The 55,663-nt window shown below is 62.9% G+C and carries 54 protein-coding genes, 1 tRNA gene and 3 pseudogenes (2 of these 58 only partly in view); 31 read left to right on the top strand and 27 right to left on the bottom strand.

Annotated elements, in window-relative coordinates; translation table 11 throughout:
• The 4 genes from NKK47_RS08815 to NKK47_RS08830 form a co-directional block, all read left to right on the top strand.
• A protein-coding gene (locus NKK47_RS08815; protein ID WP_352454023.1) for an SET domain-containing protein crosses the window boundary here: on the top strand, positions 1 to 260 show its 3' portion. Its footprint begins 127 nt before the window's first position; the window shows 260 of its 387 coding nt (coding positions 128-387); its start codon lies beyond the left edge, outside the window; it ends in the stop codon at positions 258 to 260.
• A 265-nt stretch (positions 261 to 525) separates the two neighbouring features.
• Complete coding sequence (gene rpsU, locus NKK47_RS08820) at positions 526 to 798, top strand: 30S ribosomal protein S21 (protein WP_023675331.1); 273 nt, start codon at positions 526 to 528, stop codon at positions 796 to 798.
• A gap of 161 nt (positions 799 to 959) precedes the next feature.
• The gene (locus NKK47_RS08825; protein ID WP_352576190.1) at positions 960 to 1,817 is read left to right on the top strand and encodes a tetratricopeptide repeat protein; all 858 of its coding nucleotides are present in this window, start codon (positions 960 to 962) and stop codon (positions 1,815 to 1,817) included.
• Between the two features lie 124 nt (positions 1,818 to 1,941).
• The gene (locus tag NKK47_RS08830) at positions 1,942 to 2,415 is read left to right on the top strand and encodes a DUF992 domain-containing protein (RefSeq protein WP_023675329.1); all 474 of its coding nucleotides are present in this window, start codon (positions 1,942 to 1,944) and stop codon (positions 2,413 to 2,415) included.
• Positions 2,416 to 2,562: 147 nt separating this feature from the next.
• On the opposite strand, the gene NKK47_RS08835 is transcribed toward NKK47_RS08830, so the two are convergent.
• The 3 genes from NKK47_RS08835 to NKK47_RS08845 are packed head-to-tail and all read right to left on the bottom strand — an operon-like array spanning position 2,563 to position 5,984.
• Positions 2,563 to 3,741 carry an ABC transporter permease gene (locus NKK47_RS08835; RefSeq protein ID WP_352576192.1) on the bottom strand — a complete coding sequence of 393 codons (1,179 nt, stop codon included), beginning with the start codon at positions 3,739 to 3,741 and terminating at the stop codon, positions 2,563 to 2,565.
• A 37-nt stretch (positions 3,742 to 3,778) separates the two neighbouring features.
• The gene (locus tag NKK47_RS08840) at positions 3,779 to 4,522 is read right to left on the bottom strand and encodes an ABC transporter ATP-binding protein (protein ID WP_352576194.1); all 744 of its coding nucleotides are present in this window, start codon (positions 4,520 to 4,522) and stop codon (positions 3,779 to 3,781) included.
• Positions 4,523 to 4,529: 7 nt separating this feature from the next.
• Complete coding sequence (locus tag NKK47_RS08845; protein WP_352576196.1) at positions 4,530 to 5,984, bottom strand: efflux RND transporter periplasmic adaptor subunit; 1,455 nt, start codon at positions 5,982 to 5,984, stop codon at positions 4,530 to 4,532.
• Between the two features lie 1,138 nt (positions 5,985 to 7,122).
• On the opposite strand from NKK47_RS08845, the pseudogene NKK47_RS08850 reads away from it, so the two are divergent.
• Positions 7,123 to 8,579, top strand: a pseudogene (locus tag NKK47_RS08850) (MFS transporter).
• Here NKK47_RS08850 and coaBC read toward each other — a convergent pair.
• The 3 genes from coaBC to ubiE form a co-directional block, all read right to left on the bottom strand.
• A complete protein-coding gene (gene coaBC / locus NKK47_RS08855) occupies positions 8,576 to 10,033 on the bottom strand; it encodes a bifunctional phosphopantothenoylcysteine decarboxylase/phosphopantothenate--cysteine ligase CoaBC (protein ID WP_352576198.1) in 1,458 nt (485 codons plus the stop codon). The pseudogene NKK47_RS08850 and the gene coaBC sit on opposite strands and share 4 nt — an antisense overlap.
• A gap of 65 nt (positions 10,034 to 10,098) precedes the next feature.
• Positions 10,099 to 11,673, bottom strand: a complete 1,575-nt coding sequence (gene ubiB / locus NKK47_RS08860; protein WP_352576200.1) for a 2-polyprenylphenol 6-hydroxylase — start codon at positions 11,671 to 11,673, stop codon at positions 10,099 to 10,101.
• Between the two features lie 70 nt (positions 11,674 to 11,743).
• A complete protein-coding gene (ubiE, locus tag NKK47_RS08865) occupies positions 11,744 to 12,520 on the bottom strand; it encodes a bifunctional demethylmenaquinone methyltransferase/2-methoxy-6-polyprenyl-1,4-benzoquinol methylase UbiE (protein ID WP_352576202.1) in 777 nt (258 codons plus the stop codon).
• A gap of 167 nt (positions 12,521 to 12,687) precedes the next feature.
• Here ubiE and NKK47_RS08870 point away from each other — a divergent pair, with 167 nt between their 5' ends.
• The 3 genes from NKK47_RS08870 to NKK47_RS08880 all read left to right on the top strand — a co-directional run bounded on the left by NKK47_RS08870 (position 12,688) and on the right by NKK47_RS08880 (position 15,122).
• Positions 12,688 to 13,662: an adenosine deaminase gene (locus NKK47_RS08870; RefSeq protein ID WP_352454014.1), complete on the top strand. Its 975-nt coding sequence runs from the start codon at positions 12,688 to 12,690 to the stop codon at positions 13,660 to 13,662.
• A gap of 169 nt (positions 13,663 to 13,831) precedes the next feature.
• Positions 13,832 to 14,461, top strand: coding sequence for a uracil phosphoribosyltransferase (gene upp, locus NKK47_RS08875; protein ID WP_023675320.1), 630 nt, complete (start codon positions 13,832 to 13,834; stop codon positions 14,459 to 14,461).
• Positions 14,462 to 14,561: 100 nt separating this feature from the next.
• On the top strand, positions 14,562 to 15,122 hold the full coding sequence (locus tag NKK47_RS08880; RefSeq protein WP_352568187.1) for a TIGR02281 family clan AA aspartic protease: 561 nt from the start codon (positions 14,562 to 14,564) through the stop codon (positions 15,120 to 15,122).
• Positions 15,123 to 15,231: 109 nt separating this feature from the next.
• Here the strand turns inward: NKK47_RS08880 and deoA are convergent, their stop codons facing one another.
• From deoA to NKK47_RS08910, 6 genes are read right to left on the bottom strand one after another with little or no spacing between them, the layout of a single operon-like run.
• Positions 15,232 to 16,551: a thymidine phosphorylase gene (gene deoA / locus NKK47_RS08885; RefSeq protein WP_352568188.1), complete on the bottom strand. Its 1,320-nt coding sequence runs from the start codon at positions 16,549 to 16,551 to the stop codon at positions 15,232 to 15,234.
• On the bottom strand, positions 16,551 to 17,369 hold the full coding sequence (locus NKK47_RS08890; RefSeq protein WP_352568189.1) for a purine-nucleoside phosphorylase: 819 nt from the start codon (positions 17,367 to 17,369) through the stop codon (positions 16,551 to 16,553). The genes deoA and NKK47_RS08890 overlap by 1 nt, the downstream gene beginning before the upstream one ends.
• On the bottom strand, positions 17,366 to 17,758 hold the full coding sequence (cdd, locus tag NKK47_RS08895) for a cytidine deaminase (protein WP_352576204.1): 393 nt from the start codon (positions 17,756 to 17,758) through the stop codon (positions 17,366 to 17,368). The genes NKK47_RS08890 and cdd overlap by 4 nt, the downstream gene beginning before the upstream one ends.
• A 6-nt stretch (positions 17,759 to 17,764) precedes the next feature.
• Entirely contained in the window at positions 17,765 to 18,736 is a 972-nt protein-coding gene (locus NKK47_RS08900) for an ABC transporter permease (RefSeq protein WP_352576206.1), read from the bottom strand.
• A 1-nt stretch (position 18,737) separates the two neighbouring features.
• A complete protein-coding gene (locus tag NKK47_RS08905) occupies positions 18,738 to 19,877 on the bottom strand; it encodes an ABC transporter permease (RefSeq protein ID WP_352576208.1) in 1,140 nt (379 codons plus the stop codon).
• Positions 19,874 to 21,406, bottom strand: a complete 1,533-nt coding sequence (locus NKK47_RS08910) for an ABC transporter ATP-binding protein (protein WP_352576210.1) — start codon at positions 21,404 to 21,406, stop codon at positions 19,874 to 19,876. The genes NKK47_RS08905 and NKK47_RS08910 overlap by 4 nt, the downstream gene beginning before the upstream one ends.
• Before the next feature lie 181 nt (positions 21,407 to 21,587).
• Between NKK47_RS08910 and NKK47_RS08915 the strand changes: the two genes are divergently transcribed.
• Positions 21,588 to 21,797, top strand: coding sequence for a SlyX family protein (locus NKK47_RS08915; RefSeq protein WP_352568193.1), 210 nt, complete (start codon positions 21,588 to 21,590; stop codon positions 21,795 to 21,797).
• Positions 21,798 to 21,882: 85 nt separating this feature from the next.
• On the opposite strand, the gene NKK47_RS08920 is transcribed toward NKK47_RS08915, so the two are convergent.
• From NKK47_RS08920 to NKK47_RS08930, 3 genes are all read right to left on the bottom strand, one after another.
• Positions 21,883 to 22,872: a BMP family lipoprotein gene (locus NKK47_RS08920; RefSeq protein WP_023675310.1), complete on the bottom strand. Its 990-nt coding sequence runs from the start codon at positions 22,870 to 22,872 to the stop codon at positions 21,883 to 21,885.
• A 215-nt stretch (positions 22,873 to 23,087) separates the two neighbouring features.
• A complete protein-coding gene (gene msrA / locus NKK47_RS08925; protein WP_352568194.1) occupies positions 23,088 to 23,750 on the bottom strand; it encodes a peptide-methionine (S)-S-oxide reductase MsrA in 663 nt (220 codons plus the stop codon).
• Positions 23,751 to 23,816: 66 nt separating this feature from the next.
• Positions 23,817 to 24,140 (bottom strand): hypothetical protein, encoded by a 324-nt coding sequence (locus tag NKK47_RS08930; protein WP_352568196.1) that lies wholly within the window; start codon positions 24,138 to 24,140, stop codon positions 23,817 to 23,819.
• A gap of 427 nt (positions 24,141 to 24,567) precedes the next feature.
• Here NKK47_RS08930 and NKK47_RS08935 point away from each other — a divergent pair.
• Positions 24,568 to 24,657, top strand: a tRNA-Ser gene (locus tag NKK47_RS08935).
• A gap of 210 nt (positions 24,658 to 24,867) precedes the next feature.
• On the opposite strand, the gene NKK47_RS08940 is transcribed toward NKK47_RS08935, so the two are convergent.
• The 4 genes from NKK47_RS08940 to NKK47_RS08955 form a co-directional block, all read right to left on the bottom strand.
• Positions 24,868 to 25,275, bottom strand: coding sequence for a hypothetical protein (locus tag NKK47_RS08940; protein ID WP_023675307.1), 408 nt, complete (start codon positions 25,273 to 25,275; stop codon positions 24,868 to 24,870).
• 269 nt (positions 25,276 to 25,544) lie between these two features.
• On the bottom strand, positions 25,545 to 25,817 hold the full coding sequence (locus tag NKK47_RS08945) for a hypothetical protein (protein ID WP_292657364.1): 273 nt from the start codon (positions 25,815 to 25,817) through the stop codon (positions 25,545 to 25,547).
• 462 nt (positions 25,818 to 26,279) lie between these two features.
• A complete protein-coding gene (locus NKK47_RS08950) occupies positions 26,280 to 26,879 on the bottom strand; it encodes a YdeI/OmpD-associated family protein (RefSeq protein ID WP_352576212.1) in 600 nt (199 codons plus the stop codon).
• A gap of 120 nt (positions 26,880 to 26,999) precedes the next feature.
• A complete protein-coding gene (locus NKK47_RS08955; RefSeq protein WP_023675305.1) occupies positions 27,000 to 27,425 on the bottom strand; it encodes a cupin domain-containing protein in 426 nt (141 codons plus the stop codon).
• 321 nt (positions 27,426 to 27,746) lie between these two features.
• Here NKK47_RS08955 and NKK47_RS08960 point away from each other — a divergent pair, with 321 nt between their 5' ends.
• The 13 genes from NKK47_RS08960 (at position 27,747) to NKK47_RS09020 (ending at position 40,608) form a co-directional block, all read left to right on the top strand.
• Entirely contained in the window at positions 27,747 to 28,181 is a 435-nt protein-coding gene (locus NKK47_RS08960) for a DUF3597 domain-containing protein (protein ID WP_023675304.1), read from the top strand.
• A gap of 407 nt (positions 28,182 to 28,588) precedes the next feature.
• Positions 28,589 to 28,819: a hypothetical protein gene (locus NKK47_RS08965; protein WP_023675303.1), complete on the top strand. Its 231-nt coding sequence runs from the start codon at positions 28,589 to 28,591 to the stop codon at positions 28,817 to 28,819.
• A 231-nt stretch (positions 28,820 to 29,050) separates the two neighbouring features.
• Positions 29,051 to 29,239, top strand: coding sequence for a DUF3606 domain-containing protein (locus tag NKK47_RS08970; protein ID WP_023675302.1), 189 nt, complete (start codon positions 29,051 to 29,053; stop codon positions 29,237 to 29,239).
• Positions 29,239 to 29,421, top strand: a complete 183-nt coding sequence (locus NKK47_RS08975) for a hypothetical protein (protein WP_352568201.1) — start codon at positions 29,239 to 29,241, stop codon at positions 29,419 to 29,421. The genes NKK47_RS08970 and NKK47_RS08975 overlap by 1 nt, the downstream gene beginning before the upstream one ends.
• A 113-nt stretch (positions 29,422 to 29,534) precedes the next feature.
• The gene (locus NKK47_RS08980; RefSeq protein ID WP_352576214.1) at positions 29,535 to 31,016 is read left to right on the top strand and encodes a hypothetical protein; all 1,482 of its coding nucleotides are present in this window, start codon (positions 29,535 to 29,537) and stop codon (positions 31,014 to 31,016) included.
• Between the two features lie 333 nt (positions 31,017 to 31,349).
• The gene (locus NKK47_RS08985) at positions 31,350 to 31,439 is read left to right on the top strand and encodes a K(+)-transporting ATPase subunit F (protein WP_023675300.1); all 90 of its coding nucleotides are present in this window, start codon (positions 31,350 to 31,352) and stop codon (positions 31,437 to 31,439) included.
• 25 nt (positions 31,440 to 31,464) lie between these two features.
• Positions 31,465 to 33,168 (top strand): potassium-transporting ATPase subunit KdpA, encoded by a 1,704-nt coding sequence (gene kdpA / locus NKK47_RS08990; RefSeq protein WP_352576216.1) that lies wholly within the window; start codon positions 31,465 to 31,467, stop codon positions 33,166 to 33,168.
• Between the two features lie 213 nt (positions 33,169 to 33,381).
• Positions 33,382 to 35,475: a potassium-transporting ATPase subunit KdpB gene (gene kdpB, locus NKK47_RS08995; RefSeq protein WP_352465925.1), complete on the top strand. Its 2,094-nt coding sequence runs from the start codon at positions 33,382 to 33,384 to the stop codon at positions 35,473 to 35,475.
• Positions 35,476 to 35,487: 12 nt separating this feature from the next.
• Positions 35,488 to 36,057 (top strand): potassium-transporting ATPase subunit KdpC, encoded by a 570-nt coding sequence (gene kdpC, locus NKK47_RS09000; RefSeq protein ID WP_023675296.1) that lies wholly within the window; start codon positions 35,488 to 35,490, stop codon positions 36,055 to 36,057.
• 53 nt (positions 36,058 to 36,110) lie between these two features.
• Positions 36,111 to 38,852 (top strand): DUF4118 domain-containing protein, encoded by a 2,742-nt coding sequence (locus NKK47_RS09005; protein ID WP_352576218.1) that lies wholly within the window; start codon positions 36,111 to 36,113, stop codon positions 38,850 to 38,852.
• Complete coding sequence (locus NKK47_RS09010) at positions 38,849 to 39,541, top strand: response regulator transcription factor (protein WP_352454001.1); 693 nt, start codon at positions 38,849 to 38,851, stop codon at positions 39,539 to 39,541. The genes NKK47_RS09005 and NKK47_RS09010 overlap by 4 nt, the downstream gene beginning before the upstream one ends.
• Entirely contained in the window at positions 39,513 to 39,968 is a 456-nt protein-coding gene (locus NKK47_RS09015; RefSeq protein ID WP_352568207.1) for a hypothetical protein, read from the top strand. Before NKK47_RS09010 ends, NKK47_RS09015 begins: the two co-directional genes overlap by 29 nt.
• A gap of 130 nt (positions 39,969 to 40,098) precedes the next feature.
• Positions 40,099 to 40,608 carry an NUDIX hydrolase gene (locus tag NKK47_RS09020; protein WP_352576220.1) on the top strand — a complete coding sequence of 170 codons (510 nt, stop codon included), beginning with the start codon at positions 40,099 to 40,101 and terminating at the stop codon, positions 40,606 to 40,608.
• A 78-nt stretch (positions 40,609 to 40,686) separates the two neighbouring features.
• Here the strand turns inward: NKK47_RS09020 and NKK47_RS09025 are convergent, their stop codons facing one another.
• The 6 genes and pseudogenes from NKK47_RS09025 to NKK47_RS09050 form a co-directional block, all read right to left on the bottom strand.
• Entirely contained in the window at positions 40,687 to 41,538 is an 852-nt protein-coding gene (locus NKK47_RS09025) for a citryl-CoA lyase (RefSeq protein WP_352576222.1), read from the bottom strand.
• Entirely contained in the window at positions 41,535 to 42,719 is a 1,185-nt protein-coding gene (locus NKK47_RS09030; RefSeq protein WP_352576224.1) for a CaiB/BaiF CoA transferase family protein, read from the bottom strand. The genes NKK47_RS09025 and NKK47_RS09030 overlap by 4 nt, the downstream gene beginning before the upstream one ends.
• A gap of 15 nt (positions 42,720 to 42,734) precedes the next feature.
• A pseudogene (locus tag NKK47_RS09035) lies at positions 42,735 to 44,258 on the bottom strand (tripartite tricarboxylate transporter permease).
• A 4-nt stretch (positions 44,259 to 44,262) separates the two neighbouring features.
• The gene (locus tag NKK47_RS09040) at positions 44,263 to 44,796 is read right to left on the bottom strand and encodes a tripartite tricarboxylate transporter TctB family protein (protein WP_352576249.1); all 534 of its coding nucleotides are present in this window, start codon (positions 44,794 to 44,796) and stop codon (positions 44,263 to 44,265) included.
• A 158-nt stretch (positions 44,797 to 44,954) separates the two neighbouring features.
• Entirely contained in the window at positions 44,955 to 45,932 is a 978-nt protein-coding gene (locus NKK47_RS09045; protein ID WP_352576226.1) for a Bug family tripartite tricarboxylate transporter substrate binding protein, read from the bottom strand.
• A 207-nt stretch (positions 45,933 to 46,139) separates the two neighbouring features.
• The gene (locus NKK47_RS09050) at positions 46,140 to 46,679 is read right to left on the bottom strand and encodes a GNAT family N-acetyltransferase (RefSeq protein WP_352576228.1); all 540 of its coding nucleotides are present in this window, start codon (positions 46,677 to 46,679) and stop codon (positions 46,140 to 46,142) included.
• A 225-nt stretch (positions 46,680 to 46,904) separates the two neighbouring features.
• Here NKK47_RS09050 and NKK47_RS09055 point away from each other — a divergent pair, with 225 nt between their 5' ends.
• From NKK47_RS09055 to NKK47_RS09070, 4 genes and pseudogenes are all read left to right on the top strand, one after another.
• On the top strand, positions 46,905 to 47,360 hold the full coding sequence (locus NKK47_RS09055; RefSeq protein WP_352576230.1) for a DUF2214 family protein: 456 nt from the start codon (positions 46,905 to 46,907) through the stop codon (positions 47,358 to 47,360).
• Positions 47,361 to 47,545: 185 nt separating this feature from the next.
• Positions 47,546 to 48,522 (top strand): annotated as a pseudogene (locus NKK47_RS09060) (tripartite tricarboxylate transporter substrate-binding protein).
• Positions 48,523 to 48,601: 79 nt separating this feature from the next.
• Positions 48,602 to 49,069, top strand: coding sequence for a tripartite tricarboxylate transporter TctB family protein (locus tag NKK47_RS09065; RefSeq protein ID WP_292663247.1), 468 nt, complete (start codon positions 48,602 to 48,604; stop codon positions 49,067 to 49,069).
• A gap of 9 nt (positions 49,070 to 49,078) precedes the next feature.
• Entirely contained in the window at positions 49,079 to 50,590 is a 1,512-nt protein-coding gene (locus tag NKK47_RS09070; protein WP_352576232.1) for a tripartite tricarboxylate transporter permease, read from the top strand.
• Positions 50,591 to 50,624: 34 nt separating this feature from the next.
• On the opposite strand, the gene nth is transcribed toward NKK47_RS09070, so the two are convergent.
• Positions 50,625 to 51,446, bottom strand: a complete 822-nt coding sequence (gene nth / locus NKK47_RS09075; protein WP_352576234.1) for an endonuclease III — start codon at positions 51,444 to 51,446, stop codon at positions 50,625 to 50,627.
• 22 nt (positions 51,447 to 51,468) lie between these two features.
• Here nth and NKK47_RS09080 point away from each other — a divergent pair, with 22 nt between their 5' ends.
• On the top strand, positions 51,469 to 51,963 hold the full coding sequence (locus tag NKK47_RS09080) for a DUF2244 domain-containing protein (protein ID WP_023675281.1): 495 nt from the start codon (positions 51,469 to 51,471) through the stop codon (positions 51,961 to 51,963).
• Between the two features lie 9 nt (positions 51,964 to 51,972).
• Here the strand turns inward: NKK47_RS09080 and NKK47_RS09085 are convergent, their stop codons facing one another.
• Complete coding sequence (locus NKK47_RS09085; protein ID WP_352576236.1) at positions 51,973 to 52,740, bottom strand: class I SAM-dependent methyltransferase; 768 nt, start codon at positions 52,738 to 52,740, stop codon at positions 51,973 to 51,975.
• Between the two features lie 162 nt (positions 52,741 to 52,902).
• Here NKK47_RS09085 and NKK47_RS09090 point away from each other — a divergent pair, with 162 nt between their 5' ends.
• The 3 genes from NKK47_RS09090 to NKK47_RS09100 all read left to right on the top strand — a co-directional run.
• Positions 52,903 to 53,796, top strand: coding sequence for a methylated-DNA--[protein]-cysteine S-methyltransferase (locus NKK47_RS09090; protein WP_352453988.1), 894 nt, complete (start codon positions 52,903 to 52,905; stop codon positions 53,794 to 53,796).
• A gap of 116 nt (positions 53,797 to 53,912) precedes the next feature.
• Entirely contained in the window at positions 53,913 to 54,821 is a 909-nt protein-coding gene (locus NKK47_RS09095; protein WP_352576238.1) for a ribokinase, read from the top strand.
• Between the two features lie 6 nt (positions 54,822 to 54,827).
• Positions 54,828 to 55,663, top strand: the 5' portion of a protein-coding gene (locus NKK47_RS09100) for an amidase (protein ID WP_352576240.1). The gene runs 625 nt beyond the window's last position; only the first 836 of its 1,461 coding nucleotides appear in the window; its start codon is at positions 54,828 to 54,830; its stop codon lies beyond the right edge, outside the window.

Consider the following 55,663-nt stretch of genomic DNA (forward strand, 5'->3'; position numbering starts at 1 on the left):
TGGAAAGATACGAGACGGCGCCGCCGCACCTCAAGGAATTGCTCGACAGATATGCCTATCCCAGTCCGGACCGGCCGGGCTTCATGGTCTATGAGGTCGACAATGGCCGCTTCATGAACCACGCCGACAAGCCGAACACCGACTTTTCGCAATATGGCGGGGCCACCGCAACCCGCGACATCGCCGCCGGCGAGGAGATAACCTGCGACTACGGCGAGTTCTTCGAGGGTTTCGAGCAGCTCCACCTGGCCACCGCGTAGCGGCGCCTATCTGGCCCGAGGCGAATTTTGTTCTTGCTTTGTGCCGGCAGCTATGCTACTAAACTCGATATGGTGCTGATTCACACCAACGACCCCCGCCGAGGCGGGTTTTTCGTTTCGGGATCGGCACCGCCTCTCAATCGGCTGTGGACAGCGCCCCTTGATTCTGCTATCAGCCGCCCCAATTCGTGGTGTAACGCGCCGCGGAGGCTTGCGGCTATGGCCGCTTGCCTGTTGATTTCAAACCCGAAAGACAGGATTGCACGTGCAGGTACTCGTCCGCGACAACAATGTTGATCAGGCGCTTCGCGCGCTCAAGAAAAAGATGCAGCGCGAAGGCATCTTCCGCGAAATGAAGATGCGCGGACATTACGAGAAGCCCTCCGAGAAGCGCGCCCGTGAAAAGGCGGAAGCCGTGCGCCGCGCCCGCAAGCTGGCCCGTAAGCGCGCCCAGCGCGAAGGCCTGCTGCCGATGACGCCGCGTCCGGTTGCGGCCGGTGCTGCCGGTGCCGGTGCTCCGCGTCCGCCGCGGTTCTGACGTCAATTTTTCGTCCTTTTCCAAGGATATCCAAGGTGGCGCGATGCGGAATCGCCGCCACCTTTTTGTTGTGAGTTCGACCCGGTCCGGGAGGACCGGTTGGGAGAGATGCCGGTTCGGAGGGGGAACGGACCAGACGGCGCAGTAAGGACAGGGCAGACATGGACGCAATCACCGTAGAGCGCAGAACCGCGTGGCGCGGCCTCGCCCTGACGGCAGCCCTGCTTTCCGGGATGGCGCTTGCCAGCTGCCAGAGCGTTCCGACCGGCGAGTTCAACAACATCGACAAGGCGCAAGCCTCGAGCGAGAACATCTCCTCGCTGTCGGCGGTGATCCAGCGCAACCCCCAGGATCCGGAAGCCTACAATGTGCGCGGCTCGGCCTATGGCCGCGGCGGCCAGTACCAGGCGGCGCTGAAGGACTTCAACACCGCCATCCAGCTCAATCCGAATTTTTACCAGGCCTATTCGAACCGGGCGCTCATCCAGCGCTTCCTCGGCGATCAGGCCAGCGCGCTCGCCGACTACAACCGCTCGATCCAGATCAATTCCAACTATGACGCCGCCTATATCGGCCGCGGCAATCTCTACCGCAGGGCGGGCCGGGTCCAGGAAGCCTTCAACGATTTCCAGAAGGCCATCCAGCTCGACACGACCGATGCGCGCGCCTATCACAATCGCGGCCTGATCTACCAGAGTCAGGGCCAGCACGCCTTTGCCATCGAGGATTTCTCGACCGCCATTTCGCTGGCGCCGGATGCCTCCGAGCCTTACAATGGGCGCGGCCTCTCCTACCTTGCCATGAACGACGAGGACAATGCCTTCGCCGACTTCAACATGGCCATCAAGCTCGACGGCAAGAATGCCGAGGCCTGGTCCAACCAGGCGTTGATCTACGAGCGGCGCGGCGACAAGGTCAGGGCCGCGAAATCCTACCGCGAAGCCGTGCACCTCAATCCGACCTACCAGCCGGCCAAGGACGGCCTGGCCCGCACCAGTGCCGGCTCAGCGGCCGGTTAATCGGGCCTCCGTTTCCGCACTCCGACAACCCTGCGTTTAGCTTCGCCTTGCTGGCGCCAAGTTTTCGGCGGAACGCTCGGCGTGCTCAGCCGTTTGTACAAGGCAATTTCGAAAGGACCCTGCCATGATCAAGAAACTCGCTTGTGCCGCTGCTCTCGCCACGACCGTCGTTGCCGCTCCCGCCAGCGCCAGCAAGCTCCAGCTCGGCGTGCTCGACTGCACCATCGACGGCGGCACAGCCTATCTCGTCACCTCCAACAAGGGTGTTTCCTGTGTCTTTCGTCCGCATCGTGGCGGCCCCTCCGAAGTCTATACCGGGGTGATTTCCAAGCTCGGCGTCGATGTCGGCCGGACGCATCAGGGCCAGCTGGTATGGGCGGTTCTGGCGGCGACCCGCAACCACGATGAAGGCGACCTTGCCGGCAGCTATTATGGCGTGAACGCCGAGGCCAGCGTGGTCACCGGTGGCGGCGCCAATCTCCTGGTCGGCGGCCTCGACAGCGCCTTTTCGCTGCAGCCGCTCAGTGTCCAGGCACAGACCGGCGTCAACCTGGCGGTCGCCGTCACTTCGCTGGACCTGATCCATTCGTTCAAATAGCGGCCTCTGGCAAATACGGCCCGTGGCCTTTCATCATGCGCCGGGATAGGACGGTTCCGCGCCGCGTAGTCGCCGGCGCGTGGCAGCCTTTTGATTGGGCGCCATGCGGCTTCGAAATTGACCGATGATCGCGCGGTGGCGCCAAACTCATTCTGCGCGCAGCGCTTCGATCGGCTGTAGGCTTGCGGCCTTGCGGGCGGGATAGTAGCCGAAAAAGACGCCTACAGCCGCGGCAAAGCCGATAGCCAGCAGGACGGCGCTGAGATCGATGATCACCGGCCATTGAGCGATAGACCCAACGGCGATTGCAGCAACAATCCCAATACCAGCACCTAGAATACCCCCGAGCAGGGCAAGCGTTGCTGCCTCAACGAGAAACTGGGCAAGGATATCTCGCCGTCGCGCGCCCACCGCAAGCCGCAGTCCGATCTCGCGGACCCGCTCCGTCACCGTCGCCAGCATGATGTTCATGATGCCGATCCCGCCCACGACCAGCGAAATTGAGGCCACCGCCGAAAGCAGCAGCGACACCACGCGTGTGGTCGAACCTTCGGCATTCGCAGCTTCGGCGAGGTTGCTCACCATGAAGCTGTCTTCCTGACCCGTCCGCAACCGGTGACGCTGCCACAGGAGTTGGCGGATCGCTGCCATCGTGTCCTCGGCCGAGGTCCAATCGGCGAACTTGACGGTGATGTTGTGTACGAAGGTCGGATTGGCACGGCTCGTGCCAATGAACTGACGTCGCGCCGTCCTCAGCGGCACAAGTGCCACATCGTCCTGATCATCGCCCCACACGCTCTGGCCCTTCCGCTCCAGCAGTCCGATCACCGTGAACGGCACGTCGCGGATGCGGATCGCGGCGCCCAGCGGATCGGCTTTTCCGAACAACTTCTCCCGCATCGTCGTTCCGAGGAGCACCACGTTGGCGACGCGGTTGTTGTCCTCCGGGGTCATCTCCTGCCCGGCAATAACCCTCCACTCGCGCGCTGAGAAATATTCCGGCGTCACGCCGCGAAGCACGCCTTGCCAATTGGCGGAGCCGATCGTGAACTGCTCGCGGGCGTAGAGGAGTGGCGCCGCCACCACGACGCCGGGGATTTCCATTCCGATCGCCGCCGCGTCCTCTTCACTCAGCCGCGGCGCGCCACCGGCCCCAAGCCGGACGCTGCCCATCTTCGCACTGCCCGGACTGACGCTGATGAGATTGGCGCCGAGGCTGCGGATCTGCGCGGTGATCCGTTCGCGCGCACCAACCCCGATCGCGATCATCACAACGACAGCGGCCACACCGATGATGATGCCCAACATGGTGAGCGCGCTGCGCATATGATGGGAGCGTAATGATCGCAGGGCGGTTCTTGTGCTACCGGACATTGTTGTACGCCAGCGCTAGACGGCGAGTGTCATCCAAAGGTCGGACCTGCTGTATGACAGGGGTGTCTGACAGAACCCGGCCGTCTCGAAAGGCTACAATGCGATCCGTATGGGCAGCTATCTCAGCCTCATGGGTGACCAGCACAATCGTCAGGCCCTCTCCATTGAGTCGGCGGAAAATTGCCATGATCTCCAGCCCTGTCTGGCTGTCGAGCGCACCAGTGGGTTCATCGGCCAGTAAAAGTAAAGGCTCCGTCACCAGGGCGCGGGCAATGGCAACGCGCTGCTGTTGTCCGCCCGAGAGTTCGGCAGGAGTATGTCTGGCCCGATCGGCGAGCCCTACCTTGGCCAGCATTGCCAGCGCTGCGCGCCGCCGCTCACCAGTCCACGTGCGGCGATAGACAAGCGGCAGTTCCACATTTTCTAGTGCGCTGGCCCGCGGCAGCAGATTGAACGACTGAAACACGAAACCGATGTTGCGATTGCGGATCGCAGCGAGCTCATCGTGATGGAGTCCACCGACGTCTACCCCGTTCAGCCGATAACGGCCTTCACTCGGACTGTCGAGGCAGCCCAGAATGTTCATGAAGGTAGACTTGCCCGATCCTGAAGATCCGATCACCGCGACGAATTCGCCTCGTTGAATCGTCATGCTCACCCCTTCGAGCGCCCACACCGGCTCTCCGCCAACACGGTAGCAATGGCGCAGCCGGTCGACGTCAATCAGAGCCATGAATACCTCACCACAACCGGAACTTGACCAGGACGGAAGACGCGTCATCGTCCCGACGCGGAGCAGTAGCAAGCCCCGTAATGACCTGCTGCCCCTCAGTCAGGTCGCCTGCCAGCACCTCTGTTGCACGACCGTCGGTGATTCCAAGCCGGAGCGAGACAAGCTTCGGCTCGCGGTCTGGCCCAAATACAAATACCTCGCCCGGGCTTCCCGCCTCTACGCCCGTTTTGGCAATGGCCGGCGCGGTTGATCGCGCCTCGTCCCCGGTATCACTCGGCGGCCGAAAACGCAGGGCCGCATTGGGCACTTTCAAGACCCCCTGTCGCTTGGCCATTACCACGCTCAGATTGGCGGTCATGCCGGGCAACAGCAGCTCATCGGAATTTTGCGTACCGACCACCACTATGTATGTGACGACGTTTTGAACGACCTGCGGTGCCTTGCGTATCTGTTTTACCGTGCCGGTGAAAATTCGGTCGGGATAGGCATCGGCAGTGAAAGTAACCGGCTGCCCGAGCGCAAAACGGCTAATGTCGGCTTCCACCACGGAAGCTTCCACCTGCATCTCAGTCAGGTCTTGAGCTATGGTGAACAGTATCGGGGTCTGCAGGCTAGCCGCCAGGGTCTGACCGCCACTGACGGCGCGATTGACCACTGTGCCGGTGACCGGCGCGCGTACATAGGTGCGGTCAAGATCAATTTGGGCCTGCTGAAGCACCGCTTCCTTCTGCTTCACCTGGGCAAGCGTGTTGGCGAGCTCCGCTTCTGCCATGTTGAGGGTCGCCTTGGCGGCTCGAACGACTGCCGATTGCGACAGTTCCTCGGCCTGGGCGGCAGTCGCCTGCGCCTTGGCAGAATTGTGCGCGGTATTCTCCCGCTCCCATTCTCCCACCGCGATGATCTTCTGCTTAGCCAGGGAACGTTTGCGGTTCACTTCCTGCGCCGCACCATCGAGCGCGATTTCGGCGCGTGTAGTCTGTGCGGCTGCAGAATCATATCTGGCCTCGGCGGTCTCCATCTCTGCCCTGGCCCGCTCGATCTGCGCCCGATGTACCGAAACCTGCGTTTGCGCCATCTCCCGTTCGGCAAGGGCTTGCGCTACTCTCGCTTCGTAAATCTCCGGCTCAACCCGGGCTATCACCTGGCCTTTGGTGACCTTGGAGTTGAAGTCGACATAGAGTTCCTTCACCCGACCCGAGAGCTGAGAACCGACTTCCACCATAACTAGCGCGTTCAGCGTGCCAGCCGCCTGCACCGTTGTGACGATATCGCCGCGCTCCACGGCTTGCGTGCGATAGGCGGGGGTATCGGGCCGGATGGAGGACGGCTCGAGGAGAGCTGAGAGCTGATTGAAGGCCGACAAAACCTGGCCGGAAGTCACCGATGGTGTCGGTCCCATGGAACTCCCGGGCGTTACCGCCGCGCCGAGGATTACCGTAACGAACAAAACGCTGCGCATCATGTTCTGACCACCTCTGAGCCGGAAGGGAAAGGTAGTCCCTTCCAGCTCTTTAATCTGCACTTGGCAGTGCCGCAGAGGAATTCTACGAACCTATAGAATAAACCCGTCAACAGCCAAATACATAGATGTTTATTCGAAAATTTCGGATATTACTACTTGCAGTGGCCGGGATTACCCTCGCAGGCCGTCTCGGTCTTGTTGCCAATGTTGCCTTGGCCTTCAGCCGTATCCTGCGTTGCCGTGCCGAACGCATTGCCATTCACATCCTTCGTGGTCTCATTGCACACGCAGTCCGGAACCGACCCCGTCTTTGTACAGGAGGCCACGCCAGCGGTGCCGCAGAAGTCCGTGCACTGTGTCTGCGATACGCCGGGACAGGTCTGCGCTAGCGCTCCGCCTGTTCCAAGCAACAGTGCCCCACCCATGAAAGCCGCAGCCGCGGCCACCTTTAAACCACTACATCTACATCCAATAATCATGTTTTCCTCCGATTTTGCCAGAGCTAGAGTGTGCTGCGCAGGCCATCTCTGGCACTGGTCGGCAGCATGAGGGCGCAACAAAGCCCTCGATTCGGTTCGATCGATTATGCTGTGGGGGATGCGGAAGTTATGAGGCCGCCAGCAACGGCTTTAAGCCGCCGGGCCTCCCAAGACTCTTTCGGGTGACAAGACTCTTTCGGGTGACAAGACTCTTTCGGATGAAGGGCCCTCTGCGGCGCACAGAATCGCCGCAATACTTGGCCTGCGCAAATCGGCAGCGCCCATTGTCGTGCTCCAGTACGACTGTAAGCGGGAATATTTCTTCTTGCTAATATATTAACCATATTTGCGGAAGCTGGCAACCAGTATCTGGGATATGCGTCGGTTGAGGTGCTGCTAAATCGATTGGTAGAACGGCGTGAACATCGCAATCGGCGTCAGCCAGTATCAGTTGCGCCGCAGAGCGGGTTGATCGTGGAGCCGAGATGCACGATCACCCTGGCTTCCGGCCTACATCATCATCTCAGCACACCGGAAACCGCTTGAACTCAACTGCGGTTGAGGTTTTACAAGCCGTCCCCGAAGCGCCGCGTGCCCATTTGGAGACGAAGAGCGCTCCAATATTTTAGACCAGCGTCTAGGGAAGCTCGGGGGACTGGATGACCAAAACAAGCACAAACGGGGTCGATTGGCGCGCGCTGTGGGCGAGCGGCGACCTGGCGCGCATCTGCTTCATCGGCCTCGGCATCCTGCTGCACGCCACCAACGAAACCATGGTAGCAACGGTCATGCCGGCCATGGTCGGCGAACTCGCCGGCGTGCAACTGGTCGGCTGGTCGCTGGCGATCTACGAGCTCGGCGCCATCGTTGCCGGTGCGGCCGCCGGACGGCTGGTGAGCTATGTCGCGCTGCGTACCAACATGATGGTCGCCGCAATGCTCTATGCCGCCGGCGCGCTGGTCTGCGCCACCGCGCCTTCGATGCCGCTGTTCCTCTGCGGCCGCCTGATCGAAGGGCTCGGTGGCGGCGCGCTGGTGTCGCTGGCCTTCGTCTCGGTCGAGCGGCTGTTTGCCCGCGCGATCTGGCCGCAGCTTTCGGCGTCATGTCGGCGATCTGGGGTGTCGCCGCCTTCAGCGGGCCGGTGCTCGGCGCGGTCATGACCGAATTCTCGTCCTGGCGCTGGGCCTTCGGCGTCTTTACCCTCGGCGGCACGGCCATGGCGCTGGCAAGCTTCCTCGTGCTCGATACGCCTGAAGCAACGAGGCCGCAGGCGACGGGCGGCTCGGCGCCGCCCTTCCCCTTTGCGGCACTTGGCTGCCTCGCCGTCAGCGTCGTGCTGATCGCCACCGCTGGCGTCGACATCGCCCTGCTGCGCTCGTCGCTGCTGCTCACCCTCGGCCTGATCGGCCTGGCGCTGTTCATCCATATCGATGCACTGAAGCCGCGCTCGCGCCTGTTCCCGTCGCGGCTGTTCTCATGGCGCTCGCCGGTCGGCGCGGGCATGACCATGGTCGCTGCGTTTTCGGTGGCGACCTGCTCGTTCGCGGTCTACGGACCACTGCTTCTGACCAGCCTGCACGGCATTCCGATCCTGACCACCGGCTACATCATCGCCGCCGAATCGATCGCCTGGTCGATCCTGTCGATCCTCGTCGCCAATGCGCCACCGGAGCGCGAGCGGCTGATCATCGTCGGCGGGGCGCTGATGATCGCCACGGGCGTCGCCGGTTTCGCCTATACGGTGCCGGCCGGCTCGATCCCGCTGATCCTGTTTTGTGCTTTGTTGCAAGGCGGCGGCTTCGGCATAGCCTGGCCGTTCGTCACGCGTGTCATCGTGGCATCGGCCAAGGAAGGCGAGCAGACGATCGCCTCGGCCGCTGTGCCGACCATGCAGCGCATCGGCTATGCCGTGGGTGCGGCACTGACCGGCATCGTCGCCAACGCCAGCGGCTTTTCCGAAGGCCTGAACCGCGAGGCCGCGGCGAACGTCGCCGCCTGGCTGTTCCTCGCCTTCATACCGCTCGGCATCCTGGGATGCCTCGCCGCCTTGCGGATTTCGGGGGCGACCGACACGAAGCCGGCGAAGCTGTCAATCTCCGTGGGGGAGATTGACTAGACCACGATCGGCTTCAGCCGGTCGGCGATTAGTGCCGCGAGCCGCGTCGCCACCTCGTCCTTGCTCATCTCCGGCCATTCCTCGACGCCGGCCTTTGAGACGATCCGCACCTTGTTGCGGTCGCCGCCCATCACGCCCGGAGAACCATCTTCATGCGAGACATCATTGGCGACGATAAGATCGGCACCCTTTTTTGCAAGCTTGGCCTCGGCATTCCTGACCAGATCCTGCGTCTCCGCGGCGAAACCGACCACCAGCATCGGCCGCTTTTTGTGATGTCCGACACCGGCAAGAATATCGGGATTTTCCACCATCTGCAGCGCCGGCGGCCCCTCGCCCGCCGTCTTCTTGATCTTTTCCCCGGCCGAACTTTGAGTGCGCCAGTCGGCGACAGCCGCGACGAACACCGCCGCGTCGGCCGGCAGCAACTGCTCGACGGCGTCCTTCATCTCGACGGCCGTTTCGACGTGCAGCGTGGCGACGCCGGCCGGATCGGCAATGCCGACCGGGCCGGAGACGAGACGCACGTCGGCGCCGAGCCTGGCCAGCGCCGCCGCGATGGCGTGGCCCTGCTTGCCCGACGAGCGGTTGGCGATGTAGCGCACAGGATCGATCGGTTCATGCGTCGGCCCGGAGGTGACAATGATCTTCCTGCCCGCCAGCGGCTTTGGCCGGCTGTCGAGCAGTGCCTCGATCGCGGCGACGATCTCCAGCGGCTCGGCCATGCGGCCCTCGCCCACCTCGTTGCTTTCGGCCATCTCGCCTTTCGCCGGGCCGACGAATGCGACGCCGTCCTTGCTCAGCGTCGCACGGTTGCGGCGGACCGCCGGATGCGCCCACATTTTCGGGTTCATCGCCGGCGCCATCAAAACTCGCTTGTCGGTGGCGATGAGCACGGTCGAGGCAAGGTCGTTGGCGTGGCCATTGGCGAGCTTTGCCATCAGGTCGGCGGTGGCCGGCGCCACGACCAAAAGGTCGGCCTCGCGCGACAGCCTGATATGGCCGATGTCGTGCTCGTCCTGCCGATCGAACAGTTCGGTGAAAACATGGTCGGCGGACAGCGCCCCGGCCGACAGCGTAGTGACGAACTCCTGCGCCGCCGCGGTCATCACCACCCGCACTGCCGCACCGCGCTCGCGCAGCCGGCGGATCAGGTCGAGCGCCTTGTAGGCGGCGATGCCGCCGCCGATGATCAGCAGGATGCGCTTGCCGGAGAGGATGCCTCGCGGGCTGGAGACGGCGACCACCGGCGTTGCTGGACTCTGCGAACTCGTCAGTTCGCGCAGTGTTTTCTCGATCTGGTCGATGCGACCGGCCGAACCGAACTGACCTTCGACCGCTGCGCGGATCATCACCCGCGCTTGGTCTTCCATCGACCGGCCATTCTCCGCCGCCAGTCGGCGCAGCAGGTCCTTGACCTCGTCATCAAGGTTGCGGATCGTGATGCTGGCCATCTGATTGCACCTTGCCCGGAATTGCTGAGTGCAATGATAGCAATGCAATCACTTTGCAACAAGCGCTAGAATATACGCCAGGCGATATACACCAGCGTCAGCGCGATCACCCACAGCGCCAGCCGGCCGGAGCGGGTGTGGCGCGCCTCGGCTTTGCCGATCGCGTCCGCCGTCCCCTCGTCGAAGCGCAGGCCGTTTTCGGCCATCAGGTCGATCTCACGCGACAGCCGCTCGGTACGGGCGGCGAGGTCCGGTGCCTGACGGGCCAGCGCCAGCAGCGCGTTGGCACCGTCGCGCGCATCGGCCAGCAGGGCGCGCGGGCCGAGATTGCGGGCAATCCAGCCGCTGACCACCGGCTCCGACGTCTTCCACATGTTGAAGGCCGGGTCGAGGGTGCGGGCGACGCCTTCGACAACGACCATGGTCTTCTGCAGCAGCACCAGTTCGGACCGCGTCGCCATGTCGAAGAGGTCGGTCACCTCGAACAGCAGCGTCAACAGCTTGGCCATCGAGATGGTCTCGGCCGGCTGGCCGTGGATCGGTTCGCCGATCGCCCGGATCGCCTGGGCGAAAGCCGCGACATTGTGCTGGCGCGGCACGTAGCCGGCCTCGAAATGAACTTCGGCGACGCGCTGGTAATCGCGCGTGATGAAGCCGTAGAGGATTTCGGCGAGGAACCGGCGCTCCTTCCTGCCGAGCCGGCCGGCAATGCCGAGATCGACGGCGACGATGGTGCCGTCGGCTTCGATAAACAGGTTGCCCGGGTGCATGTCGGCGTGGAAGAAACCGTCACGCAGCGTATGGCGCAGAAACGACTGAACGAGGTTGGCGGCAATCGCCTTCAGGTCGTGGCCGGCGGCGGCTAGGCCGGCAATATCGTTCATCTTGATGCCGTCGACCCATTCCATGGTCAGCACGTCACGACCGGTGCGCTCCCAGTCGACCGACGGCACACGGAAGCCGGGATCGTCCTTGGTATTCTCGCCGAGCTCCGAAAAAGCCGCCGCCTCCAGCCTCAGGTCCATTTCGATTTTGGTCGTCTGGGCCAGTGTCTCGGTCACCTCGACCGGCCGCAGCCGGCGCGACGACGGGATGTATTTTTCCTGCAGCCGGGCGGCGAGGAAATAGCTCTCGAGATCGCGAAAGAACCGGCGGCGCACGCCCGGCCGGATGACCTTTACTGCTACCCGGGTAATGACGCCGTCCTGCAGGGCTTCGGCGGTATGAACCTGGGCGATCGAGGCGGCGGCGACGGCCTCGCCGAAACTGACATAGAGCTCATCGATCTTGCGTCCGAGCGAGGCTTCTATCGCTGCAACGGCCTCGGCCTTCGCAAACGTCTGCATCTTGTCCTGCAGCATGGCGAGATCGAGCGCTATGTCATTGCCGACGACGTCCGGCCGTGTCGCCAGGAACTGGCCGAGCTTGACGTAGGATGGGCCGAGCCGCACGACCGCCTTGGCTAGCCGGTCGCCGCGCTCGTAGGCAAGCGCGCGACGGCGGGTGAATAGCCGGGCCATGCGCCAGCCGAATTTCGGCAGGCCGAAGAGCTCGTCGCCGGGCAAAGCCGCGATGACGCCTTCGCGGACCAGTACCCAGCCGGCCCGCACGAGCCTGAAACCAGCGCCGATGCTGCTCATGGCTGGCTTTGCCCCGCCGATTTCCTGGACCGGCGAAGAGCACATTGATTACGAAAGATACGGGCCAGCCTCAAAGCTTCCAGCCCGAGTGGAGCGCGGCGATGCCACCGGAATAATTGCGAAACGAGGCGCGGTCGAAGCCGGCGCGGGAGATCATCGCTGCGAAATTCACCTGATTGGGAAATTTGCGGATCGATTCGACTAAATAGGAATAGGGCTCGCCATCGCCGGTCACCGCCTTGCCGATCCGCGGAATGGCGTTGAACGACCATGCCTCATAGACCTTGTCGAGCAGCGGCATCTCTACCTCGGAAAATTCAAGGCAGAGAAAGCGCCCGCCAGGCTTCAGCACGCGATAGGCTTCGGCAAGCGCCACATCGATGCGCGGCACGTTGCGGATGCCGAAAGCAATGGTGTAGGCATCGAAAGTAGCGTTGGCAAAAGGCAGTTCCTCGGCATTGGCCTCGACGAAATCGGTATTTGCCGACAGGCCCTTTTTCTCGGCCCGGTCGCGGCCGACGGCGAGCATCGAGCCGTTGATATCGAGAACCGTTGCATGAGCGTGCCTGCCGCTCGCCTCGACGATGCGGAAGGCGACATCGCCGGTGCCGCCGGCAACGTCGAGAACGCTCCAGCCCGGCCGCTTCGGTGGATTGAGCCAGGCGACCATGGCGTCCTTCCACAACCGATGCAACCCGGCCGACATCAGGTCGTTCATCAGGTCGTAGCGGTTCGCCACCTTGTGGAAAACATCATTGACCAGGGACTGCTTGTCGCCTGGCCCTACCCGCCTGAAACCATAGGAGGTTTCCATGCCGCCCGCAGCCGTGGTTCTTTCAACCGACATCGTTTTGATCCGCCATAAAATCGGCGGGACCATAGCCGATCGATGGTGCGGGCGCTATTGTTTAAGGCGCGGTGTTCGGCCGCGCTTCGAAGCAGGTTCCGGAAAAGTGTCACACGGTTTTCCGAGAGGAACCTGCGTCATAAGAAAAAGCCTGACGGGATAATTGAATGCCTTTGAAAGCAGAACTGCACTGCCACATCGAAGGGGCAGCGGCGCCTGAACTCGTCCTCCGCCAGGCTGAGAAATACGGCAAGGATGCCTCGCCCTACATCCAGGACGGCTCCTTCGTCTGGCACGACTTCACCTCTTTCCTCGCCGCCTACGACTTCTCGTCGGACCTGTTCCGCACCGAAGAAGACTATGCGCGGCTGGCCGATCATTACCTGACCAGCCTCGCCCGCGACGGCGCCATCTATTCCGAGGTTTTCACCTCGCCCGACCATGCCAGCAAGGCCGGGCTGTCGCCGAAGGCCTATACCGACGCGCTCGGCGAAGGCATGGCCCGCGCCAAGGCGAAGACCGGCATCGAAGGCCGCATGATCGTCACCGGCGTGCGCAATTTCGGTGTCGAATCGATCGAGCGAGCGGCGCGTTTCGCCGCGCGCTGCGGGCATCCGCTGGTCACCGGTTTCGGCGTCGCCGGCGACGAGCGGATAGGCGACCTGGAAGATTATGTCAGGGCCTTCGAGATCGCCCGCGAGGCCGGCCTCGGCATCACCGTCCATGCCGGCGAATTGATGGGCTGGGAGAGCGTCGAGGCGGCACTCGACCACATCCGCCCGTCTCGCATCGGCCATGGCGTGCGCGCCATCGAGAACCCCGAGCTTGTGCGGCGCATCGCCGACGAAGGCGTCGTGCTCGAATGCTGCCCTGGCTCCAACATCGCCCTGAAAATCTTCGACAGCTTCGCCGACCATCCCTTCCCCGCCTTGCGGGCAGCGGGCTGCAAGGTGACGCTCAACTCCGATGACCCGCCCTATTTCTGGACCTCGCTGAAACGCGAATACGACATCGCTGCCGAGCATTTTGCGATGGACGACAAGGCGCTCACCGCCGTCACCAGGACGGCCATCGAGGCAGCCTTCGTCGACAGGAAGACCAGGGCGGTGCTGCTGGGCAGGCTCGGCGCCAAGGGCAGGTGAATGGTGAATGGTGAATGGTGAATGGTGAATGGTGAATGGTGAATGGTGAATGGTTCACCCGGCGCTTCGGTTCGTCAACCGCGAGTTTTCCGCGCAACCAAGGACTCGCAAACCAGTTCACTATTCACTATTCACCATTCACTATTCACCTGCGCAGTTGGAGAACACCATGAAGGGCGTTACCGTCGTCGACCATCCGCTTGTCCAGCACAAGCTGACCATCATGCGCAAGAAGGAAACTTCGACGGCCGGCTTCCGGCGGCTGCTGCGCGAGATCTCGCTGCTGCTCGGCTACGAGGTCACCCGCAACCTGGAACTGACGACGACTACGATCGAGACGCCGATCGAGACGATGGAGGCGCCGACGCTGGAGGGCAAGAAACTGGTCTTCGCCTCGGTGCTGCGCGCCGGCAACGGCTTGCTCGAAGGCCTGCTCGATCTGGTGCCGGCGGCGCGTGTCGCCCATATCGGCCTCTATCGCGACCATGAGACGCTGGAAGCGGTCGAGTATTTCTTCAAGGCGCCGGGCGACCTCGCCGACCGGCTGGTGATCGTCGTCGACCCGATGCTGGCGACCGCCAATTCGGCGATCGCGGCGATCGACAAGCTGAAAGGCCGCGGTGCCACCAACATCCGCTTCCTCTGCCTGCTGGCGGCACCAGAGGGCCTCGAGCGGTTTACCCAGGCGCATCCCGATGTTCCGGTCTTCACCGCTTCCATCGACCGCCAGCTCAACGAAAAGGGCTACATCATGCCGGGTCTCGGCGATGCCGGCGACCGCATGTACGGCACCAAATAGATCCGTTTACCGATTGTTTACGCAAACGGCTGGTTTCCGCACTCGTTAAAGCGGCAATCACCATGTCGGACTAAGGATCGGCAACCACAAAGGCCGGTCCATGCTGCGCAAGCTCCTCATCCTTGGCGTGTTTGCCGGAACGTCGGCATCGCTGCCGATCGTGTATCAGTCCAATTCACAGGTAATCGAGCGGCTGTTGAAATCCGCCATCGGAGCCAGGCCGGCCGACACACAAACCGACCTGAATCTCGCCGCCGTCCCGGACAGGCCCACAACGCCGCAGCCGCTCGGCCGCAAGGTCGTCGTCACCGCGGACTCGCGCGGGCATTTCATGTCGGTCTTCAAGTTGAACGGCCGCCAGATCGACGGCATGATCGATACCGGTGCCACGCTCGTCGCCATCAACACCTCGACTGCGCGCAGGATCGGCATCTCGCTCAATTCGACGGACTTCAGCCATCAGGTCAACACCGCCAATGGTGCGATCAAGGCCGCCGTGGTGACGATTGATCGCCTGCAGATCGGCAAGATCACCGTCGAGGGCGTCGAGGCCGTCGTGCTCGACGACAGGGCGCTGCACACCAACCTGATCGGCATGAGCTTTCTGCAGCGGCTCGAAAAATACCAGGTCGAAGACGGCAAGCTGCTGCTGGTTCAGTAGAACGTGATCCCGAACCGCAGGTCCGCGCCAGCGAAAAGTGGGGACCGGTTTTCGGACAAGATCGTGGTCCAAAGAACGATAGAGCCCATCCGATACCATCGGAATGGCTCTACCCGCGCGGCAGGATCCGCCGGATGACGGTTTTCTCCGTGGCCGGTCTGGAAGTGCCGATCATATAGGCCGAAAGCACGGCGGCCGCGGCCGCTTCGGCATCCCCGGTATTACGGGCATGGACCAGCGCCAGCGCTTCGCCGGCCCGCACTTCAGCACCGACCGGCAACAGCCTGGTGATGCCGACGGCGTGATCGATCCTGTCGTCGGGCCGCGTCCGCCCGCCGCCAAGCCCGACCACGGCAAGCCCGATCTCGCGGGTCGCGATGCCGGTGACAAAGCCGTTCGCGCTCGCCTTGACCGCGAATTCCGTTGCCGCTTTCGGCAAATATTTTTCCGGATTGTCGACAAAGTCGACGGGACCACCCAGTGCCGCCACCATGCGCGCGAAGACGGCAGCGGCGCGGCCGCCGGCCAGCGTTTCGGCGGCGCGGCGCAGGCCGTCCTGGTTGGACGACACCAGGCCTGCCGATTGCAGCATCTCGGCGGCCAGCGCCAGCGTCACGTCCTCCAGCCGCCGGTCGCGAAAGCGGCCGGTGAGAAAATCGACGGCGTTGCGCACCTCGACCGCATTGCCGGCGGCGGACGCCAGCGGCTCGTTCATGCCGGTGACCAGCGCCGAGGCCTTAAGGCCGGCGCCATTGGCGACGTCGACCAGGCTGTTGGCCAGTGCGGTTGCGTCGCGCGATTTCTCCATGAAGGCGCCGTTGCCGACCTTGACATCGAGCACCAGCGAACCAAGGCCGGCCGCCAGCTTCTTCGACAGGATCGAGGCGGTGATCAGCGGCACCGATTCCACCGTTCCCGTCACATCGCGGATCGCGTAGAGCCTGGCGTCGGCGGGTGCCAGATCGGCGGTCTGGCCGATGATGGCGCAGCCGGTTTCGAGCACGGTCTTGCGGAAGCGCGCAACATCCGGCTGGCTGATATAGCCGGGGATGGCATCCATCTTGTCCAGCGTGCCGCCGGTATGGCCGAGACCCCTGCCGGAAATCATCGGCACATAGGCGCCGCAGGCAGCGACGATCGGCGCCAGCATCAAGGAGACGTTGTCGCCGACGCCGCCCGTCGAATGCTTGTCGGTGACCGGGCCGGGCAGATCCGACCAGTCGAGCACATCGCCGGAATCGCGCATCGCCATAGTCAGCGCCACCGCCTCGTCGCGGCTCATGCCGTTGAAGAACACCGCCATGGCAAAGGCGCCGACCTGCGCGTCGGTGACTGTGCCGGCGGTCAGACCCTCGATGAAGAACGCTGTCTCCTCAGCCGAGAGCTTCTGGCCATCGCGCTTGCGGCGGATGATTTCCTGTGGAAGCATCAGGCGTCGACCTTGTGCTCCGGAAGCCCGTCCTGAAAAACACGCTGCAGAATGGTCGCCAGCCGCGCGCCGCCGACCGGCGCCATGTCCTTGGTCTCCTGGTGCGACAGCTCGGCTCCGGTCATGCCGGCGGCAAGGTTGGTCACGACCGAACACGCGGCGACGCGCAGCCCAAGGAAGCGGGCGAGAATGACCTCCGGCACCGTCGACATGCCGACCGCGTTGGCGCCCATGACGCGCGCCATGCGGATCTCGGCGGGCGTCTCGAAGCATGGGCCGGAGAACCACATATAGACGCCCTTGTGCAGCGTGGTACCGGTGGCCTTCGCCGCCTGCTCGATGGCGGAGCGGAGAGCGGCGTCGTAGGCTTCGGTCAGGCCGACGAAACGGCGGTCGCTCGGTTCGCCGATCAGCGGGTTGGAGCCCGAGAAATTGATGTGATCGGTGATCAGCATCACCGAGCCCGGGCCCATCCCGGGATCGACCGAACCGGCGGCGTTGGTGAGGATCAGCCTGGAGATGCCGAGGCCGGCGAGCACCTCGAGTGCCGGCCGCATCGCCGCCGCGTTGCCGTGCTCGTAATAATGCGCCCGGCCGGACAGCATCAGCACCGGCGTGCCGGCAAAGAGCCCCGCCACCACCTCGCCGGCATGGCCGCTGACTCCGCTTCGGGGAAACCCCGGCAAGTCGGCGTAGGAGATGCGCACCGCATCCTCGACCTGGTCGACAAGCCCGCCAAGCCCTGACCCCAGCACCAAGGCGGTGGTCGGCGCCAGCCCGTCCAGCCTTTCGACGAGGTGATCGAGCGCTTCCTTCATTTCAGCACATCGCCTTCAAACCCGTATGGCAGCAACTCGCCCATGGTCACGGTCTCAACCACGCCGCTATCATCGCAGAGATAGAATTTCGTCTCCGGCCGGCAGAATTCCGCCAGCCGCTGCCGGCAGCCGCCGCAGGGCGAGCATTTTGCCACGCGTTCGGCGATCACGGCGATTTCCGTGATCTTGCCGCCGCCGCCCATGACGTAGTGGCCGAGCGCGGTGGTTTCGGCGCACCAGCCCTCCGGATAGGACGCGATCTCGACATTGGCGCCGGTGAAGACACGGCCGTCCTCGGTGCGCAACGCCGCGCCGACCGGAAATTTCGAATAGGGCGCATAGGCCTTGGCCATGGCGGCTTTCGCCGCTTCGAACAGATCTTGAGCCATGATAGATCAGCGTTCCTTGACATACGGCACGCCGCCGGCGCGCGGCGGGATTGCCTTGCCGATGAAGCCGGCAAGCAGGATGACGGTCAGCACATAGGGCAGCGCCTGCATGAATTGCACCGGCACCTTGCCGATCATTGGCAGTGGCGTGCCTTGCAGGCGGATCGACGCCGCGTCGAGGAAGCCGAACAGCAGGCAGGCGAACATGGCGTTGACCGGTTTCCATTTGGCGAAGATCAGCGCGGCCAGCGCGATGTAGCCCTTGCCGGCGGTCATGTCCTTCACGAAGCCGCCATTCTGCACCATCGACAGATAGGCGCCGGCAATGCCGGTGAGCACGCCGGTGCAGATCAGCGCCCGGTAGCGCAGCCAGGCGACTGATATGCCGGCGGTGTCGACGGCGGCGGGGTTCTCGCCGACGGCGCGCAGGCGCAAGCCGAAGCGGGTGCGAAACAGCACCCACCAGGTGAACGGCACGGCCAGGAAGGCGAGATAGACCAGCACGGAATGGCCGGAGATGAGTTCCGAATAGATCGGCCCGAGGATCGGCACGCTCCTGAACGCCTCCGCGCCCGGCCAGGTGATTGCCTCGAACCGCTCGCCGGCGGCCAGCGCCGGCGTGCGCCCGCCTTGCTGGAACCAGGCTTGGCCGAGCATGATCGTCGATCCGGCGGCAATGAAATTGATCGCGACACCCGAGACGATCTGGTTGCCGCGATGGGTGATCGAGGCAAAGCCGTGGATCAGCGCGAAGGCAACCGAAATGAGGATGGCCATGCCGAGGCCGAGATAGGCCGAGTGGAAGACCGAGGCGGCGGCCGCACCGGCGAAGGCGCCGACCAGCATCTTGCCCTCGAGCCCGATGTCGAAGACGCCGGCGCGCTCCGAATAGAGGCCGGCGAGGCAGGCGAGCAGCAAGGGCACCGACAGGCGGATGGTCGAGTCCAGGACCTGCACGATGGCGTTGAAGAAATCCATCTCAGGCGCCCTTCCCCTTGACCGCTTCCATGCCGACCGATCTCGGGCTGAGCGAGGCGAACAGCGCCTGGACATAGGGCCGGAACATATGCTCGAGCGCACCGGCGAACAGGATGACCAGGCCCTGGATGATGACGATCATGTCGCGGCTGATCGCCGGCATCTCGAAGGCGAGTTCGGCGCCGCCCTGGTAGAGCATGCCGAACAATATTGCCGCCATGACGATGCCGACCGGATGCAGGCGGCCCATCAGCGCCACCGCGATGCCGACGAAACCGGCGCCCGAAACGAATTCGAGTGCGACATTGTGCTGGTCGCCCATCGTCGGGTTGAGCGCCATCATGCCGGCTAGCGCGCCCGAGATCATCATCGCGATAATGATGATGCGGATCTCCGAAATGCCGGCATAGCGCGCCGCTTTCGGGCTGTGGCCATAGGTGCGCATCTCGTAGCCGAGCTTGGTGCGCCAGATCAGCACCCACACCAGGAAGGCCATGGCTAGCGCCAGCAGGGAACTGACGTTGAATGGCGCCGAACGGATTTTGGCGCCGAACAACTCGATGACCCAGTTGAGCTTCGGCAGTTGCGCGCCTTCGAGGAAGGTGCGCGTCTGCGGTGCCATCGAGGCGGGGGGCTTCAAGTACCCGACCAGCGCACGGACCATGACGCTGGCGGCGATGAAATTGAACATGATGGTGGTGATGACGATGTGCGAGCCGCGCTTGGCCTGCAGATAGGCCGGGATCAGCGCCCACAGCGCGCCCATCGCCGCGGCGGCGATAATGGCGATCGGGAAGGTCAGCCACCAAGGCAGCACGCTGTCGAAGGCCAGGCAAACAATGCCAATGCCGAGACCGGCGATATAGCCCTGGCCCTCGCCACCGATGTTGAATAGGCCGCAATGCGCCGCAACCGCCACCGAAAGCCCGCTGAAGATGAAGGTGGTGGCATAGAAAAGCGTGAACGCAATGCCTTGGCCGCGGCCGAAGGCACCCTCGACCAGGACGACGGCTGCGCGCAGTGGGTTCTCGCCAACCAATATGACGACGAAGCCGGCAACGACGAAGGCGACGAACAGGTTGATCAGCGGGATCAGCACGTAATCGGCCCAGGCCGGCAGCTTGGCATAGGGAGTGCTCATTCCGCCGCCTCGCGCTGCTCGACGCCGGCCATCAGCAGGCCGAGCTCGCCCTCGGTCGCGTCGGGGCCGCGTTCGCCGACGATGCGGCCGGCAAACATCACCAGGATGCGGTCGGACAGCGAGCGGATCTCGTCGAGCTCGACCGAAACCACCAGCACCGCCTTGCCCTGGTCGCGCATGGCGATGAGGCGCTTGTGGATGAATTCGATGGCGCCGACATCGACGCCGCGTGTCGGCTGGCCGACGATCAACACGCCGGGATCTTGTTCCATTTCCCGCGCCAGCACGATCTTCTGCTGGTTGCCGCCGGAGAAATTGGCGGTCTTGAGGCGGCAGTCCGCCGGGCGGATGTCATATTTGACGATCTTGTCCCGGGCATCGTTACGGATGGCATCGATGTCAAGGAACGGCCCCTTCAGATAGCGCTCGTCGTCCTGATAACCGAGGATCGAATTCTCGTTCTCCTCGAAGGCCAGCACCAGCCCGACATGATGGCGGTCCTCCGGCACATGGGCAAGGCCGCGCTCGCGCAGCTCGCCAGGGTCGGCGGCGCCGGTGAGGTCGATCGGCTTGCAGTCGAGCATGACCGAGCCCGAAACGGCATGCCTGATGCCGGAAATCGCCTCGAGCAATTCGGACTGCCCGTTGCCGGCGACGCCGGCAATGCCGACGATCTCGCCGGCATGGACGTCGAAGGAGACGTCGTCGACCATGGTGACGCCGCGGGAATCCTTGACCGTCAGGTTCTTGACCGCGAGCTTGACGCCGCCGGCCTTCGCCTCGCCCTTCTCGACGCGCAGCAGCACGCGCCGGCCGACCATCAGCTCGGCCAGTTCCTCGACCGTGGTCTTCTTGGTCTCCCTGGTCGCCACCATCGTGCCCTGGCGCATCACCGAGACGGTGTCGGTGATCGCCATGATCTCGCGCAGCTTGTGGGTGATCAGCACGATCGTCTTGCCCTGCTCCTTCAGCTGCCTGAGGATGCGGAACAGATGGTCGGCCTCGGCCGGCGTCAGCACGCCTGTCGGCTCGTCGAGGATCAGGATCTCGGCGCCGCGATAGAGCGCCTTGAGGATTTCGACGCGTTGCTGCAGGCCGACCGGCAACTCCTCGATGATGGCGTCGGGATCGACTTCGAGCCCGTATTCGCGCTCGAGCCGCTCCAGCTCGGAACGCGCCTTGGCGATGCTCTTCTTCAGCAGCGCATCGCTTTCGGCGCCGAGAATGACGTTTTCCAGCACCGAGAAATTGTCGACCAGCATGAAATGCTGATGCACCATGCCGATGCCGAGCGCGATCGCATCGTTCGGCGTCTTGATCGATGCCGGCTGGCCGCCGACACGGATCTCGCCGGAATCGGCCTGGTAGAAACCATAGAGGATCGACATCAGCGTCGACTTGCCGGCGCCGTTTTCGCCGACGATGCCATGGATAGTGCCGCGCATAATCTCCAGATTGATGTCGCGGTTGGCGCGCACGGCGCCAAAGCTCTTGTCGATGCCGATCAGCTCGATTGCGGCTTGCGCCATGCAGCCTGTTCCCACTGTTATTTTTTTACCGCTTGGTCAAACGCCTAGCATGACGCCCAGTCTGTGCCAATTGGGTCCGTACCAATTGGCCGGAGCAGGGTTCACTCTCGACAAATCCCGCCATGCTTGTCAATTTCCAACGTGGCCGCAGCCTGCACAATCGCCTGATCGAGGATTTCAAATGACCATGCCCGAGGACCGGCTGACGACGCTGGAAATCCGCGCCGCCGAGCAGGAGAAGACCATCGAGGAACTGTCCGGCCAGATCGCCGAGCAGTGGAAGGTGATCGAGCGCATGCAGCGCAAGCTCGACGCGCTGACCGAGCGCTTCCTGGCGCTGGAGGAACAGGCCGCACCCGACGTGCCGGTGACAAAGCCGCCGCACTGGTGAGGCGGGCCGACAAGACAAAACCGCCGGGCTTTCACCCGGCGGCTCGTCAGTTCAGCAGTACCAGTCGATCAATAACGGCAATCGATCAATACGGGCAGGCATTGTCCGACATATAGTCGTGCACCTTGATGGTGCCGGCGATGATGTCGGCCTTGGCTTTTTCGACCGCCGCCTTCATTGCATCGTCGACAAGCGCCTTGTTGTTGTCGTCCATGGCGTAGTCGACGCCGCCTTCCTTGAGGCCGAGATCGTTAACGCCGGCCGTGAATTTGCCGTCCTTGGCATCCATGAAGGTGTTGTAGACGGCAACGTCGACGCGCTTGACCATGGAGGTCAGCACCTTGCCGGGCTGCAGGCCGTTCTGGTTGGAATCGACGCCGATGCCGAGCTTGCCGGCGTCGGCCGCTGCCTGCAGCACGCCGACACCGGTGCCGCCTGCCGCCGCGTAGACCACGTCGGCGCCCTGGTCGATCTGCGTCTTGGCGATCTCGCCGCCCTTGGCCGGATCGTTCCAGGCTGCCGGCGTATCGCCGGTCATGTTCTGGATGACGTCGGTGGCGCCGGCCGCCTTTGCGCCGCCGACATAGCCGCAGCCGAACCTGCGGATCAGCGGAATGTCCATGCCGCCGACGAAGCCGACCTTCTTGGTCTTGGAAGCCATCGCCGCCATCACGCCGACGAGGTAGGAGCCTTCCTGCTCCTTATAGACCAGCGAGCGGACATTGGGCTTGTCGACGACCATGTCGATGATGGCGAATTTGGTGTCGGGGAACTCGGTGGCGATCTTGTCAAGCGCGTCAGCCCACGAGAAGCCCGCCATGACGATGGGGTTGCGACCGTCCTCGGCGAAACGGCGTAGCGCCTGCTCGCGCTGGGTGGCGTTGCTGACCTCGAATTCCACATAGGGGATGCCGGTCTCGGTCTTGAACTTTTCAGCGCCGTTGAACGACGCCTCGTTGAACGATTTGTCGAACTTGCCGCCGAGATCATAGAGGATCGCGGGTTGAATGTCCGCGGCGAAGGCCGGAAGAACCATTGCAGCTGCGGCCATAAGGCCGAGAACGATACGTTTCATGTGATCCACACCCCTGTCGGTTATTTGTCCATTATGCACCGCATGCCGGCCCGGTTCTCCGGCAGGCATACGGCGTCGGGCAGGAGTGTCTTCCTCCCGCTTCGGGTCAATCTGGCACGGCCCGAAACAAAATTCACGTGGAATTTTGACCCTTTGGAAAAGCATGGCGCCGCATCGCGGCGCCACAGCATATTCCTTGCGTCAGGGGCATAAAATCAGGCGGAGACGGCGGCCGGAATGGCGCAGGAGACGCCGGTTCCCTGCAGGCCGCAATAGCCGTAGGGGTTCTTCGCCAGATATTGCTGGTGGTCTTCCTCGGCGAAGTAGAATTCCGGCGCCGGCGCGATCTCCGTGGTGATCTTGCCGCGTCCGGCGCCGCGCAGCGAACCCTCGTAGGCATCGCGCGAGGCGAGCGCCGCCTGGTACTGCGCGTCGTTGAACGTATAGATCGCCGAGCGGTAGGTGGTGCCGACATCATTGCCCTGGCGCATGCCTTGCGTCGGGTCGTGGCTTTCCCAGAACAGCTTCAAGAGCTCGGCATAGGACACGATCTTGGGGTCGTAGACGACGAGCACGACTTCGGCATGGCCGGTGAGCCCCGTGCAGGTTTCCTGATAGGTCGGGTTGGGCGTGACGCCGCCGGCATAGCCGGCCGCCGTGACCCAGACGCCCTCGACTTGCCAGAACAGGCGCTCGGCGCCCCAGAAGCAGCCCAGCCCGAACATCGCCGTTTCCATCCCTTCGGGATAAGGACCCTTGAGCGGCCTGTTCGAGACAAAGTGCTTCGATGCCGTCGGGATCGGCCGGTCGCGGCCGGGCAACGCCTCGGAGGGTTTCGGCAGGTTGAGCTTCTTGTTCAGCATGTCGCTGAGAAACATGTGTGGCTTCCTTTTCTTCTTGGTTGAGCCTTCCTGGTACGGGAACACCGGGTCAGGCTGGAAATGTCAGGTTGCGGCGAACCGCCCGCTGGGGCGCTGCCGCCTGTAACCGATGGCATAAAGAATGAACGCCAGCACCGCGAACACGGCAAAGCCGGGCTGACTGAGCACCCAGGCGATGGCACCGTCCCACAGCAGCGGGTTGATCTTATCGCGGACGAAGCTTTCGAAGGCGCTGCGCGTATCCGGCGAGACAGCGAGCCAGCTGGCGTTGAGCGGGGTCATCACCAGCGCCGAAGCCGCCACCGAGCGGGTCGCATCGAGCACGGCCATGATGACCGAAACCGAAAGCGCGACCATTGCAGCGAAACGAAAGACGAAGCGGAACATCCGGACCCTTCCTCCCCAGGAGTTTATCAGAATGTCGTGTCGGACTGTTAAATAGGACCTGCGCGCTTTATCCGCAATCGCGACACGTGAAGTTGAACCCGCGACCGCCGGTTCGCCGGAACCGGTGGCGCGCCGGACGGCAAGCACACCTCCGCGGATCGTTTCGATAGGCTCCCAACGGGTGCTCCGATAACATGGGCTGAGCATCCCTATCCGGCAAAGCGAATAGACTGCCGTTATGTCTTGGCATTCGGCACCGGATCGACTAGATGAGCCCCGCGCCTGTTGCTTTGACGGCTCGGGTGCGGGGAAAGGGTATCCGCTGGTTGACGGCGCCCACGGCCGGAATTCCGGCCGGAATCCCAAAGGAGATGCATCTCCCCAACCCGCGCGGCGAAACCGGCCGCGTCGAAAATGCTAAAAGGACGGAGAGGTGGCCGAGTGGTTGAAGGCGCACGCCTGGAAAGTGTGTTTACGGGAAACCGTAACGCGGGTTCGAATCCCGCTCTCTCCGCCAGTTGAATCTCACCGGTTCGCCAGCCTAAAGGGACACTGGACGGCTACTGCCGCTGCGGTGCAGGTATCTTGGGGCAGGCAGAGGGGGCGCGAAGGCTACGGAGCGGCTTTCATCTTCGCCGCACCCTTACCTCAGATCAGCCTACAACCAATCGGCCCGCGCTTCACCAGAAGCGCGGGCTTGGTCGACTCGGCACCATCGCCGCCCCGTCTAGCGCGGGACCGCTTGTATCCCCGAGACTGAGCGCTCTGTTTCGGCGGAGAAAACCACGAAGGCAAAGATAAGCACGGCGACAGCGACGATCATTGAGCCGGTGGCGACGATCGGCTCGAGCGCCGGATTTCCCTGCAGCATCAGGTAAAGCGCCGGCAGCATCACGACCAAGCCGAGATTGTAGACGCCGTAGTGGATCATCGCGCTCCTGCGGGCAGCCTTCGCCGGGTTCAGCGCATAATAGCCGCCGAATATTGCACTGGTGACCCAGCCCAGCAGGTTGATGTGCGCGTGAGCCGGAAACGCGCCGTGATCGCCTGAAATTGCCATCTGCAGGCCAGCTGCAATTCCCAGAATAAGAAAGATGATGGCTGTCTTGAAAAAGAGTTCCGAAACCTTAGGCATGTCATTCTCCCAAACCCGTTTTTGCCGCCGCATCATGCTGTGGTTCCGGCGATCTTGCCAAGGGACCGTCGGGCCTGCGGCACCATTTGTCGCCAGCCCGACAGCCCGTTGGCGGCCGGCCGCCGGGCTTGGCCGGTTGCGAGTCCAGCCAGCAAAAAATATGCACTCACGCTAATTTAATTGCAACATTACCGGCTAGGCTCCATGTCGTTCTCGCTAGCGAAGTGTCCTGCACGATCGTGGTGCCATACGCGCCAAAGGTCTGCCCGTCAGTGTTGCAGCAAGGCCTCGCCAAACTTCTCCCACAGCTGTGCGCAATCTGTTGCTCTGAGGCTGGGGGTTCCAAGTGGGCCATATCTGATGACTGCGGCGTGAACATCATAGCCAACGATAGGTGCATTGGCGACAAAGTGGATAGCCTCGCCCAATCGGCGAGAGCCAATTGGCGCATCGGTTTTGTTGGTGATGTCGAAGACACCACAAATATCCACTTCCTGATTTCTGGCTGCCAACGCAGCTTCCATTACCTGTTCGTGCATCATCGAAATCTCTCCTAACGGTCTAAGTCTAAGAACCGCAGCTTGTGCCGGTCCGGCAGCTGACAACCGGCAATCGAAGTGCCTTTTGCAGCATCTCGATTGGCTCTTGCTGCGAGCCACTCCGCCCGCTCCCGCGGCAAGCCGATAAGGCAACTGCCAGCGAAATCCGCAGGCACATCCACGGTCGCATCAAGCACGGCCCACGTGCCAGTCGGCTCCTGAATGGGCAAAAACCTCATAACAGCGCCTGCTAATATACTTATTGCGACTGTGGGGACGGAGCTTTGTTCGTGCATCGATTAAACGAATGAGAGATGGTGTCGGAATGGCAGGCGACGCTCGCCGAAAACAATCGTCTGCGACATCGCCAGGATCGAAGGTGGGCTTGAGCAGCGATCCGGCCGCGTTCGGGGCTCGCCGGTAGGAACAAGTACAAGACGCAGCGCCGGCACGCCTCGTCAGATGTCACTTTCTGCCCTGCGGATAGATGGTCTCGCCGCGCTTCAGCATCTCCACGAACGCCGCGATCTTCTTCTTGCGTCCGGCTTCGGTTTTCATGTTGTGGGTGCGGAAGGCTAGCGCGAAGCGGTTTTGCCCGCTGAGCTTTGCCAGCATCTCTTTCGCCCTGGGCTCGGTGTCTATTGCCGCCTGGAGGTCGTCGGGGATCTTCATCTCCTTGCCGCTCTTGTAGGCGCGCGCCCAGCGGCCGTCGGCCTTGGCCGCATCGACCTGCCTCAGCCCGTGCTCGGCCATCCGGCCCTCCTCGATCAGCCGGGCGACATTGTCGACATTGATCTGGCTCCAGGTGCTCTTCTTGCCGCGCGGGGTGTAGCGCTGCAGGTAGCTTTTGCCGTCCAAGGCCTTGCGCACCGCATCGATCCAGCCCCAGCACAACGCCACGTCGATGGCTTGCTTCGGAGTGATCGACGGCAGTCCCGAATCGAGCTTATGGATCTTGATCCAGACTTCGTCCTCGCTGTCGTGATGCTCGCCAAGCCAGGCATGGAAGCTTTCGGCATCCCTGAACTCGCGCACCTTGGCGGGGTCGACCTTGACGGGCGCCATCAGCCGGTCCGCCCGTGACGCAGGCGCGTAACGACGCCGAACCGGTTGCCGGCCGCGCGCGCGCTCATCTCAGCTCCGAGTCCGCAATCCGCAGGCCTGGTGATTCTCGCCGGCACGCATTCAGCCCGCACGATTGGGTGTGCCGAGGACATGGGATTTCGGCGGCAGCATGACGTCGTCGAATGTCTGCGTGAACATCGCCGCCGCAAAGAAAGCGACGGCGCGCAGGGTTTCGGTGCCGGTGTTGACGAGGTCGTGCCTGACCGGCGTCGGAAGTACCAGGACGCTGCCGGGCCCGACCGGGTGGGTGCTGCCGCCCTCGATGTGCAGCTCGCCGGTGCCGGCGATGATGTATTGCGTCTCTTCGGTGGCGTCGCTGTGCCAGCCGAGCCGCTTGCCGGGCTCGATCTCGTAGACAATGACCGAGGACTGGGTGGTGCCGTGCCCGCCGTAAACCGCGAAAGCGCCGGCCCATTTGACCGACGGATCGTCCTCTGCCCAAACCAGCGAACGTTCGAGCCTGTCGGATGCGACGACTGCTGTCATGGCTTCGTTCCTCTCAGCGAATTGCGAACACGAATCTAGATGATTTTTCTGGTCTGCGTCAGCAAAACTGGCTGCTGACCGTTCCCTCGCCCATAGCGCGTGACGATTTGTCGGGCCGCGATCCGACCTATTCTACTCTCGGGCCGGATCACTGAGCCGATTCCCCAATGCAACCAAGCCTTTACCTTTTAGCCAGTTTTAAGTTGCCCCTGCGTTGCGTTCGTGGTCCGGTACAACCAGGGCGCTCAATGCGGCATTCGGCAACGGTCGCCCCACCGACCGTCAAGGCAACACACCGTCGAGCCAACACAGGAGATAGCAATGGGCATTTTCGACAGTATCAAAGGTGCGATTTTCGGAAACGCGGTTGCGGCCGAAGCGCCGCCGGCGCAACCGTCTCCCGCGCCTGCTTCGAGCACGGCCACCCAGCCGACGGCGCCTACCCGATCCGCCCCGGCTGCAACCCCGGCTCCGGCCGCGCCGGCCGCGCCGTCCTCTGCCCCGGACATCGCTGCCATTCTCGACAAGGCGGTGGCCGCGAAGGGGCAGAAACTCAACTGGAAGAATTCGATCGTCGACCTGATGAAGGCTCTGAATATCGACAGCAGCCTCGGCGCCCGCAAGGAGCTTGCCCACGAGCTGAACTACACCGGCGATATGAACGACACTGTAACGATGAATCTGTGGCTGCATGACGCACTGATGAAAAAGCTGGCCGAGAATGGCGGCAAGCTTCCGAGCGACCTGGCCGCCTAGAGTCACAAGACAAGCAATTCCAGGAAAACGTGTGAACGGTTTTCCGTCCGGAATTGCGTCAAACAAAAAGACAGACCGGTTCGGCTTTTCCGTGAAACGACGAACCGTCCCGGTCCTGCCCGCACCGTGGTTCTTGCTGCGCTGGCTTCGGCCGCAACCGAGCAGACCACACTGCCAAGCATCAGACTGCCAGTAAATAAAATTGAGACCGATCCCGGCCGCCGGGATTGGGTCTATGGCGAAGTCGCATGGCACAAAAGCGCTGCCGCCTCGCGCCCGGATTGCCTCCCGCAAAACCGACGATTTCGGTCGCTGCCCAGGCGCTGGTAGGACCACCATTTCGCTGGCGAAACGCGACGTTCGGCGTATCATTCTCCCGGGAGAGGGTTCATGGTGGGAGGAAGCCAATGAACGTGGTGCAGAGGGTGACCGTCGCCGACTTGACGGCCCAAGAGCTTGTTTCATCTGCGCTTTCACGGTTCGGTGCCGGCGACACCATATCGACGAGGGCGATGCTGGACATCGTTCGCAGGACGGCCCCGGCCTGCGGCAACAGTGACGACGATCTGGTCGAGCTTATCGTCATGACGGCCGTTGGTAGGACCATGGGCGTCGTGTTCGACCATCGCTCCCATTAGCAATCCGGAACGAATACCAGGCTGCGCCCAGGAGCAGTGGCGGGCGGTTGGCAGCGCCGCCAAAGAGGCCAGCCTATTTGTGCGCGAAGGCCGGCCTGACGCCAAGCCCCTGCTTTGAGCAAACCGCCGCGCATGCCGGGTCATGCCCGAAGGCGGTAATTGGGCGACACGCTCGAAGGAACTCGCTGAAATCTTGCCCGTTATGCTCTCGTCGAGATGAGGAGAGCTGCCATGGCCGACGACAAAACCAAGACCGACAGTCGCGACCGCTCACGAATGGCGGGCGGCGAAGACTACGAGGTACGTCACTTCGCCGAGGAAGCGGGCATCACCCCGGATCAGGCACGCACGCTGATCAAGCGCCACGGCACCGACCGCAAGGTGCTGAACGAAATCGCCGAAAGCATAAGAGCGTCGTAATGGCTGACAAGAAAACCACAATGGCCGACCGCAAGACGCGCGATGCGGACGAAAAGGAGGCTCTGCGTCTGGCCGAAACCACCGACGTTTCGCCGAAGCAGGCGAAGGATCTGATGCGCAAGCACGGCAAGGACAACCCGAAGGTCGAGAAGGAAGCCAAGAACTTCAAGGCCGAGGGCTAAGCCGCCGAGCCGATTGGACGCGCGGCACAGGGTTGTGGCCGCAATCCTGCAGCTTATCGGTTTTCTAACAAATTCGGCCTATCCCTTCCGCTATCGCGGCTCAGGGATGCCATATGCGCGGGATATCTGGTGAGGCGAGGCCATCGATAGACGACATACGGCGTGTGAGGCTGGTGTTTTGCCTGCTGGCGGCGGTCGTGATGGCGGCGGCGCTCCTCGCCTTTGCCACCTCCCTCCTGCAGGATCCTGATAGCTGGTGGCACATCAAGGTCGGCATGGATATGCTGGCAAGCTGCACATTCCCTACCGTCGACATCTATTCCTACACTTTTGCCGGCCAGCCATGGATCGCCAAGGAATGGCTTAGCCAGGTTCTCCTTGCAATTGCCTTTGAAGCCGGCGGCTGGAACGGCGTGGTGCTGCTGGCGACTGCAGTAATCGCGCTGACGGTCTTCTTGACGTCGTGGTATCTCGGCGCGTGGTTGAAGCCGACGCTGGCGATAGGACTGACGCTGGTTCTCGCGCTCTTGATCGGGCCAATCTATGTCGCCCGGCCGCACATCTTTACCTTGCCCATCATCGTCGTCTGGACCGCCGGTCTTTTCCAGGCCGCACGCAACGAGAAAGCACCGCCCTTATGGCTGCTGGCGCTGCTATGCCTGTGGGCCAATCTCCATGCCACCTTCACCTTCGGTTTCGTCATCGCCGCCTTCGCCGGCCTCGATCTCGTCATGCGCACGCGCTTGTCGAACCCCCGGCTGCTGGCCAAGTGGATCGCTTTCGGGCTGCTTTGCCCGCTGGTCAGCCTGCTCAATCCCTATGGCGTCAAGGCCATACTCGCCACATTCACCGTGGCCTATGGCAATGAGGCGGTGCCTTACATTGCGGAGTGGCAACCCTTCGACGCCTCGCGGCACACCCCCCAGGAGGTGGCCCTGCTGGTGGCGTTTTTCGGGCTGCTCGTGTCGAGATTGCGCATTGGCTGGGCCAAGGCGCTGTTCCTTGTCTTCACGTTGCACGTCTATCTCACCCACATACGGTTCATGTACCTGTTCTTTCTTCTCGTGCCGGTGGTCCTTGCCGTCGAGGTCGCGCAACAATATCCAGTGCTTTCAGCCGAGAAATGGGCGGCGGAAAAGCGCGACGGACTTGAACAATTTTTCGCACGGCAATTTTCCAGGATTTGTGCTGGACTTGCCGTTTTGCTGGTTTTGGCGGCTGCCGCCTTCACGACCTATCCGGTCGCGCCGAGCCAGAAGACCTCGGCGAGGGACGCACTGGCCTTTGCCCAAACCCATAATCTGTCGGGCAATCTGCTGAACTCCTACGATTTCGGCGGCACGCTGATTTTCCACGGCGTCAAGACGTTTATCGACGGCCGGGCGGATCAGCTCTTCCTGAATGGCTTTACGGAAACGGATGAGCAGACGGGGCACAGCCGGGGCAAGCCGATCCTGAAAGCCCAACTCGACAAATATACGATAGGCTGGGCATTGTTGACCGCCGACGACAGCCGCATTCCGTTCTTCGACGAACTGGGCTGGAAGCGGGCCTATGCGGACGACTACGCGGTGATCTACACCCGCGCGGACTGAGCCCCGGCAGCTTCGCGCGCCGGTGCGCACCTCCCTCCTGAAGCTGTGGCCAGCGCCGAGGCGGCGAAATCCTTATGGGATTTTGATTTCTTTGCTCCGCGTCCCGTCTCGAACCTTTATGGCACTTTGATCCATATTCACAGGAGCGGTGTATCCAGCCGCCGATATGATGCGGCGACGGGTTTGGATAGTTTGTTAAAGTAAACAAACAAATACAACATAAGGAAAACGCGCGGTGGACATAGTTGTTGTCGCGATTGGAATCGCGTTCTTTGCTCTATGCTTCGGCTACATCAAAGCTTGCGACAAGCTGTAAGTTTAGGGGATCGTAACATGCTTTTCGACTATATCCTCGGCGGCGCCGTGACCTTGTTTCTTCTCGCCTACCTGACATACGCCCTCGTTCGCCCGGAACGCTTCTGATCTCCGCTGGCAAGGAGCCAACCCCATGACAATCAACGGATGGCTGCAGATCCTCGTCTATTGCGGGATCGTCGTTCTGCTGGCCAAGCCGCTCGGCGGCTACATGCATCGCGTTTTCAGCGGCGAGCGCACATTCCTGTCGTCAATTCTGGCCCCGCTCGAGCGCGGGCTCTACCGCATATCAGGGACCAGCGAGCGCGAGGAGCAGCACTGGACCTCCTATGCGGCGGCCCTGCTGTTCTTTAACCTGGCCGGCTTCCTGGTGCTCTATTCGCTGCAACGGCTGCAAGGCGGCCTGCCCTACAATCCGGCCGGCATGACCGCCGTCGAACCTGGGCTGGCCTTCAACACCGCCGCCAGCTTCATGACCAACACCAACTGGCAGAACTACGGCGGCGAAAGCACGATGTCCTATCTCGTGCAGATGGCCGGCTTGACCGTGCAGAATTTTCTGTCGGCGGCGACCGGGATCGCCATTGCGGTCGCACTGATCCGCGGCTTTGCCAGGGCCTCAGGCAAATCGATCGGCAATTTCTGGGTCGATATGACCCGCGGCACGCTCTACCTGCTTTTGCCCTTTTGCATCGTGTTGACTCTGGTCTATGTCTATCTCGGCATGCCGCAGACGCTCGCTGCCTACGTCAACGCGACGACGCTCGAAGGCGCGCAACAGACTATCGCGGTCGGGCCGGTCGCTTCCCAGGTTGCCGTCAAGATGCTCGGCACCAATGGCGGCGGTTTCTTCAACGCCAATGCAGCGCATCCCTTCGAAAATCCCGATGCAATCTCCAACCTGATCCAGATGGTGACGATCTTCGCCCTCGGCGCGGCGTTGACCAATGTCTTCGGCCGCATGGTAGGCAACCAGCGCCAGGGCTGGGCAATTCTGTCGGCTATGGGCGTGCTGTTCATCGCCGGCGTTGCCGTCTGCTACTGGGCGGAAGCCGCCGGCAATCCGCTCGTCCATGCGCTGGGCGTCGACGGCGGCAACATGGAGGGCAAGGAGAGCCGCTTCGGCATCGCCCTGTCGGCACTGTTTGCCGTCATCACGACGGCCGCATCCTGCGGCGCGGTCAACGCCATGCATGACAGCTTCACCGCACTCGGCGGCATGATCCCCATCATCAACATGCAGCTCGGCGAGGTCATTGTCGGCGGCGTCGGCGCCGGCTTCTACGGTATCCTGATGTTCATCGTCATTGCCGTTTTCGTCGCCGGGCTGATGGTCGGACGCACGCCCGAATATCTCGGCAAGAAGATCGAGGCCAAGGAGGTCAAGATGGCTATGCTGGCCGTGCTCTGCCTGCCGCTTGCAATGCTGATCTTCACCGCTATCGCGGTGGTGCTGCCGACCGGCGTTGCTTCCATCGCCAATGCCGGCCCGCACGGCTTCTCCGAGGTTCTCTATGCCTACACCTCGGCCGCGGCGAACAATGGCTCCGCCTTTGGCGGCCTCAGCGGCAACACGCCCTGGTACAACGTAACGCTCGGCATCGGCATGCTGATGGGCCGGTTCCTGGTCATTATTCCGGCGTTGGCGATTGCTGGCTCGCTGGTTGCGAAGAAGACCGTCCCTGCCTCCGCCGGCACCTTCCCGACCGACGGTCCGCTGTTCGTCGGGCTGCTGGCCGGTGTCATCCTGATCGTCGGCGGCCTGACCTTCTTCCCGGCCCTGGCGGTCGGACCGATCGTCGAGCACCTGGCGATGATCAACGGTCAGACATTCTGAAACGGCCATGCCCTGGTTCAAGATCATACCTCGAAAGGTCCGGCATCGCCCCGAGCCGGAGGGGGAGAAAACACCCCCTCCTTTCCCGACGCTGTCCACATTCCTCGCTATTGCGGCAGCCTTGATCATGATCTGGCTGCTGGCTTACGGGCCGCCGCACCTTCGTTCGGCACACGATCGACCGGTCAACAACATCGACACTGGAGCTACCAAATGAGCCCGTCGAAATCCGTGAGCATCATGGATACCCGCATTCTGTGGCCCGCTATCGGCGGTTCCTTCAGAAAACTGAACCCGCGCACCTTGATGCGAAACCCGGTGATGTTCGTCGTCGCCGTCGTCTCGGCGCTCACCACCGTGCTGTTCGTCAAGGATCTCGTTACCAGCGGCGGCGATCTTGGCTTCACGCTGCAGATCATCATCTGGCTGTGGTTCACCGTGCTCTTCGCCAATTTCGCCGAAGCGGTGGCCGAAGGCCGCGGCAAGGCGCAAGCTGACTCGCTGCGTCGGGCGCGAACCGAGACGCAGGCCAAGCTGTTGAACGGTGGCGACCGCAGCAAGTTCAAACTGGTGCCCGGCACCAGCCTGAAGGTCGGCGACATCGTGCTTGTCGAAGCCGGCGACATCATCCCCTCGGACGGCGAGGTGGTCGAAGGCGTGGCGTCGGTCAACGAGGCGGCCATCACCGGCGAATCCGCACCGGTCATCCGCGAATCCGGAGGCGATCGTTCGGCGGTGACCGGCGGCACGCAGGTCTTGTCCGACTGGATCCGCGTGCGCATCACTGCGGCTGCCGGTCATACGTTCCTCGACCGCATGATCTCGCTGGTCGAGGGCGCCGAGCGCCAGAAGACACCCAACGAGATCGCGCTCAACATCCTGCTCGTCGGCATGACGCTGATCTTCGTGCTGGCGACGGCGACGATCCCGAGCTTCGCCTCGTATTCGGGCGGCTATATCTCGGTGACCGTGCTGGTCGCCCTGTTCGTTACCCTGATCCCGACCACAATTGGCGCCCTGCTGTCGGCTATCGGCATTGCCGGCATGGACCGCCTGGTGCGCTTCAACGTGCTCGCCATGTCGGGCCGCGCCGTCGAGGCGGCCGGCGATGTCGACACGCTGCTGCTCGACAAGACCGGAACCATCACGCTGGGCAACCGTCAGGCGACGGCATTTCGTCCGGTCAAGGGCGTCACCGAACAGGAACTGGCCGACGCGGCTCAGCTTGCCTCGCTTGCCGACGAAACGCCGGAAGGCCGCTCGATCGTCGTCCTGGCGAAGGAAAAATACGCCATCCGCGCCCGCGACATGGCAAGCCTGCACGCGACTTTCGTGCCCTTCACCGCGCAAACCCGCATGAGCGGTGTCGATCTGGAAGGCTCCTCGGTCCGCAAGGGCGCAGTCGATGCGGTACTTGCCCACGTCAACCTCTCGACCGTTGCCACAGGCAGTACGCGCCCCGGCAGCGACACCGTCCGCGACCTTCAGGCGATCGCCGACGAGATCGCCAAATCGGGTGGCACTCCACTCGCGGTCGAGCGCGACGGGCGCCTGCTCGGCGTCGTCCATCTGAAGGACATCGTCAAGGGCGGCATCGCAGAACGCTTTGCCGAATTGCGCCGCATGGGCATCCGCACGGTGATGATCACCGGCGATAATCCGATGACCGCGGCGGCGATCGCGGCGGAAGCCGGCGTCGACGACTTCCTTGCCCAGGCGACGCCCGAGGACAAGTTGAAGCTGATCCGCGACGAGCAGGCCAAAGGCAAACTGGTCGCGATGTGCGGCGATGGCACCAACGATGCGCCGGCCCTTGCGCAGGCCGATGTCGGCGTTGCCATGAACACCGGCACGGTCGCGGCGCGCGAGGCCGGCAACATGGTCGATCTCGACAGCGATCCGACCAAGCTGATCGAGATCGTCGAAATCGGCAAGGCGCTGCTGATGACGCGTGGCTCGCTGACCACCTTCTCCATCGCCAACGACGTGGCCAAGTATTTTGCCATCATCCCGGCAATATTCGCCGTCTTCTACATCGCCCCGGGCCAGACCGCCGGGCCGCTGCAAGCGCTCAATGTCATGCATCTGGCGACGCCGCAGAGCGCTATCCTCTCGGCCATCATCTTCAACGCGCTGATCATCATTGCGCTGATCCCGCTGTCGCTGAGGGGCGTCAAATACCGCGCGGTCGGCGCCGGTGCGCTGCTCAGCCGCAATCTCATTGTCTATGGCCTTGGCGGCGTCGTAGTGCCCTTCGTCGGCATCAAGATGATCGACATGGCCATCACCGCTCTCGGTCTCGCCTAAGGAACCTCGTCGATGCTCAATCAAATCAGGCCCGCGATCGTCATGATCGTCTTCTTCACCATTCTGACGGGTTTGGTCTATCCGATCGGCATGACCGGCATTGCCCAGGCGCTGTTTTCGCGCCAGGCCAATGGCAGCCTGATCGAGAAGGACGGCAAGCTCGTCGGTTCCGAGCTGATCGGCCAGGCTTTCGAAAGCGACCGCTACTTCCATGGCCGCCCGTCGGCTGCCGGCGACGGCTACAATGCCGCCGCCTCGGGCGGCTCGAATCTCGGCCCGACCAACCCGAAGCTCATCGACAGGATCAAGAGCGACGCCGAAAAGCTGAGAGCCGAAAACCCGAGCCAGCCGGTACCGATGAATCTGGTCACCACGTCCGGCAGCGGCCTCGATCCGCATATCAGCCCCGATGCGGCCTATTTTCAGGTTGCCAGGGTGGCCAAGGCCAGGGGCGTCGATGAATCCAGGATCAAATCGCTTGTCGACAGCCATGTCGAAGATCGCGAATTGGGATTCATCGGCGAGGCGGTGGTCAATGTGCTGGCCCTCAACCTTGCGCTGGACGATGCGATGAAACAGTGAAGGACCGGCGCCGGGATCGACACCGAAGCCGGCGCCGTTCATGATTGACCCTTATGCCAGACGACAGCCGCACCGCCGAAACCAGGCCCTCTCCCGACGCGCTGCTCGAGCATGCCGAGCGGGAGGAGCGCGGTCGCCTGAGGATATTTCTCGGCGCCGCCCCCGGTGTCGGCAAGACCTACGAGATGCTGATGTCGGGCCGCGCCAGGCTGGCCGACGGGGTCGACGTGGTGATCGGCATCGTCGAGACGCACGGCCGCAAGGAAACCCAGACGCTGGTCGAAGGCTACGAGGTCATTCCTCGCCTTGAGATCGATTACAAGGGGCGGATCCTTGAGGAGATGAATCTCGACGCCATCCTCGCCCGGCACCCGGCGCTAGTTCTGGTCGACGAACTCGCCCACACCAACGTCGCCGGCAACCGTCACCCCAAGCGCTATCTCGACGTCCAGGAAATCCTGACGCACGGCATCGATGTCTACACGACGCTGAATATCCAGCACGTCGAGAGCCTGAACGATGTCGTGGCGCAGATCACCCGCGTCAGGGTGCGGGAAACTGTCCCCGACTCCATAATCGACCAGGCCGACGACATCGAGATCATCGACCTCACCCCCGACGATCTGATCAAACGGCTTGAGGAAGGCAAGGTCTACATCCCCAGCACCGCCCAGCGCGCCATCGAGAACTATTTCTCGCCGGGCAATCTGACGGCGCTCCGGGAATTGGCGCTCCGCCGCACTGCCCAGCGGGTCGACGAGCAGTTGCTGACCCACATGCAGGCCCACGCGATACCCGGGCCTTGGGCGGCGGGGGAAAGGGTTCTCGTCTGCGTCGATGCGCGTCCGGGCGGGGCGGCCCGTGTACGCTATGCGCGGAGGTTGGCCGACCGGCTCCGCGCCCCTTGGACGGCGCTTCATGTCGATACCCCTCATTCAGCGGCCATGCCCGAGGAGGACAAGGATCGGCTGGCGACGCAGCTGCGCCTTGCCGAGCAGCTCGGTGCCGAGGTGACGACCATTCCGGGTCAGAACGTCGCGCAAGACATCGTTCGGCATGCGACGGCGAACAACTTCACCCATATCGTGATCGGCAGGCCGACCCGATCGCGCTGGCGGGAATTGATCGAAGGCTCGCTCACTTACGATCTCATCCGCAATGCCGGCGACATCAGCGTCCATGTCATTTCGGGAAACGAACGCAACGCCGAGGCGACGTCGAGGACCGTCAAGGCGGCGGACGAGCAGTGGCAGTTCGAGATCTGGCCTTATCTCAGGGCCACGGCCTATGTTGTTGGCTCGCTCGCCTTCGCCGTTCTTCTCGACCAGTTTCTCGACGTCCGCAATCTGGCGATCATCTTTCTCATTGGGGTCCTGACGTCGGCGGTGACCGGCGGTCTCTGGCCGGCTTTGTATGCCTGCCTCATCAGCGCCATTGCCTTCAACTATTTCTTCCTGGAACCACGCTACACGCTGACGATCGAGGATCCGGAGAGCATCGTTGCGCTGGCTGTCTTCCTGGTTGTTGCGGTCATTGCCAGCAATCTAACAGCGCGCGTGCAGCGTCAGGCGGTCGCTGCGCGCTCGCGGGCACGCGCCACAGAAGATATTTATCTCTTCTCAAAGAAGCTCGCCGGCGCTGGGACGCTTGATGACGTTCTCTGGGCGACTGCCTTCCAGATCGCCTCGATGCTGAAGCTGCGCGTGGTGCTGCTTCTGCCGGAGAACGGCACAATTGCGGTCAAAGCCGGCTACCCACCCGACGACACGCTGGCCGAGGCCGACATCGCAGCAGCCCGCTGGGCCTGGGAGCATAACCGCGCCGCCGGGCGCGGCGCCGACACGCTGCCCGGAGCAAAGCGCCTCTATCTGCCCTTGCGGACCGGACGCACGGCGGTGGGCGTTGTCGGCCTCGACAACGACAAGCAAGGTCCGCTGCTGACACCCGAGCAGCAGCGTCTGCTCGATGCGCTCGCCGACCAGGCGGCGGTCGCCATCGAGCGCATCCAGCTCGTCGCCGATGTTGACCGGGCCAAGCTCGCGGCCGAGGCAGACCGTCTGCGCTCGGCCTTGCTCACCTCCATTTCCCACGATTTGAAGACGCCACTTGCCGCCATCATGGGCGCGGCCGGAACACTCAGGGACTTCGAGGCCGCACTTCCCGAGCAGGACCGGACGGAACTGCTGTCGACCGTGCTCGATGAAGCGGAGAGGCTTAACCGCTTCATTGCCAATCTGCTCGATATGACCAAGATCGAATCCGGCACGATGGAGCCGAACTATGCGTTTCACTATCTCGGCGACATTGTCGGTTCAGCTCTGTATCGGGCCCGCAAATTCGTCGGCGAGCATAAGACCGAGATCGACATTCCATCGGATCTGCCGATGTTGCGGGTCGACCCCGTTCTGTTCGAACAGGTGCTGTTCAACCTCCTCGACAATGCTGCAAAATACGCGCCGCCAGGTTCGACGATCCGCCTGCAAGCCTGGGCCGACAACGGCTTCGTCATCCTGCAGATCATGGATGAGGGACCAGGCATTCCGCCAGCGGATCTAGAGCGCGTTTTCGACACTTTCTACCGTGTGCGCAAGGGTGACCAGGTGCGTGCCGGCACGGGGCTCGGCCTGTCGATTTGCCGCGGCTTCATCGAAGCGATGGGCGGGACGCTCTTGGCGGCAAACAGGTCCGACCGCTCGGGGGCGGTTTTCACGATCAAGATGCAACTGGTGCCGGCGGAACTGCCCAATCTCGGCGAACCCGAGACGGGCCATCAAAATATGGACGATCTGGCATGACGAGCCTGGACGTCAGGATATTGGTGGTCGACGACGAACCGCCGATCCGGAAACTGCTTCGCGTCGGGCTTGGCAGCCAAGGCTATGCGATCAGCGAGGCGCCGAACGCCAGGGCGGCGATTGAACTCATCGAGACGGAAAAGCCGGACCTTGTGCTGCTCGATCTCGGCCTCCCCGGCATGAGCGGCCATGATTTGCTGCGCAAATGGCGGGATGATGGCCTGGACATTCCCGTGGTTATTCTTTCCAGCCGCACTGATGAGGCCGGCATCGTGTCCGCCCTCGAACTCGGCGCCGACGACTATGTCACCAAGCCGTTCGGTATGAACGAGCTTGTCGCACGCATCCGCGTAGCGCTTCGCCACAAGTTTCAGCAGCAGGGTGAGAGACCGGTGTTCCAAACCGGCGACCTCTCCGTCGATCTGGTGAAGCGCGTCGTCAAGGTCGAGGACAAGGAGATAAAGCTCTCGCCGAAGGAATACGACATTCTTCGCACCTTGGTGCAGCACGCCGGCAAGGTTCTCACCCACCAGTTCCTGCTGAAGCAGGTCTGGGGCGATTCCACCGACGTTCAATATCTCAGAGTCTACGTCCGGCAGATCAGGCAAAAGATCGAAAAAACGCCCGACCAGCCCCGCTATATCACCACCGAGACCGGCGTTGGATACCGGCTGCGCGAAATCGATTGACGCGACGAGCATCCGAAGCCGAAATGCCTCTTCCAATCCGCTTCAAATCAGCGGCGGCCATGGTGTCGCCGGACAAAAGCCCTATATTAAGGAAAGATCGGTTTTGTGCGGGAATGAATGGATGTCACGGCTTCGTCTATTGACGTTTTTAGGGTCGGCAATGCTGACCGCGGCGATGCTGTCGGGCGTAAATCCTGCTGCATCGGCACAGGTCGTCAGTCCCGCCGACCGCAACGTGTTGATCCAGCAGGACCAGTTGCAGATGTTGGAGAACAGGCTGCGGCGGCAGCAATACCAGCAGCAGCAACAGCAGTACCGTGCCCAGGATCGCCAAATCCCAACACCGCAACGGCAGGAGGTGCCGCAGATGAGGCCAACTTGCCAGTTGCTGCCGTCGGGGAGCGGCTTTGTCAGCACCTGCCGCTGACGACCGGCCCTTTCCATTTATTTAGCCGACTTATATATTGTGGAAACCGCTCCGCTTGCGCCGCATTGAAAGCGGGCGAGTTTGCAACGCTGCCCTTGCCGTCTGGGCACCGATTCGACTGGATTATCGAATGGCAGCCAGCAAGAAGAAGGTCGTACGCAAGGCAAGGAAGGGCGACGGGGTTCGCCAGGTCGCGGCGATTCCCTTTCGGCTGAACGAGCATAGCGATGTCGAGGTGATGCTGGTCACATCGCGAACGACGAGGCGCTTCATCGTGCCGAAGGGCTGGCCGATGAAGGGCAAGAGCGGCCGCAAGGCGGCCACTGTCGAAGCACAGGAAGAAGCCGGCGTTCTCGGCAAGACACTGAAACAACCGGCCGGCACCTATTGCTACTGGAAGCGGCTGGCAAACCGCTTCGTCCGTGTCGACGTCGTCGTCTATTTGCTGGAAGTAACCGAGGAACTTGCCGACTGGCAGGAAGCCAGGAGGCGGCAGCGGGCATGGCTGGCACCAGCCGACGCGGCGTTGCTCATCGACGAGCCGGATCTTTCGACGCTGGTGAGAAACATCAGGATTGCCGAGCTGGAGCATAATCCCAAAAAGCAGAGTCCGGCGTTCGGAAAAGATCCCGCTCAATAGAAGATGGAGGCCTGCCCCGACTGTGTCGGGATGGAATTGGTTCCAGCGCCCGCCGCCGCCGTCTCTTGAACCGATGCCTCAATGACTGCCATCGTCTTCCTCGGGCAGAGGCCGCGCCGGCGTGCCGGTATAGGCCCACAGCCATTCGCGCGGCAGCGGCCCCTTGTTGCGGTCGCTTTCCTGCGACTGTTCCCACGCATGTGCGAGGATGCCGACCGAGCGCGACAGCACGAAAAGGCCGCGCGTCAGCGGCGGCGGAAAACCGAGCTCGCCGTAGATGACGGCCGTGGCGCCGTCGATATTGAGCGGGATTTTTTTGCCCTTGCGCCGCGCCACCTCGGCCTCGATCGCCTCGGCGATATCGGCGAAGCGCCCGCTGACGATGCCGCGCGCGGCAAAGTCGCGGGTTAGCTCGATGAGGCGGGGCGCCCGCGGGTCGACCGGATGGAAACGATGGCCGAGCCCGGGCACATAACCGTTTTCCCCGGCAAGGAAACGATCGAGCCGCGCCGACACGGCGTCCGCAAGCGGCATGCCGGCGTCCAGTTCGGCAGCGATGTCTCCGTAGAAGGAAAGCGCCTGTTCGCCGGCGCCGCCATGCACATCGCCAAGCACGTTGACGGCTGATGCCATGGCGCTGTTGATGCCGACGCCGCAGGTGATCGCCATACGGGCGATGGCGATCGACGGCGCCTGCGGCCCATGGTCGACGGCAGCACCCAGCGCGATGCCAAGCAGCGCCGCCTGCTCCTCGCTTGGCAGTTCGCCGCGCAGCATCAGCCAGATCATTGCCGGAAAGCTGACGCGGCCGATCAGATCCTGGATTTCATAGCCGCGCAGCCGGATGACGCCGGGGCGCATCTCGATGATGCCAGTCTGCCACCATTCCTCGCCGCGTGCGCGACCAGTCTTGTTTTGCGCTCCGCTCATGCCTTCGCTCTTTTCCTGGCACGCGGCGGCAGGCCGGCAAAAACCTCGTCCATATGCTCGCCGAGCCCCGGCGGCGGCCTGCTCGGCAAAGGTGCCTCGCCATCGACCATGAAGCCGCCGCGCACCACGGTCAGCGGCTGGTCCATCCCGGACACAGCCGGGAAGCGCGCCGTCATGCCGCGCTCGATCACCTGTCGCTCCTGCAGTATCTGCGGGATCGTCAGCACCCGGCCTGCCGGCACGCCGGCGCGATTGAACGTCTCCTCCCAGGCGGCGGCCGAGCCGCTCGCCAAGGCATCCTCGATCAGCGCTTTCAATGCAATGCGGTTCTGCTTGCGCGTTTCTCGCTCGGCAAAGCGGACATCCGAGGCCAGCTCCGGCCGGCCGATCAATCGGCAGAGCGCGACGAACTGCTCCTGCTTGTTGGCGGCGATGTTGAGCAAGCCGTCGCCGGTGCGAAACGCGCCAGACGGTGCGGCCGTCATGTTTTCATTGCCCATCGGCTGCGGCTCGACGTCCGCCGTCAGATAGTTCGACACCGGCCAGCCGAGCGCAGAAAGCGTGCATTCGAGCATCGACACGTCCAGGAACGCGCCCTCGCCTGTCGTCTTCTGCTTGACCAATGCGGCGGTAATGGCGAACGCCCCGACCAGCCCGCCAAGCGTATCGGCGACGGGATAGCCGACACGCAGCGGCGCCGTTTCCGGTGTACCGGTGATGCTCATGATGCCGGAAAGACCCTGGATGATCTGGTCGTAGGCTGGATTGTCGCGCATCGGCCCGGTCTGGCCGAAGCCCGATATCGCACAATAGACAAGGCTTGGCCGGACCTCCTTCAGCCTGGCATGGCCAAGCCCCAGCCGGTCCATTACGCCGGGGCGGAAATTCTCGACCAGCGCGTCGGCCGAAGCGACCAGATCGAGGAAGCGTTCGCGGCCGGCCTCCTGCTTGAGATCGAGCGCCACCGAGCGTTTGCCGGCATTCTGCGCCAGGAACGAAGCGCCCATGCCCGCCCGGTTGAGCTCCGGCGAGGCGCCGAGCTGGCGCGCCAGATCACCGCCTTGCGGCGTCTCGACCTTGATGACGTCGGCCCCGAGCAACGCCAGCTGGTAGGCGCAATAGGGGCCGGCCAGCACATTGGTCAGGTCAAGGATGCGGATGCCGGAAAGCAGGTCTGTCATGACGTCACGAACAGCTCAGGCATCGCCCGGCACGTGCTCCGGTCCACGCATGCGTCTGTGCTCGATGTAGGCCCAGATATGCGGTCCAACCAGCCCGATGAAGGCCAGCGTCAGCAGCGTCAGCGACAGCGGATGCTTGTAGAACACCGTCCAATCGCCGTTGGAGATGGTCATCGCGCGGCGGAACTGCGTTTCGGCAAGCGGCCCGAGAATCATGCCGATGATGACGGGCGCGGTCGGAAAATCGAAACGCCGCATCAGGAAACCGGCGGCACCGAGCAGATAGAGGATGACGAGGTCGATCGGCGATTGCGAGATGCCGTAGGTGCCGACCGTGGCGAACACCAGGATGCCGGCATAGAGCTGCGGCGCCGGGATCTTCAGCAATCGCACCCAGAGCCCGATCAGCGGCAGGTTGAGGACGACGAGGATGACATTGGCGATGAACAGGCTGGCGATCAGCCCCCACACCAGGTCGGCCTGCGTCGTCAGCAGCAGCGGCCCCGGATTGATACCGTAGCTCTGGAACGCCGACAGCATGATCGCGGCCGTCGCCGAGGTCGGCAGGCCGAGCGTCAGCATCGGCACCAGCACGCCGGCCGCGGATGCATTGTTGGCCGCTTCCGGCCCGGCAACGCCCTCGATGGCGCCGACCGTGCCGAACTCCTCCTTGTGTCTGGAGAGTTTCTTCTCGATGGCATAGGAGAGGAAGGTCGGGATTTCGGCGCCGCCGGCCGGCATGGCGCCGATCGGGAAGCCGATCAGGGAGCCGCGCAGCCATGGCCTCCACGAGCGCGACCATTCAGCCGCGGTCATGTAGAGCGACCCTTTCAACGGCACGATGTCGTCCTTGCCGGCATAGCGGCGCGAGGCCATTTAAAGCGTCTCGCCAACGGCGAACAGGCCAACGGCGACGACGATGACGTCGACGCCGTCCAACAATTCGCTCATGCCGAAGGTGAAGCGCGGCTGCCCCGTCTGCAGGTCGACGCCAATCATGCCGACGACGAAGCCGACGAACAGACTGGTCAGGCCGCGCACCGACGACGAGCCGAGCACCGCCGAAACCGTGATGAAGGCCAGCACCATCAGCGAGAAATATTCGGCCGGGCCGAAGGCCAGCGCGAATTTGACGACGATCGGCGCCAGGAAGGCAACGCCGATCGTGCCCAGCGTGCCGGCGACGAAGGAGCCGATCGCCGAGGTCGCCAGGGCCGCACCGCCACGGCCGGAGCGGGCCATCCGGTTGCCTTCCAGCGCGGTGACGATGGTGGCGCTTTCGCCAGGCGTGTTGAGCAGGATCGATGTCGTCGAGCCGCCATACATGGCGCCGTAGTAGATGCCGGCAAACAGGATGAAGGATGCCTCCGGCGCCACCTGATAGGTGATCGGCAACAGCAGCGCGATGGTCAGTGCCGGCCCGAGGCCGGGCAGCACGCCGATGGCAGTCCCCAGCGTGGTGCCGACCAGGCACCATATGAGATTGATCGGCGAGAAGGCGACCGAAAATCCGTGCGCGAGATGGCCAAGCGTTTCCATGGCGTCAGCCCCTCAGCATGGCAACGATCGAATCGACGGTCGCGTTCAGCTGGTTTTCGATGAAGCCGGCACCGATATTGACGCCAAGCGCCCTGGCAAAGCCGAAATAGGCGGCCAGCGCCAGGATCAGCCCGAGCAGCACGTCACGCAGCGGACGCCGGCTGCCGAAACCGTGGCAGATGAGAACGAACATGATGACAGATGCCGCGGTAAAGCCGAGCGGCTGGATCAGCACCAGGTTGGCGATCAGTCCGAGGGCGGCGATGCCCATCGCCTTCCAGTCGGTCGGCGTCTCCTTTTCGTCCTCCGGCTGCCAGCCGCCCCGCAAGGCGGCAATGATGAGCAGCAGCGACAGGATCACCATCCCGGTCATGGTGATGTAGGGAAAGACGGTCGGACCGACCTTGGAATAGAGCGGCGACACCGGGATTGCCAGCGTCTGCCAGGCAACCGCACCGGCACAGGCGAGGAGCCCGACGCCGATCAGCAGTTCGGGTACTGCAAGGCGCGGCGGCGCCGGCTGGTCGCTGGTGCTCATCATCGTCCTCCCAATGTCGGTCCCTTGGGGCCGGTTCTCCTTGGACCGGTCTCACTCGGCCGATCTCGGCGTAGTTTCACCTCCGGCGCCGCGTATGTCCATGCGGCTGGCGAAAGTCGGCAAGGGTTGGCGCAGGCTGCCGCCCCTTGCCGAGAGCATCACGCTAGGCCGAGGTCCTTGAGGATCGTCCCGATGCGGGCCGTGTCTTCTGCGACGAATTTCGCATAATCGTCACCGGTGAGCAGGATCTGCGTCCAGTTGCGGTTCTTGCATTCGGTGGCCCAGGCGTCGCTCTTGGCCATGGTCTCGATCAGCTTGATCATTGCTGCCTTGTCGGCGTCCGAGACGCCGGGCGGTGCGAAGACGCCACGCCAGTTGAACAGCTCGACATCTATGCCGGCTTCCTTCATCGTCGGCGCATCGATCCCCTCCTGGCGTTTGTCCGCGGAGATGGCCAGCAGCCGCAGCGCACCCGCCTTGACCTGTTCGGCGAACTCGCCATAGCCGGAGATGCCGGCCGCGACCTGGTTGCCGAGCAGCGCCGAAAGCGCCTCGCCGCCGCCGGCGAACGGCACATAGGAAAGATTGGTGGCCGGAACACCAACGGTCTTGGCGATGAGGCCGAACAATATATGGTCCGAGCCGCCGGCCGAACCGCCAGCAACCGGAACCTGCGTCGGGTCAGCCTTGAGAGCAGCGACAAAGTCCGCGGCCGTCTTGAACGGCGAGGCGGCCGGCACCACAAGCGCCTCGAACTCGCCAGTAAGGCGGGCGATTGGCGTGACCTCGGTAAGGTTGTTAGCCGCCTTGTTGGCGATGATCGCGCCGACCATGACCATGCCAGCCACCATCAGCGCATTGCCCTTGCCCTTCCACTGATTGACGAATTGCGGCAGGCCGACAGTACCGCCGGCGCCGCCGACATTGGTGATCTGCGAGCCAGAGATCAGTTTTTCACTGCGCAGCACCTGGTCCATGGCGCGCGCCGTCTGGTCCCAGCCGCCGCCTGGCGCCGCCGGCACGAAAATCTGCAGCTGCGGCGCGTCCTGCGCGAAGGCGGGGATAAAATGCGATTGCGCGAGTCCGGCAGCACCTGCTGCCGCGGTGCTCATCAAGAATCGGCGTCTGTTCAGCATGGGATTCCTCCAAATCGCGACACCTCCTCCGCTGCCTGCCAGAAACGTGGCCTGACTTCAGACCCGCTCGATAAAATTCATGCAGAGTTTGCGTCCTCCTGTCAAAGACAGAACACGCCGCATGCGGCACAATCGGCCTGCGCGATTTTCAGGCTGGCGGACCGGACGCCCGAAGACGACGTGGCAGGCAGTGCCAAACAGGATCCGTCAGGGTTGCCGCTCCAGCAGGATGGTCGGCTTGCCTTGGTAGACGGTTCGCAGCACTTCGCCATAACCGCATTTTGCCGCGACGTTCAGCGAGCCGGTGTTTTCCGGATCGATGATGCAGACGGTCTTCGCGGCTGCAAATGCCTCATCGCCCCAGGCAAGCACCCGTGCGACGACTTCGCTGGCCAACCCCTGGCCATGCACGCCCGAAACCAGAGCCCAGCCGGCCTCCGGAATGCCCTCGATCGACGGCGTCATGTCGCGTTTCAGATCGTGAAAGCCGGCCTCGCCGATGAAGCGGCCGGTCGCCTTTTCCTCGATCGCCCAGAAGCCGTAGCCCAGAAGCGACCACAGGCCGGCATGGCGCAGGAAACGCATCCAGCTTTCCTCCCGCGTGCGCGGCTTGCCGCCGATAAAACGGGTGACGACGGGATCGGCCCACATTGCGACATAGGCGTCGAAATCGTCCAGCCGGTGCGGCCGCAGGACCGTGCGAGAGGTCTCAATCACTGGGGCGACAATTGTATGCGGACTGGCCATGGTCATGTCTCGGTTGTGTTGCCGGTGCCTAATGCAGGTCATCCAACGGTTAGGACAGCGACATGCATGAGACGGGGAATCAAAATCCGTTGCGTAAAACAAGAGCCAAGGCTGTGTAGATTATCTTCCAGGCTGATGTGAATCCTGCCAAGCAGTGTTATTTTTCGCCAGTATTGGTTCACGTGCGTTCGGTTTCGGCGCTGCCGTCCGACAGAGGGGAACAGCATGGACACCACCGACCTTGTGCTTGCCATCTTCCATCATCTGCTGGTGTTTTCGCTGGCAGGCATCATCGGCGCCGAGTTCGTCCTGATCCGCAGCGACTTGTCCGCCGCGACGCTGAAGCGGCTTGTCGGCATCGATCGCCACTACGGCATCATTGCCGTGCTGATCATCGTCGCCGGCATCGGCCGCGTCGTCTATGGTCTGAAAGGCTGGGAATTCTACGTTTACAATTGGATGTTCTGGGCAAAGATGGCCGCTTTCGCAATTGTCGGCCTGTTGTCGATTATCCCGACCGCCCGATTCCTGTCCTGGAACAGGCAGGCGAGCGCCAGTTCCGGCTTCCAGGTGCCTGCGGCGGAGCTAGCGTCCGTTCGCACCTATGTCCGCACCGCGGCCTTCATCTTCCTCTTGATCCCGGTGTTCGCGGCGGCGATGGCGCGCGGCTATGGCTACTAGCATAGGTTGGAGGAAGGGCATCGCACGGCCCAACCTTTCCACTCATTTGCGCGGATAGACGTGCAGTTTGCCGTTTGAGCCCGATTGTCATTTGTCGGGTTGCGCTAGTTATTGCTCCATCTACAGTCAGTTTTGAGAGGAACTCCACGCAGCGGTTGGTAATTCGTATCATGGGAGGAATCACGATGAGAAAATTCGTCGCCGCGCTGGCTGTCGCTGCGGCCGCCATGCTTTACCCACCGGCCGCTGGCGCGCAGACCTACCCCGAACGCACCATCACCATTGTCGTGCCGTTTTCGGCCGGCGGCCCTACTGACACCGTCACGCGTCTTGTCGCGGAAGCCATGTCGAAGGACCTCGGCCAGCAGGTCATCGTCGAGAATGTCGGCGGCGCCGGCGGCACACTGGCGCGGGCCGCGTCGCAAATGCCGAGCCTGACGGCTACACGCTGCTCCTCCATCACATCGGCATGGCGACAAGTGCTACGCTCTACAGAAAGCTCGCCTACGACACGCTGAACGCATTCGAATATGTCGGCCTCGTCACCGAGGTGCCGATGACCATCGTCGGCCGCAAGAACCTCGAGCCGACCGATCTGAAGGGGCTGGTCGACTACGCCAAGGCCAACAAGGACAGCATCACCGTTGCCAATGCCGGGATCGGTGCCGCCTCGCATCTGTGCGGCATGCTGTTTATGAGCGCCATCGGCACGCCGCTGGTCACCGTACCCTATAAGGGCACCGGCCCGGCCATGACCGATCTTCTCGGCGGCCAGGTCGACATCATGTGCGACCAGACGACCAATACCACCAAGCAGATCCAGGGCGGCACGATCAAGGCTTATGCCGTAACCTCGCCGCAACGGCTAGACGTGCTGCCGGACGTGCCGACGACGATAGAGGCCGGTCTTCCCCAGGTGCAGGTCGGCATCTGGCACGGCATCTATGCACCCAAGGGCACGCCGGCCGAGATCACCGAACGCCTGTCGAAATCTCTGCAGGTGGCGCTGAAGGACCAGAACGTCATCGCCCGATTTGCCGAACTCGGCACCAAGCCGTCGCCCGAGGCCGATGCCACGCCGGCCGCGCTCAAGGCCAAGCTGGAAAGTGAGATTGCGCGCTGGAAGCCGATCATCGAAGCGGCCGGCCAGTACGCCGACTAAAGGTTTTTAACGGGGCGCCGCCAGCGCCCCGTTTTTACACCGGCATCGGCACGCCCGTGAGGCGGGCCGGGAGGACGCCATGAAACCTTTCGCAATCGACAGAACCAACGGCATATGCGCCGCGCTGTTGATCTTTATTGGCGCCTTTTTCGCGCTGCAGTCGCTGGGCCTCGAAATCGGCACCGCCTTTCGCATGGGGCCGGGCTATTTCCCGCTGGTGCTGGCAATTGTGCTGATCTTGCTTGGCGCCGCCATCCTCGTCCAAGCGGTGCGTTTCGAGAGCGAGCCGATCGGTTACATTGCGTGGCGCGGCATGCTGTTCATCCTGCCTGCTCCGATCTTCTTCGGCCTGACGGTGCGCGGCCTCGGCTTCATCCCGTCGATCTTCCTGACGGCGCTGATCGCATCTTTCGGTAGCGGCCGTATGAAGCCGCTGACTGCACTCGTGCTGTCAGCCGGCCTGACGCTGTTCGCATTCGTCGTCTTCAGCTACGCACTCGGCCTGCCGTTTCGGCGTTTCGGCCCGTGGTTGCCACTGTCGTTGTGAGGAGATGAAATGGAACTCCTCAACAACCTCGCACTCGGCTTTTCGACAGCCACATCTTTGGCAAACCTCGGTTTCTGCCTGATCGGCGTCCTTCTCGGCACGCTGATTGGCGTCCTGCCCGGCATCGGTGCCACCGCAACCATCGCCATGCTGTTGCCGATCACCTTCCAGATCGGCGACCCGGTTTCCTCTCTCATCATGCTCGCCGGTATCTATTACGGCGCGCAGTATGGCGGCTCGACCACCGCCATTCTCATCAACATGCCCGGCGAATCCTCGTCGGCCGTCACCGCAATCGATGGCTATCAGATGGCCAGGAACGGCCGCGCCGGAGCAGCCCTGGCGACCGCGGCGATAGGCTCGTTCTTTGCCGGCACGGTGTCGACCTTCCTCGTCGCCATCTTCGCCCCACCGCTGACTGCGATAGCGCTGAGATTCGGCGCGCCCGAGTATTTTTCGCTGATGATCGTCGGCCTGGTCTCGTCCGTCGCGCTCGCCCACGGCTCGATCGTCAAGGCACTGGCCATGGTCGTGCTCGGCCTGCGGCTGGGACTTGTCGGCACCGATATTTACACTGGTACGCCCCGCTTCACGCTCGGCATCCGCGAATATGCCGACGGGCTGAATTTCGTCGCAGTGGCGGTCGGTGTCTTCGGCGTCGCCGAGATACTGCGCAACCTCGAAAACGAGCATGAGCGTTCCGTGCTGATCCGAAAGATCTCCGGCCTTATGCCGACCCGCGAAGATTTTCGGCGCATGGCGGCTCCCATCGTGCGCGGAACGATCATCGGTTCGGCGCTCGGCATCCTGCCGGGAGGCGGCGCGATCCTTGCCGCCTTTGCCTCCTACACCGTCGAAAAACGTGTCTCGAAAAATCCCGGGGAATTCGGCAAGGGCGCCATCGAAGGCGTCGCCGGACCGGAATCGGCCAACAATGCCGGCGCCCAAACCTCCTTCATCCCGATGCTGACGCTCGGCATTCCGGCCAACCCGGTAATGGCGCTGATGATCGGCGCGATGATCATCCAGGGCATCGTGCCCGGCCCCAATGTCGCCATCGAACAGCCTGCACTGTTTTGGGGTATCATCACCTCGATGTGGATCGGCAATCTGATGCTGATCATCTTGAACCTGCCGCTGATCGGGCTTTGGGTGAAACTTCTTACCATCCCCTACTATGTGCTCTTCCCGATCATCATGGCGTTCTGCTCGATCGGCGTTTACAGCGTCAACACCAACGTCTACGACCTCTATGCCGTCGCCTTCTTCGGCTTGCTTGGCTACCTCCTGACCAAGCTGCGCTGCGAACCTGCGCCGCTGCTGCTCGGCTTCGTGCTCGGCCCGCTGCTCGAGGAAAACCTACGCCGCGCCATGATCCTCTCGCGCGGCGATCCGAGCACCTTCGTGACGCGGCCGATCAGCGCCGGCCTGCTCCTCATCGCGCTTGCCGTGCTCGTCATCGTGTTTCTCCCCGCGGTCAGGAAGAAGCGCGAGGAGGTGTTCGTCGAGGAGAGTTCCTGAATGTGGACGGCGCCACATACGAGGAACTTCAGAGTCACTTGCCGGGCACTGACTCAGTAGCCGCTTCTACTGGCCCGAGCGGCGCGATCTCGACCAGCGGTGCAGGCACGCTGGTCGTCTTTTCCTTGGCCTTGCAGATATCGGCGATGACGCAGGCCGGGCAATCCGGCTTGCGCGCCTTGCAGACATAGCGGCCGTGCAGGATCAGCCAATGATGCGCGTGCCGCATATATTCATCCGGAATGATCTTCAGGAAACCTTGCTCGACCTGTTCCGGCTTCTTGCCCGGCGCCAGGCCGAGCCTGTTACCGATGCGGAAGATGTGCGTGTCGACCGCCATCGTATGCTGGCCGAATGCCACGTTGAGCACGACGTTGGCGGTCTTGCGGCCGACACCCGGCAGCTCGACCAGTTGATCGCGATCCTCAGGCACCTCGCCGCCATGGTCGCGGATCAGCGCCTCCGACAGCGCGATGACGTTCTTGGCCTTGTTGCGCCATAGCCCGATGGTGCGGATATGGTCGCCGAGCTTGGCCTCGCCTAGCGCCAGCATCTTTTGCGGCGTGTCGGCGATTTTGAACAGCGCCCGCGTCGCCTTGTTGACGCCGGCGTCCGTCGCCTGAGCCGAAAGCACCACCGCCACCAACAGCGTGAAGGCGTTGATATGTTCGAGCTCGCCCCTCGGTTCCGGCCGCTGAACGGAAAAGCGCCGGAAAATCTCATGCACCTCGGCCGCGCTGTAAAGCGCCCGCGATCTCGCCGGCCGCGGACGCGGCTTGACGTTCGAGCCGTCGCGGCGGCCGGGCAACAGGTCTTTTTTTAGCGCAGAAGAGTTTTTGGGCTTGGGGCTTGTCATTGCCTTCCTATAATATTCCCCAATGAGCGACACAAACGCCTCATTTCAGGCCGACGAGCCATTTTTCCAGGCGCTGCTGACACCGCACCGGTCGCTGGGCAAGACCGGCTTTGCCATCCTGATGGGCGCCCTGCTGTTCGGCTGGCTGGTGACCGGAGCTTTTTTTCTGTCGCGCGGCGCCTGGCCGGTGTTCGGCTTCTTCGGCCTCGACGTGATCGCCGTCTACATCGCCTTCCGCGCCAATTATCGTGCCGCCCGGGCTCGCGAGGAGGTATCGGTGTCGCGCACCAGCCTCGACATCCGCAAGACTGCCCCGTCAGGCAAATCGGAAGCACACCGCTTCAATCCGTTCTGGGCGCGCTTTTCGATCGCCCGCCACGCCGAGATCGGCATCACCAGAATGGCGGTCGAGGCGCAAGGAAAAACCGTCTCGATCGGCGGCTTCCTCAACCCTGCCGACCGCGAAAGTTTTGCCACCGCATTTTCGCGCGCTCTGGCAGCCGCCAAGGCGCGCTGAGCCAGCGTTTCAGAACCGATAGCGCAACAGCCTGCCGATCTTGCGCAATGCTGGAATGTATTTCCAAAGGCGAACGAACAGTTTCGCGAACCAGCGCATGCGAGCGGCATGTTCCGGCTTATAGGCAGGGATGTCCTCGACGAACCGCAGCTTCGGAACGGCTCGCTCCAATTCATGCGGGTTCTCGATGCTCCAGTGGACCTCGGCGCCGGTGGCGCGGAAGGAGGAATTGAGGCGAATGATCTTCAGTCCCAGGCGACTATAGGCATCGAAAACCAGTTCGCCGCTCGAAAGATGTCCCACCAAACGAGAAAACAGTTGCTGCCCCTCCTCGGCACCCAGGTAGGGAGTCAGGCCTTCCGCCACGACTATGGCCGGGCGATCCCGAGGTACTTTGTTCAGCCATCCAGGTTCGGTGACCGACGAAGCGATCAGATGGTAGTGATCCCGCACTGGATAGAGCTTGCGCCTGAGATCGATGACTTCGGGATAGTCGACGTCGAACCAGTCCACGCCGGCTGGCGGGTCGATACGGAATATGCGCGTATCGAGCCCACACCCGAGATGCAGTACGATGGCGTCAGGATTTCGGGCGAGAAAGTCCTGAACGCAGACGTCCAGCGTCTTTGCCCTGATTGCTAGACCGATGCCGAGATTGTTGTCGACCTTGAGCCGTGAGAAATCATAATCGATGTTGCGCACCGCCTCGTCGGCAAAGTAGTCCCTGAGCAGCGAATTGGGCAGCCGGCTCTCCAGCGCCTTGCCGTAAAGTGTCAAAAGCAAAGTCTCCTTTGCCCCGGTCAAGTTTACTTTTTCACCAGCCACGACCGTCCTTCCCATTCAAAGCCGACTCTATCTGGGTACATGCTGCGGGAAAGCAAGTTTCGGGTGGTGATCGGCGCCGCGAAGGACGATATTCGCACTCAAGGAGATACTGCCATGAACGCCCAAATGCCTCTCAAAACGACAGCAATCCTTCAGAAAGACATCACGCCTGAAGGTGGAGACTACGAAATCGTCCGTCGTGCCATCGAAAAGATCAGCCTCGACTATCGCGACCAGCCTTCGTTGGAAGTGCTGGCCGAGGAGGTCGGCGAGACGCCGACCGGGCTGCAGAAGCTGTTCACCCGCTGGGCCGGCCTGTCGCCCAAGGCTTTTCTGCAGGCCGTCACCCTCGATCATGCGCGCAAGCTGCTCGATGCCGGCATGCCGCTGCTTGAAACCTCGTTCGAACTCGGCATGTCCGGCCCAGGCCGGCTGCACGATCTGTTCGTCACCCACGAAGCGATGTCGCCGGGCGATTACAAGACCCGCGGCGCAGGGCTCACCATCCGCTACGGCTATCATATCTCACCTTTCGGCATCGCGCTGATCATGGTGACGGACCGCGGCCTTGCCGGCCTCGCCTTCAACGATCCCGGCGGCGAGCGTGCGGCCTTTGCCGACATGTCCAGCCGCTGGCCGAATGCGACCTATGTCGAGGACATGGCGGCGACGGCGCCCTATGCCGCGCGCATCTTCGATCCGTCGCTGTGGCGCGCCGACCAGCCGCTGCGCGTCGTCATGATCGGCACAGACTTCCAGGTCCGTGTCTGGGAGGCCTTGCTGCGTATTCCGATGGGCCAGGCCTGCACCTATTCCTCGATCGCCGCGCGCATCGGCGCACCGAGTGCCAGCCGGGCTGTCGGTGCCGCGGTCGGTGCCAATCCGATGTCCTTCGTCGTGCCGTGCCACCGGGCTCTCGGCAAGTCCGGCGCACTCACCGGCTACCATTGGGGCCTGACCCGCAAACGCGCCATCCTCGGCTGGGAGGCGGGACAGGTCTCTTCTTGAATAGCCAACGAATGGAACGACACGAGCGATGCAAGGACCGCTAGGGTGACAAGCAGCGATCTTACGGAGTAGCTTCCCGCGCAATTAGAGTGGTATGCGCTAGCGGGAGGCACTTCTTGATCGTCGTCATCGGCTCCATCAATCTCGATCTCATCGCAAGTGTCGACCGCTTGCCCGGTCCCGGCGAGACCGTGCGCGGCTCCGGTTTCGCTACTGCCCCCGGCGGCAAGGGCGCCAACCAGGCGCTGGCCGCCGCCCGCGCCGGCGCCAAGGTGCGCATGGTCGGCGCGGTCGGCAAGGACAGCTTCGCCAGCGACGCTCTGGCGCTGCTGCGCGACGGCAAGATCGACCTGTCCGGCGTCGGCGAGACCTTTGCCTCGACCGGTACCGCGTTGATCATGGTCGGCGCCGACGGCGAGAACGTGATCGCCGTTGTGCCGGGCGCCAATGATTCGGTCGTGCCGGGTGACCTTTCCAAGGCTTTCGTAAAAAACGGCGACGTCGTGCTGCTGCAACTGGAGATCCCGCTGCAGACCGTCGAGGCAGCACTCGACGCGGCAAGGACAGCCGCCGCGATGACCGTGCTCAACACCGCACCTTTCCATGGCGACGCGGCCGGCTTCCTCGGCAAGGCCGACTATCTCGTCGCCAACGAAACCGAGTTCGACCTCTATGGCGAGGCGCTGTCGTTGAATGGCCGCGACCGCCCGGCACGGATGCGCGACTATGCCGCGAGAACCGGCCGCACCATCGTCGTCACGCTTGGCTCGGACGGCGTTCTGGCGGCAACGCCGGACGATCTCCTGATGGTTCCGGCGCTGAAGATCACCCCGCTCGACACGGTCGCTGCCGGCGACACGTTCTGCGGCTATTTTGCAGCCGGGCTGGCAGCCGGCCTGCCGCTCGACCAGGCGCTTGCCCGCGCTGCCGCAGCCGGTTCGCTGGCCTGCCTGAAAGCCGGTGCACAGCCGGCCATCCCGCTGGCCAGGGACGTCGATGCCGCCCTGCAGAAATCTACAGGCTGAAGCCGGATGACAGCGATGCGCCCGACGACCAAGCATGCGGTGCCGCCCGCCGGCGACATCTGCCGCCTGTCTGCCGTGGAGCTTGCCGGGAAGATCAGGCGCCGGCAGCTTTCGGTGCGCGAAGTGGTCGCGGCATGCCTCGACAGGATCGAGGCGGTGAACCCGCTGGTCAACGCTATCGTTTCATTGCGTGAGCGTGCCGACATCCTGCGCGAGGCCGACAGCGCTGACGCCCATCTGGCGCGAGGAGGAGATACCGGATCGCTGTTCGGCCTGCCGATCGCGATTAAGGATCTTTCGCTGACAAACGGCCTGAGAACCACCTTCGGCTCGCCGATCTTCGCCGATTTTGTGCCTGAGGAAGACGACTTCTTCGTCGAGCGCGTCCGCAAGGCCGGCGCGATCATCATCGGCAAGACCAACGTTCCCGAATTCGGGCTCGGCTCCAACACCTACAACACCGTGTTCGGACAGACGCTCAACGCATTTGACCCGGCGCTGACCGCCGGCGGCTCGAGCGGCGGTGCGGCGGTCGCGCTGGCGCTCGACATGGTTCCCGTTGCCGATGGCAGCGATTTTGGCGGTTCCCTGCGCAATCCCGCTGCCTACAACAATGTCTATGGCTTCCGCCCGTCGCAGGGATTGGTGCCGGCTGGCCCTGACCTTGATGTGTTTCATGCGCAGATGGGCGTCGAAGGGCCGATGGGGCGTAACGTGCGGGACATGGCGCTGCTGCTCGACGTTCAGGCCGGCTATCATCCTCGCGCGCCGCTGTCGCATGATAAGCCAGGCTCGTTCCTCGAAGGGCTGGAAGCACCGGCGGCCGGCTGGCGCATCGCCTG

The organism is Mesorhizobium sp. M0019 (assembly GCF_040323975.1).
Lineage (GTDB): Bacteria > Pseudomonadota > Alphaproteobacteria > Rhizobiales > Rhizobiaceae > Mesorhizobium.

Excerpts from the sequence above, each read along its gene's own strand:
- NKK47_RS08825 (WP_352576190.1), top strand. The coding sequence starts at position 960 with ATGGACGCAATCACCGTAGAGCGCAGAACCGCGTGGCGCGGCCTCGCC.
- NKK47_RS08830 (WP_023675329.1), top strand. The coding sequence starts at position 1,942 with ATGATCAAGAAACTCGCTTGTGCCGCTGCTCTCGCCACGACCGTCGTT.
- NKK47_RS08835 (WP_352576192.1), bottom strand. The coding sequence starts at position 3,741 with ATGCGCAGCGCGCTCACCATGTTGGGCATCATCATCGGTGTGGCCGCT.
- NKK47_RS08840 (WP_352576194.1), bottom strand. The coding sequence starts at position 4,522 with ATGGCTCTGATTGACGTCGACCGGCTGCGCCATTGCTACCGTGTTGGC.
- NKK47_RS08845 (WP_352576196.1), bottom strand. The coding sequence starts at position 5,984 with ATGATGCGCAGCGTTTTGTTCGTTACGGTAATCCTCGGCGCGGCGGTA.
- coaBC (WP_352576198.1), bottom strand. The coding sequence starts at position 10,033 with ATGGCCAGCATCACGATCCGCAACCTTGATGACGAGGTCAAGGACCTG.
- ubiB (WP_352576200.1), bottom strand. The coding sequence starts at position 11,673 with ATGAGCAGCATCGGCGCTGGTTTCAGGCTCGTGCGGGCCGGCTGGGTA.
- ubiE (WP_352576202.1), bottom strand. The coding sequence starts at position 12,520 with ATGTCGGTTGAAAGAACCACGGCTGCGGGCGGCATGGAAACCTCCTAT.
- NKK47_RS08870 (WP_352454014.1), top strand. The coding sequence starts at position 12,688 with ATGCCTTTGAAAGCAGAACTGCACTGCCACATCGAAGGGGCAGCGGCG.
- upp (WP_023675320.1), top strand. The coding sequence starts at position 13,832 with ATGAAGGGCGTTACCGTCGTCGACCATCCGCTTGTCCAGCACAAGCTG.
- NKK47_RS08880 (WP_352568187.1), top strand. The coding sequence starts at position 14,562 with ATGCTGCGCAAGCTCCTCATCCTTGGCGTGTTTGCCGGAACGTCGGCA.
- deoA (WP_352568188.1), bottom strand. The coding sequence starts at position 16,551 with ATGCTTCCACAGGAAATCATCCGCCGCAAGCGCGATGGCCAGAAGCTC.
- NKK47_RS08890 (WP_352568189.1), bottom strand. The coding sequence starts at position 17,369 with ATGAAGGAAGCGCTCGATCACCTCGTCGAAAGGCTGGACGGGCTGGCG.
- cdd (WP_352576204.1), bottom strand. The coding sequence starts at position 17,758 with ATGGCTCAAGATCTGTTCGAAGCGGCGAAAGCCGCCATGGCCAAGGCC.
- NKK47_RS08900 (WP_352576206.1), bottom strand. The coding sequence starts at position 18,736 with ATGGATTTCTTCAACGCCATCGTGCAGGTCCTGGACTCGACCATCCGC.
- NKK47_RS08905 (WP_352576208.1), bottom strand. The coding sequence starts at position 19,877 with ATGAGCACTCCCTATGCCAAGCTGCCGGCCTGGGCCGATTACGTGCTG.
- NKK47_RS08910 (WP_352576210.1), bottom strand. The coding sequence starts at position 21,406 with ATGGCGCAAGCCGCAATCGAGCTGATCGGCATCGACAAGAGCTTTGGC.
- NKK47_RS08915 (WP_352568193.1), top strand. The coding sequence starts at position 21,588 with ATGACCATGCCCGAGGACCGGCTGACGACGCTGGAAATCCGCGCCGCC.
- NKK47_RS08920 (WP_023675310.1), bottom strand. The coding sequence starts at position 22,872 with ATGAAACGTATCGTTCTCGGCCTTATGGCCGCAGCTGCAATGGTTCTT.
- msrA (WP_352568194.1), bottom strand. The coding sequence starts at position 23,750 with ATGTTTCTCAGCGACATGCTGAACAAGAAGCTCAACCTGCCGAAACCC.
- NKK47_RS08930 (WP_352568196.1), bottom strand. The coding sequence starts at position 24,140 with ATGTTCCGCTTCGTCTTTCGTTTCGCTGCAATGGTCGCGCTTTCGGTT.
- NKK47_RS08940 (WP_023675307.1), bottom strand. The coding sequence starts at position 25,275 with ATGCCTAAGGTTTCGGAACTCTTTTTCAAGACAGCCATCATCTTTCTT.
- NKK47_RS08945 (WP_292657364.1), bottom strand. The coding sequence starts at position 25,817 with ATGATGCACGAACAGGTAATGGAAGCTGCGTTGGCAGCCAGAAATCAG.
- NKK47_RS08950 (WP_352576212.1), bottom strand. The coding sequence starts at position 26,879 with ATGGCGCCCGTCAAGGTCGACCCCGCCAAGGTGCGCGAGTTCAGGGAT.
- NKK47_RS08955 (WP_023675305.1), bottom strand. The coding sequence starts at position 27,425 with ATGACAGCAGTCGTCGCATCCGACAGGCTCGAACGTTCGCTGGTTTGG.
- NKK47_RS08960 (WP_023675304.1), top strand. The coding sequence starts at position 27,747 with ATGGGCATTTTCGACAGTATCAAAGGTGCGATTTTCGGAAACGCGGTT.
- NKK47_RS08965 (WP_023675303.1), top strand. The coding sequence starts at position 28,589 with ATGAACGTGGTGCAGAGGGTGACCGTCGCCGACTTGACGGCCCAAGAG.
- NKK47_RS08970 (WP_023675302.1), top strand. The coding sequence starts at position 29,051 with ATGGCCGACGACAAAACCAAGACCGACAGTCGCGACCGCTCACGAATG.
- NKK47_RS08975 (WP_352568201.1), top strand. The coding sequence starts at position 29,239 with ATGGCTGACAAGAAAACCACAATGGCCGACCGCAAGACGCGCGATGCG.
- NKK47_RS08980 (WP_352576214.1), top strand. The coding sequence starts at position 29,535 with ATGCGCGGGATATCTGGTGAGGCGAGGCCATCGATAGACGACATACGG.
- NKK47_RS08985 (WP_023675300.1), top strand. The coding sequence starts at position 31,350 with ATGCTTTTCGACTATATCCTCGGCGGCGCCGTGACCTTGTTTCTTCTC.
- kdpA (WP_352576216.1), top strand. The coding sequence starts at position 31,465 with ATGACAATCAACGGATGGCTGCAGATCCTCGTCTATTGCGGGATCGTC.
- kdpB (WP_352465925.1), top strand. The coding sequence starts at position 33,382 with ATGAGCCCGTCGAAATCCGTGAGCATCATGGATACCCGCATTCTGTGG.
- kdpC (WP_023675296.1), top strand. The coding sequence starts at position 35,488 with ATGCTCAATCAAATCAGGCCCGCGATCGTCATGATCGTCTTCTTCACC.
- NKK47_RS09005 (WP_352576218.1), top strand. The coding sequence starts at position 36,111 with ATGCCAGACGACAGCCGCACCGCCGAAACCAGGCCCTCTCCCGACGCG.
- NKK47_RS09010 (WP_352454001.1), top strand. The coding sequence starts at position 38,849 with ATGACGAGCCTGGACGTCAGGATATTGGTGGTCGACGACGAACCGCCG.
- NKK47_RS09020 (WP_352576220.1), top strand. The coding sequence starts at position 40,099 with ATGGCAGCCAGCAAGAAGAAGGTCGTACGCAAGGCAAGGAAGGGCGAC.
- NKK47_RS09025 (WP_352576222.1), bottom strand. The coding sequence starts at position 41,538 with ATGAGCGGAGCGCAAAACAAGACTGGTCGCGCACGCGGCGAGGAATGG.
- NKK47_RS09030 (WP_352576224.1), bottom strand. The coding sequence starts at position 42,719 with ATGACAGACCTGCTTTCCGGCATCCGCATCCTTGACCTGACCAATGTG.
- NKK47_RS09040 (WP_352576249.1), bottom strand. The coding sequence starts at position 44,796 with ATGAGCACCAGCGACCAGCCGGCGCCGCCGCGCCTTGCAGTACCCGAA.
- NKK47_RS09045 (WP_352576226.1), bottom strand. The coding sequence starts at position 45,932 with ATGCTGAACAGACGCCGATTCTTGATGAGCACCGCGGCAGCAGGTGCT.
- NKK47_RS09050 (WP_352576228.1), bottom strand. The coding sequence starts at position 46,679 with ATGGCCAGTCCGCATACAATTGTCGCCCCAGTGATTGAGACCTCTCGC.
- NKK47_RS09055 (WP_352576230.1), top strand. The coding sequence starts at position 46,905 with ATGGACACCACCGACCTTGTGCTTGCCATCTTCCATCATCTGCTGGTG.
- NKK47_RS09065 (WP_292663247.1), top strand. The coding sequence starts at position 48,602 with ATGAAACCTTTCGCAATCGACAGAACCAACGGCATATGCGCCGCGCTG.
- NKK47_RS09070 (WP_352576232.1), top strand. The coding sequence starts at position 49,079 with ATGGAACTCCTCAACAACCTCGCACTCGGCTTTTCGACAGCCACATCT.
- nth (WP_352576234.1), bottom strand. The coding sequence starts at position 51,446 with ATGACAAGCCCCAAGCCCAAAAACTCTTCTGCGCTAAAAAAAGACCTG.
- NKK47_RS09080 (WP_023675281.1), top strand. The coding sequence starts at position 51,469 with ATGAGCGACACAAACGCCTCATTTCAGGCCGACGAGCCATTTTTCCAG.
- NKK47_RS09090 (WP_352453988.1), top strand. The coding sequence starts at position 52,903 with ATGAACGCCCAAATGCCTCTCAAAACGACAGCAATCCTTCAGAAAGAC.